The organism is Methanoculleus methanifontis, assembly GCF_030464365.1.
GTDB lineage: Archaea > Halobacteriota > Methanomicrobia > Methanomicrobiales > Methanoculleaceae > Methanoculleus > Methanoculleus methanifontis.
In genome coordinates this window covers 1-56,013 of record NZ_VCYI01000006.1, presented here as the reverse complement: position 1 = coordinate 56,013, position 56,013 = coordinate 1, and the positions used below count along the sequence as shown (strand labels likewise).

Here is a 56,013-nt window from a genome sequence, read left to right as displayed (position 1 = left end):
TTCCGTCTTCGGTGATCACGAAGTCGAACGAGAGTCCTTCCGGCCGGGACCGGTGCTTCCGGAGCATCGCCCGCCGGACGCTATCCTTCTTTTCCAGCCGTATAATGGCTTTCGAGAGGTGTTCGAGCGCCGTCCCCCCGAGCCCCGCCACCCGCTCGCGCTCCACGTCCATGTAGATCTGGTTCGTGATCAGGACGGGGATGTCGTACTTCTTTGCGAGGCCCAGGAGTTTGATCATGTGATGCGAGAGTTTCCGTATCGCCTCCCGCCCGAGATCGAGTTCCGTCCGGTAGAGGGCGGTGGCCGAGTCCATCACCAGCAGCCCCACGGGGGCCTGGCCGTTCTTCTTGAGGAGCGCTTCCGTATCAGCGATCATCGCCCCCTGCTGGGAGAAATCGAGCGGTTCGAAGAGGTAGAGCCGGTCGGCGAGTGTCCCGGCGCTCTCCCCGGCGATCTGCGTAAAGCGCTCCACAGAGAATCCTTCGGTGTCGATGTAGACGACTGAGTTCCCGGCCCGGAGGCAGGCCACCGCCGCCATCAGGCAGAGGGTGCTCTTGCCGCTCGCGGGTTCGCCGTAGATCTGGGTGATCGCCCGCCGCTCAAGCCCGCCGCCGAGCAGGTCGTCGAGGCCCTGGCTTCCCGTGGTGACCCGGTCGGTCTTCATGGTTCGAGCACACCCCGCTCGACAAAGAGACGGCGTGCGGTTGCCTCGACCGTTCCGGCGATCTCCCGGAACGGGAGTCCGGTCTCCCGTGCGCACGCCGCCGCCTGTTCGTACTCCGCCTTGAACGAGACGATCTTCCTCTCGCACCAGCCGCATTTGACGTCGATCGTCGTCTCCTTCCCCCGCACGGTCACCGTGACCGGCTCGATTGTCCGTTCTGCGACGGCCCGGTGCACCATCGGGATGCACCGTACCCCAAGCGTCCCGAGTTCCCGCGCCATCACCCCTAGCAGGTGGTTGGTCGCGTCGGGGGAAGAGATCACCCGGACGAGGTGGCCGCTCCGCCCCTTCTTCATCACGACGGGAATGGCGCTTGCGTCCCGTGCCCCCTCTTCCATCAGGCAGCCGATCGTGTAGGCAAGAGTCTCTCCGGTGACGTCGTCGACGTTCGTCTCGAGGATGTCTATCCTGTTGCCTCCCGGGGCATCTTTAGTAGAGAGGAGCATCGACCGGAGGACGTTCGGCCTTCCCGGCGGGTTCCTGCTGCCCGCCCCGTAGCCGACTGCCCTGATCTCCACCGCCCCGAGGCCTTCGGGCTGGACGGTCGAGAACTCGGCGAGGAGCGCGGCCCCCGTTGGGGTGCAGAGTTCCCGCTCCTCCTCCCCGGGAACCGTCGCAAGATCCGATTCGGCGAGGACCGCCACGGTCGCGGGGGCCGGGATGGGGAAGGTGCCGTGCGCACCGACTGCAAACCCCCGGCCAAGGGCGACCGGGTGGACGGCGACCCCGTCGGGGGCGAGGGAGTGAAGGGCGGTGCAGGCTCCCACCACGTCGGCGATCGCATCGTCCGCACCCACCTCATGGAAGTGCGCCCCCTTTCCGTGGATGCTCTCCTCGGCCCGGTGTATCCGGAGGAAGACCCGCCGCGCCATCTCTTGAGCCGGGGCGGGAGCGTCGCTTTCGGCCACCCGGGCGAGCACCTCGTCGAGGGTGCGGTGCTGCACCGGGGCGTGCGTTCTCACCTGGACTGCCCGGATGCCGGAACGGTCTATCCGTTCTATTGTCGGTTCGCCGACGACGGAGCGCATGGCTGCCCGGACAAGCCCTTCGTCGGCCCCCAGATCGAGAAGAGTTCCGATAATCATGTCGCCTGCGGCTCCGTTGAAGGGATCGAAGAGAAGTACGTTCATGCGCCTCCAGTACTTATAAATCCCCGAAATATAAGAACTAGAGGTAATGCCCGAGATATACTTGAAGGTAGATAGCGCTTATCCGGAGGATCAGGGGGCAGGCAAGGCACGGCTTGACCCTGATACCATGTTGCAGCTCCGGCTCAACCCGGGAGACCTCGTCGCTATCGAAGGGAAGCGTCGCACCGTAGCGAAGGTCTGGCGCGCCATGGTGAACGACTGGCACCAGGGCAAAGTCAGGATCGATAACTTCACCCGGCTCAATACCGGTGCGAGCATTGGCGACCGGGTCAAGATACGAACACTCGATGAGGAGGGCGAGGCGAAACGAGTCGTGCTTGCGCCGCCCGAAGACCTCCCCAAACAGCTCCCTATCAACTACGGCAGTGTCGTCAACAAGCTGATCGACTTCCCGGTTGTGAAGAACGATTCCGTGCCGATCCAGGCCGGTCTCCCGTTCATGCAGCCCCAGCTCGTCGCGTTCAAGGCCGTGGTGGTCGAGCCGGAGAACGCCGTGATCATCACCAAGAACACGAAGATCGAGTTCTCCGAGAAGCCTGCGGCCGGATTCGAAGGCGTGAAAAGGATCAGCTACGAGGACATCGGCGGCCTGAAGGGCGAGCTGCAGCGGGTCCGCGAGACGATCGAGCTCCCCATGCGGCACCCGGAGATCTTTAGAACGCTCGGCATCGAGCCCCCGAAAGGCGTCCTCCTCTACGGCCCGCCGGGGACCGGGAAGACCCTCATCGCGAAGGCGGTCGCGAGCGAGAGCGGCGCCCATTTCATCTCGATCGCGGGGCCGGAAGTGATCTCGAAGTACTACGGCGAGAGCGAGCAGCGGCTCCGGGAGGTCTTTGAGGACGCACGGCAACACGCGCCCGCCATCATCTTCATCGACGAGCTCGACTCGATCGCACCCCGGCGCGAAGAGGTGACCGGGGAGGTCGAGCGGCGGGTGGTCGCCCAGCTCCTGACGATGATGGATGGGCTCGAGGAGCGGGGTCAGGTCGTGGTGATCGGGGCCACGAACCGGCTCGACGCCATTGACCCTGCGCTGCGCCGTCCCGGGCGGTTCGACCGGGAGATCGAGATCGGGGTGCCCTCGGAGGACGACCGGGTTCAGGTGCTCCACATCCACACCCGCGGCATGCCGCTCGCGGAGGACGTGACGATCGCCGATGTCGCCCAGCAGACCCACGGGTTCGTCGGGGCGGATCTCGCCGCCCTTGCCCGTGAGGGAGCGATCAAGGCACTGCGGCGCTACCTCCCCGAGATCGATCTCGAAGCCGAGGAGATCCCGTCCGAGATCCTCGAGAGGATGGAGGTGCAGGGCAGGGACTTCCGCGACGCTCTCCGCGACGTGGGCCCGAGCGCCATGCGTGAGGTTCTCCTCGAAGTCCCCCACACCGTCTGGGCAGATGTCGGGGGGCTTGAGGAGGCGAAGCAGGATATCCGCGAGGCGGTGGAGTTCCCGCTCACCCAGCGGGAGCGGTTTGAGAACCTCGGTATCGAGCCGCCGAAGGGTGTTCTCCTCTACGGCCCGCCGGGGACGGGTAAGACCCTCATCGCAAAGGCCGTCGCGAGTGAGAGTGGGGCGAACTTCGTTCCGGTCAAGGGCCCCCAGCTCCTCTCGAAGTGGGTGGGCGAGAGCGAGCGGGCTGTCCGCGAGATCTTCAAGAAGGCCCGACAGGTGGCGCCGTCCATCATCTTCTTCGACGAACTCGACGCCCTCGCCCCGGCCCGGGGCGGCGGCACCGAGTCGCACGTGGTCGAGAGCGTCTTAAACCAGATCCTCACCGAGATCGACGGCCTCGAGGAACTCCGGGGCGTGGTGGTGATGGGCGCGACCAACCGTCCCGACATGGTCGACCCGGCGCTGCTCCGGCCCGGCCGGTTCGACCGGCTCGTCTACATCGGTGAGCCCGGGCGGAAAGATCGGCAGAAGGTCCTCGCGATCCACACCCGCTACATACCGCTTGAGGGCTCGACGATGGAAGACCTGGTGGCGATGACGGAGGGGCTTACGGAGAACGATCTCGAGGACCTGGTTCTCGCCGTGGGAGCGAACCGTCGGGTGACCGTCGAAGAGGTGAAGGAGCACCGCGCCGCGATTGCGCCGACCGAAGACGAGGGGCTCGAGAGCCACATCCGGCGGAAGAAACTCGTTGACCTCTTCGCGCAGCAGAAGGTGACCCTGGACGATCCGGCGAGAGACCGGATCATCGAGAAGATCGCGACCGATGCCGACGGGTTTGTCGGCTCGGACCTCGAGGCGCTCGCCCGGGAGGCGGCCATGCTCGCCATGCGGGAGGGTGCCGTCGTCGTGAACGCATTGCACTTTGAGAATGCACGGGAGAAGGTGCACGCGACGATGAACGAGCGGCTGCGGCAGTACTACGGGAAGGTGCAGCAGCACTTCAAGGGCGGGCTGCCCAAAGATATCCAGCCCCCGGAATACCAGTAAGCGGCTCTCCCCGGAAATTCTTTTTTTCAGCGAACCTGTTCATCGCGCCTGCGGCGGATATGCAATCAGCCCTTCCTTGACGCCCCGGACGAACCCCGCCTTCTCGTAGAGCCGGAAGACGTTTTGTTCGCGACGGCCGGACAGAAGCATCACCTTGTAGCAGTTCTGCCGCCAGGCATGGCCCAGCGCATGGTCAAGGAGGGCCGTGCCGAACCCCCGGTTCCGGAACTCCCGCCGGGTTACGACGTTCTCGATGAGCCCGTAGGGCCGTGCGCCCCGGGTGAGGTTTGCGAGGATGTGCAGGACACAAGACGAGACCGGCACGCCCCCGTCTTCGAGGAGGAAGAGGTGGGTTCGCGGGTCGGCAAGGATCTCCTGCCAGGCTCGCTCCAGCGCACGGTCGTCGGCCTTCTCGTCGACATCGTGCAGGTGGGTATAGAGGGAGAGGACGGCGGCCAGATCGCTCTCAACAGCCTCCCGGACGAGCGGCGTGTCGCTCTGCATATATCTCAATCTGTCTTTCCGGTAATCTGCTTTTGTTTTTGTCCGGGCTTTGTTGTGCCTCTCTCCGGAGAAGTCTCGATTGTGTCCCGGACACGGATTCCGAGAGGATATCGCCATGGTCCACCGCACCGTGATATTTTCCTGTTTTGATTACTCTGTTTGCCACACTTCGCATCTGCGGGCTCAAGCTCCTGCCCTTGGGCTGGTCGCACTTCGCATCTGCGGGTGGTGTATCTCTATCCGCCGTCACCCCCTGAGAATCAGCGCATCACACCCCCCGGGGCAACCTATTTACCGCCCCATGAACAAGCATATACATCAAAGCGCATACCTGCCGCCCGGAGCCTGCCCATGCCGAACTGCACCACGTTTCTCGACGCCAACGCCTGTAACCCCGAAAAGACCGCTCTCATCGTCCCCTCCACCGGAGAGTCCTACACCCGCGCCGAACTCCTCGACCGGGTCTGCCGGGTCGGGCGCGGCCTCCTCGACCTCGGGGTCGGGCGCGGGGACCGCGTCTGCATCTACCTCGACAGTTCGACGGAGTACCTTCTCAGTTACTTCGCCCTCTGGCGCATCGGCGCCGTCGCCGTCCCGACGAACCGGGTCTACCGCGAGAGCGAGGTTCTCTACGCCGTCCGCGATGCGGGGGCCGTGGCCGTCATCACCGACGTCGAAGGTGCGGCGCTCGTCGGCCGCATCCGGGACCAGGCGCCGTCGCTCCGGCACGTCGTCGCCGTCGGCGGGGAGGGCGCGGGCACGACGCCGTGGGCGGACCTCCTCCGGGCGCCGGCGGACTGCCGCGCCGTCCACTGCCGGTTCGACGACCTCTGCCAGATCCAGTATACCTCCGGCACCACCGGCAAGCCGAAGGGCGCCATGCTCACGCACGGGAACTGGATCGCCGCGATGGACGCCGAGCGGGACGTTCTCCGGATCACCGACGAGGACGTCTACCTCGGGATCTATCCCATGGGGCACGTCGGCCTCAGCTGGGGGATCGCCACCCTCCGGGCCGGCGGAACCTACGTCGTCATGGAGCGGTTCGATCTCGACCACTACCTCGACCTCGCCCGCGAGTACCGGGCCACGATCGTCGCCGGGATGCCGCCGGTGATCCACTCCCTCATCCAGACCCCGCCGGGAACCGAGGCGGCGCTCGCCACCGCCCGGGCGATGATCAGCGGCGGCGGCCCCCTGACGCCCGGCGTCTGGAAACCCTTCCACGAGCGGTTCGGTATTCCCGTCGTCAACGCCTACGGCCTCTCCGAGACGGTCGTCGTCGGGACCGGGACCGCCATCCGCCCCGAGCACTACGCGACCGCCGACGAGTTCCGGAGCGTCGGCACCCCGGTCGGGTTCTCGGAGGTGAAGATCGTCGATGCCGGTGACCCCACGCGGGAACTGGAACCCGGCGAGGACGGCGAGATTGCCCTCCGGGGCCCGGGAGTGGCGCTCGGCTACTGGCAGATGCCCGAAGAGACCGCCGCCGTCTTCCTCCCCGACGGCTGGTTCCTGACCGGCGACGTCGGCCACCTGGACGCGGACGGGATGCTCTACATCACCGACCGCAAGAAGGACATGATTGTGATGTCGGGCTGGAAGGTCTACCCGACCGAGGTCGAGGACGTCCTCGTCCAGCACCCGGGCGTCCGCGACGCAGCGGTCTTCGGGTGTGCCGACGAGCACCGGGGCGAGGTTCCGGTTGCCGTGGTGGTTCCTGCAGGTAACGGCATCTCGCCCGACGAGATCGTCGCCTTCGCCCGCGAGCGCCTTGCGGGGTATAAAGTCCCCCGCCGGGTCATCCTCGCCGGCGAGATCCCCCGGGTGAACGGGTGGAAACTTCTGCGCAAGCGGCTCCGGGAGGAGTACTGTGGTGCCTGCAACGACTGAAAAATCGCATCCGATAGAGTAGTTATTAAGGAAAGAGCGGCAAATCTCCTGTTTGAGGACACTTATCCGAGGTACAGACGTGGCAGACACCACCAAACGTTCTACAGGAATCGCGGGTCTGGATCTGGCGCTTGACGGGGGATTCTCACCGGGCACCCGCATCGTCATCTCCGGATCTCCGCTGAGCGGCCTTGAGCTCCTGGCACAGCAGTTCTGGCAGGAAGGGGAGGGGGCGGGAGCTTACCTGATGCTCGATACCGCGCCGGGAGCGAATATGATCGACGCACGGGGCATGAAGCCCGCAGCGATGACGGCGGCGATGGAAGGCGAGAAGATCATCGTGGACTCTCTCTCCACGCTGATCGCCGCCTGGGGGATCGATACGGCCGCCAGGTTTGTCCTCGAAGACACCCGCCCGATCATCGAGGGGGGTGCAAACATCGTCTACCTCCTCTACACGGGAACTCACAGCGCCTTTGAGGAGGCGCGGATCATGCGGGCGGCCGACATCTTCCTCACCCTCAGGCACGAAATCCACGGTAACGAGTTCGAGCGGGCGCTCGCCGTCGAGAAATTACAAGGCGCCGACGTGCCGCAACGTGTCATTCCTTACAACATCATGGCGGACGGGCTCGAGCTCTCGACGACGAGCCGGGTGGTTTAGGCGGTATACCCGGCTCGGACAAGCCCCGTCGCAACAACCATATTCTTCAGTTTTCCGAGCGCCGCGTCGCGTGTCTGCATCCTGAGACCGCAGTCGGGGTCGACGAGCATGGTGTCGGGGGAGAAAACGTCGATACCGGCCTCGAGCCTTTTTTTGATCGTTTCTATGCTCTCGACGCCCGGATCGGCCGAGTCCACGCACCCATACCCGATCATCCGACCACCCAGGTCTTTTTCCGAGAGAACCTCGAGGTTTCCTGGGTTGTTCGCGAACTCGAAATCGAATGCTGCGACGTTTATTCGGAGGACGTCGTCGATGACGTTCCCGAGGTTGCCGCAGACGTGGAGGGAGGCCGGCACCCGGAGCCTCCCGGCGATCGCGTTCACCGCCTCGCGGCCGACGGCGATGTTCGCCGCCCCCGTCGAGAAGATGGGCTCGTCGACCTGGATGAGCGCAACACCGGCGTCCTGGAGGTAGTTCGCCTCGACCGCGAGCGCTTGCGCGAGGTCAAGGACCAGTTCGTCCTTGTTCCGGTAGAACGGCGTCTCGATCGAGAGGCCGTGCGCGAGCGTGCTCGGGCCGGTCAGGATACCTTTCACCTTCGGGTGCCGGGAGAGAGCGTACTTCGTGTCCGCGAGGGTGATGGGTCGTGTGGCAGGCTGGACCTTCCCGACGACCGACGATCCTCGGATCCCGGGGAGGTGGGAGGTGAAGGCCCGGATCATGTCGCCCCGAACCTGGCCGTCGGAGATGATGTCGATCCCGGCGCCGATCTGGTCGGCGACCGCTACCTCCACCGCGTGTTTCAGCGGGTCCATGCGGGCGAAGAGCCCCGAGCCTTTCACCACCGGGTAGCTCCCGACCACCGTGGTCGGGAGGAGCACGCTTGTCAGGGTCATGGGAACAACATCAATTCGTGGGTTGCCGGTGCAATTAATGTCATGGTGTCAGTCTGTGCCGGTCACGCGGGAAGAGCACCGCTTCGCGGATGTTTGGAAGGTCGAGCATCGTCATCACCAGCCGCTCGATGCCGAGCCCCCATCCGGAATGCGGGGGCATGCCGTAGCGGAACGGTTTTAAGTAGAACTCGAAACTCTCGGGAGAGAGGCCCTTTGCGCCAATCCGCTCAACCAGGAGGTCGTGGTCGTGGATACGCTGGGCGCCGGAAGAGAGTTCCATCCTCGGATGCATCAGGTCGAACGCCTTGCAGAACTCGGGGCGGTCGGGATACGGCATCGCGTAGTAGGGCCTGATATCGGTCGGCCAGTCGACGACGAAGTAGTGCTGCCCGACGGTATCCCCGAGCGCGCGCTCGGCCGCTGGAGAGAGGTCGTCGCCGAAGGCAAGTCTCTCCTCGACGGTGCGGTTCGCGATCTCGATCGCCTCGGCATACGGGATCCGGGGGAACGGTTTTGCCGGAACCGCGAGTTCGACCCCGAGTTCCTCGAGCGCGTCGGCGCAGTTCTTCGCGACGTAGTCGTAAACGTGGACGATCAGGTCTTCGAGGAGTTCCATGACGTCGTTGTGGTCGGCAAACGAGACCTCGACGTCGAGGCTCGTCGCCTCGTTGAGGTGCCGGACGGTGTTGTGCTCCTCGGCGCGGAAGATGGGGCCAAGCTCGAAGACCGCCTCGAACCCGGCAGCCATCATCATCTGTTTATAGAGCTGCGGGCTCTGGTTCATGAACGCCTCTTTCTCGAAGTACGCGATCGGGAAGAGTTCGGTACCGCCCTCGGTCGCCGCCGCGACGATCTTGGGGGTAGCGATGTTGATGCAGCCCCGGGAGGCGAGGAACGCGGTCGCGGCGCAGGTCACGGCGGACCGGATGCAGAATATGGCGCGGACACGCGGTTTTCTCGCGTCCAGGAACCGGGAGTCGAGCCGGGTGTCCATCTCGGCGGGAACCTTCTCGGCGACGTCGAGCGGGAGCGGGCTCTCTGCGGTGCTGATGAGCTCGAGTTCCTCGGGGACGATCTCGCGCCCGCCGGGTGCTTTCTCGATCGCTTTGACCGTGCCCTGGACCCTGACCACGGACTCCCGCGAGACGTTCCGGGCGACGTCGAGAATCTCTGCCGGGACTTTCTTCTTCGGGATGGTCACCTGGATGATGCCGGTCCGGTCACGGATCAGGAAGAACGCGAGTCCTCCGAGGTCACGAACCTCGTGCACCCAGCCGATGATCTCGGCAGATTCTGTTTCCGGGGTTACGGCCCGTATTGGTAGATGCATGTGAAAAACCTGGATACAGTGTGGGGGTCGGAAGGTATTTTGTTTTGCGCTCCAGCCCGGGAAGAAAGGTCGGCGGGGCGGTCACAGGAAAAAGGGAAGTGCCGCCCCGGGAGGTGCGGGTCTTAGATGAAGACTGCTGCGGCGAGGACCGTCGTCCAGCGACCGTCCATGACCCCTTCCGCCGCCTGGCAGGTGTGGGTCGTGTTGATGATCCGGCCGCTCGCCTTGTAGATCTGTTCCCGCTCCTGCCATGCCTTGTCGGGGTCGAACTCAATCCCGAGCGTTGTCGCGAGCATGGTTGCCGCAAGGTCTTCTGCGTATTCGCCCGAGACTTCCTCCGTCTCCCCGAAGGCATGGTGCTCGGAGAGGTAGCCGTAGGCATTGCTCTCCCTGGGCATCGCGTGACCGATTGCGGCAGAAACAAGTCTGCTCGGTTCGTTAGTCTCGTTCCGGGCCATGACGACGTAGACGATGCTGCCGGGCGAGAGTTCTTTCAAACCCTCCTCCTTCGAGATCAACTGGCAGTTCGGGGGGAAGATACTTGATACGTAGACCAGGTTATACTTCTCGATGCCTCCCTGCCTGAGAGCCAGCTCAAACGATGCCAGTTTGTCTTTGTGGATACCCACACCCTTTGTAAAGAAACACTTGGTCGGAACGAACATTAGAGATCTTCTTATCGCTTGAATTTTTTAATATTTTCGGTTATTACAGCCACAAATCGAAAAAGGATTGAGATATCTTCCCTTTTTGGTAGTATGCCGGTAAAATTCCGGCAAATGGGAAATTATCGGGACAAATGCGCGTGGTTCATATGGCCCGGAGTGGCTGCGGCTACGCCGGATCGCGTCTATGGTCCCTTTATGTGCGACCCGAACCGGGACTGCTGTCGTATCCATCGCTACCCCGGAAAACACCGGGGATCTGCCGGGGGGCGGAGCGCATCCGTCAGGTGAGGTCCCCTCGCGCCTTTATCACCTCCAGCGCCCCGGAACGGACGGCCGCGTCCCCGTGGTGCGCCGCCTCCTTCAGGGCATCCACCGCCGGGTTCCCGAGCGACCGGAGCGCCCGGACGGCGTCCTGACGCATGGCGTCGTCCGCGTTTGCGAACGTTCCGATGAGATGCGGGATCGCCGCCGGGCCCACCCGGCCGAGGCCGGCCGCCGCTTCCCGCCGGACGCACCAGTCCTCGTCGCCGAGCCCTTTCATCAGCGGGAGCACCGCTGGTTCCCCGATCTCCCCGAGCGCCCGAACTGCTCTCCACCGGGCTACGATATCCTCGCTCTCAAGCGAGAGAGCGAGCCCCGCTACCCGGGTTTCCTCCTCAGCATCGGCTGATGCATCCGTTTCCTCCCCCTTCTTGCGTCCAAACCGGTTCCACAGTCCCATCGGTATCCTCCGTACAATCGGTCTTCTCCGATGATGGTAGGTGGCAGGAGGTGGAGTATAACTTTTCTGATCCGCTCACCGGGGCATAGGAACCATCCGTTACCGCTCGTTACCGCCGGCACCCGCGAAGGAACGCTTATATGGGATGGGACAGCATCCGGTGCTCCCGGGGGTGTACTGCGGACGGGTTGCGGGGCCCTGGATCCCACGCGCGCCCGCAACAAGAGGCACGGCAATGGGGCTGGAGAGAGAACCTGCGGCGGTCGTGGCCTGCATCGGGCAGACCGGGTGGGGCACGAGGGCGTGAGGTTCGAGAAGGGTTGCGGAGCCGTAAACGGTTCCATCCGGAAGATGAAGTGAGGTGAGACTGATGTACGCGGATAGGACGATAAACTGTGTCGGTACCTGCCAGTCGCCCATGCTCCTGATCGAGGGGGAGATGGAGGTGCTCGAGAAAGGGCAGGTTCTTCAGGTGACGGCCGATAGGCGCGACCTTGTCGAGATGGTCAGGTCCTGGGTCAATGAGAGCGGGCATAAGATCGAGGAAGAGCACGTCGCGAGCGGCGTGACGACCTTCATCGTGCGCAAGGGAGCGACACCGGCGGCAAAAGCACCGTGACCGGCCGGAGAAAAAAAGGTGATGACCGCGTTCGCCGGCGGAAAGGAGGTTGAAGCGTATGGCACGGATACTGTATCTCCAGACCAGCGGCACCGACACACCCGAGCGGTTGTATGCGCCGTTCTTGCTCGCGATGACGGCGCGAAGCATGGATATGGACGCTGATATCTACTTCATGATCAGAGGGGTGACGGTCGTCGTGAAGGGCGCGGCGGAGGAGATCCAGGTTGGAAACTTCCCGCCTCTCTCCGAGATCATGCAGCAGGCGATATCCGCGGGGGTGAAGATCTACATCTGCGAGCAGAGTTCCCGGCTCCTCGGCATGGAAGATCCCGACTTCATCAAGGAGGGGGAGGTCGTGGGAGCAGTCACCTTTAACGACCTCGCGGTCGACGCCGAAGCGGTCGTCACGTTCTAGCGAGGGCGGGTGTCTCGACGGGTTACGGGGAAGGGGCCTGCCTGACCGGCCACGCCCCCCTCCGTTTCTCCCGGCCGACTCCCGATCACCAGGACCGTCGAAGAAACAGTTAAACGCCTGCGGGCTATTATACCGCTGTAGGTGGAACAATGGCGGACCAGATCGGATACAGCCAGAAAGTGATGGAGCACTTCATGAACCCGCACAACGTCGGGGTGATCGAGAACCCGGACGGTTACGGCAAGGTCGGCAACCCCGTCTGCGGGGATATCATGGAGATCTTCATCACGGTCAGGGACGACGTCATCGAGAATATCAAGTTCCGGACGTTCGGGTGCGGGTCGGCGATCGCGACGAGCAGCATGGTGACCGACATGGCCAGGGGTAAGACGCTCGACGAGGCGCTGAAGATCACCCGCGACGATGTCGCGACCGAACTCGAGGGGCTGCCGCCCAAAAAGATGCACTGCTCGAATCTGGCGGCGGACGCGCTCCACGCGGCGATAGAGGACTACCGGGAGAAGCAGAAGAAAGAGTGAGGGGTTTTCTCAGCACCCGTAGATCAGGGTCAGGATGCTCTTTGCAAGATCCAGGCTCTTGCCCCTGTTGACCATGAGGGTGTCCTGGCGCAGCGCCCCTTCGAGTTCGACCGGGTCGCGGGTGTCCTGGATGAAGACGTCCACGAAGTCCTCGTAGAGACCGTAGGTTCCGGCGGACGATGGCTCTTTTCCGAACGCCTGCATCAGGGCCGCCGCCGGGCCGCTGACCGGCGTATCGCCGATGAACGGGCTGACCGCGATGACGTTCTGCCGGCGGAGCGCCTCCCGCACCCCGGCGCACTCGAGGATCGGGGATATGCTCGTGACCGGGTTGCTCGGCCCGATCACCACGGCGTCGCTTTCCTCGATCGCCTCGATCACCTCGCGGGTCGCGGCCGGCGGCTGGCGGGACCGGCGGACGACGCCGTCGATCGTCACATCGCCGCGGTGTTTCACCCAGTATTCCTGGAAGTGTATCTCGCCCCGGGGCGTCCGGACGTAGGTGGTCACGGCGGAGTCGGTCATCGGGAGGACGGTCGCCCGGATGCCTAGCGTCCGGCAGAGCGCCCGGGTAATCTCCGTCAGTTGCATGCCGCTCCTGAGCATCTCTCCCCGTGCTGCGTGAACCGCCCTATCCTGGTCGCCGACGGCGATGTACTCTTCGATGCCGAGCCGTGCGAGGAGGTCGTGGGTGATGTAGGAGTCGCTCTTGATCCCCCACCACCGGTTGGTGTCGAGGATGCCCGCAAAGAGGTACATGACCGTATCAATGTCTGGCGAGAGGTGGTTGCCGGAGAGCCAGGTGTCCTCGGCCGTGTTGACGACGACCGTGATATCCCGCTCGTCCAGCAGCTCCCGCATTCCGCGGAGGAGTTTCGGGGTTCCGGTCCCGCCCGAGAAGAAGGTTATCATAGGATAATTAGCGTATCAAGTGCATCCGTATATGAATTTTCCCAAATCGGGCGGGACGGTTCGGGGCGGATTTTTCGGGTTCCAGAGAATTGCCACGCATGACACTCCTGCTCGCCCGGACGACGATGCGGTTTCGCGTGAATCAGTGATGCGTCGCAAGCCGCATGGCCTCGCGCGAAGACGCGAAGAACGCGAAGGAAGGTTGCCAACAACCACACAGACTTCGCGCCTTCGCGTGAGATACAGAGGAGGGGCGGATAACGGCGAGGTGTATAGAACCCGTTCTCCTACAGGACTGTTTTTCACGAAACAGCGTGGCGGATGACCGCCATGATGTCCCACGCGAGCGATTCGGCCTGCCGCTCGTGTAAAAGACGCGTCTCGAGGCGGAGCGATCCGGGGACGTCGTCGGGGTCGTGGATGTCCTGGACGAAGACGTCGACGATATCCTCATACAGCCGGGAGACCGCGGCAGCGGTGGGGGTTTCTCCGACGGCGTACATGAGGGCGGCGTCCTTTTTGTCCGGCGCGACGCCGCCCGAAAACGGCGAGACCGCGACGACGAACTTCTCACGGAGGAGGTCCCGCATCCCGGCGCAGCCGAGGATGGGGAGGATGCTCGCCGCCGGGTTCGCGGGGCCGATCACGACGGCGTCGCTTTCCTCGATCGCCGCCCGCACCCCGTCCGTGACCGCCGGGGGTTCTGGTCCGACGAGTTCTCGGACCTCCGTCCCGGGATCGGCGGCCATCCGGTACTCGAGGAGCGCCAGGCGTTCGGTGCCGGTGTCGACGAAGAGGGCGGCGTCGCCGTCGGTCATCGGGAGGACGGTCGCCCCGATGTTGAGCGAGCGGCACTGCGCCCGCACCGCCCCGGTCAGGGTCAGGCCCTGGCGGAGGAGCGCCGCCCGGGCGATCTGGACCGCCCGGGCACGGTCGCCGACCGGGAAGGGTTCGCCGCCCGCCACCTTCGGGAGGTAGTTGTGGGTGGTGTAGGTGTCGCCCTTGATCCCCCACCACCGGTTGGTATCGAGGATGCCGGCAAAGAGGAAGACGGCGGTGTCGATGTCGGGCGCACAGTGGCCGCCCGATACCCGGAGGTCCTCGGCGGTATTCGCGACCACGGCGATCTCGCTGTCGTAGAGGATCTGGCGGACGCCCCGGATGAGCGCAGGCGTCCCGGCTCCGCCGGAGAGGAAGGTGATCATGGCTGAATGTCATGTATGTGGGGTGTCCGGGGGGTTAACGGTTTCAGTTGTTGTGGCTGACGGGTCATGTTTGGATCTCTGGAAGTGTGTAATCTCACAGTGGCCGGCCTCGACCAGCGGGATCACTATGAACAAAGGCTGGCTATACTCCAAGGCAGAAATCGAGGACTGCTACCAGTGTCGGATCCGCAGCTTACGGTGATGGCCCCAGCGGAGGTGTGAGAGATTCAATCGGAGTTCCGACAACGGATGCAGGCCCACTCGGAGATCCTGACGAGCCTGGTGAGTGAAAACATCCTGTTGAAGAAGGGATTGGAGGTGGTCAAGAAATTGCAGGTTCGGATGGATAGGATATCGATAATAGTTGCCGGGTCCGAGATACAAGAGGAAAAGTAGTGGCCTGTGAACGATGGCAAATAACTTTCTAATCTTAAGTTACAATTAATGCATTAACTTCATTCCTGAAGATTTGCCTCAGTTGGCCTGTGGAACCATCTGAGGCGGGTTTCTGATACTCTGGTCTCAGCTCGCTTGGCGGTAGATCACGTAGCGGATCCTGAAGATCCAAAGAATCCGTAACTCAAATTCTCTGTACATGACGTATCTCCTTAGTTTCGTTCGTATGGCTATGCTATCCCTCATGCTGTGGCAATCATCGGGACGATCAATATATAAAGAGTAACGAGTATTTAATTCTTCAAGCGCGACGAGATCATTGTCCATTAGAATGACTTTTCAGAATGACCTGATCCTGTCCGATGGGGTAAGATTTAATAACAATACCTCACAACACTACATCGTCCTTTTGAGTGTTTGTGAGCAAGCATTCAGAGGAACATGTACTATCAGAGTGTCAAAAGCGGTTGAAAAACGCTGGACATGACGTTAGATCCTTAGTTTGTGGAGGGGTTCCCGGGCCTAATCTGTGGTATGGCTTGGGAGCGAACTCCATTATTGCCCTGAAATTTCGCTGTGTTGACACTTGTAGACAGATGGAAACTCAGTATGGTTTTTTATAACTCAATCTCCCCTCTCCGCCGCATCCTCCATCGTGATAAACGGTAGGTAACCATCCCTGGAAACCCTGACTCTCTGTTCCCACACTCTGCTCCCAATGATTGCAATAGCCATTGGAATGTAGTGCCTCACCGACACGGTTCCCGGCAATCAGCGTTGCGGTGCTGGTCAGGGGACGACCATTTATGGCAGGGCGTATCGCCACCAATCGGCCCACCTCTCTCATGGGCAGAACGACTGGCCTGGAGGGTGGAGTTTGAGAAGATCGGAGATCTTCGGGAGGGCGAGACCCCCCCCGCCCCGCCGCCTGAGCGCTCCACCCCCGCACCCACACCCCGCTCCTCCCAAAAGAAACTGCCCCGCACGCCGCGCGCCTTCAAATACCTTTATCTTCCATCTCCCAAGAATCTTAACAGAATCGATGAAGATCATCAAAGATCCGGTGCACGGCTACGTCGAGGCGGACGCGCTCGCGCTCCGGCTGCTCGACTCGGAGGTCGTCCAGCGGCTCCGGCACGTCACCCAGCTCGGGTTTGCAAACCTCGTCTACCCCGGGGCAAACCATACCCGGTTCGAGCACTCGCTCGGGACGATGCATCTTGCGGGCCTGATGTCGGGCCAGCTCGGGCTTGATAGGGACGAGACGAAACTCGTCACCACGGCCGCCCTCCTCCACGACATCGGCCACGGCCCCTTCTCCCACGTCACCGAACCGGTGATGGAGGAGTTCACGGGGAGGAGCCACCACCAGATCGATCGTCTGGTCCGCGAGGGAGCGACCGCCGGGATCCTCGAAGAGGCGGGGCTCGACCCCGCCGAGGTCTGCGCCGTCGTTTCAGGGAAGCACCGCCTCGCGAGCATCATCCACGGGAGCCTGGACGTCGACCGGATGGACTACCTGATGCGGGACGCCCACTACACCGGCGTCCCCTACGGGACGGTCGACGCCCACCGGCTTATCCGGAGCACCATTTTCACCGAATCGGGCATCGCCCTGCACGAAGGCGGGATCAACGCCGCCGAGTCGCTCCTCATCGCCCGGACGCTGATGCGCCCGGCGGTCTACTTCCACCACGTGAGCCGGATCGCGACGAGCATGTTCGTCCACGCCCTCCGCGAGGAGGTGCAGAACACCCCGGGCACGGACGCACACGAACTGATGCGGATGGATGACGCCGCCTGCATGGAGCGGCTGAAGCACTCTTCCTGCGAAATTACCCGCGACCTCGCCCGCCGGGTCTACGCCCGGGACCTCTACAAGCGGGCGCTGTATATCGGCGAAGACCGGGTGAACGCCGCAGCCCTCCGCCAGGAACTCGGCCCCGCCCGGGAACGGGAGATCGCCCGCGAGATCGCCGAGACCGCCGGGGTCACGGAGGACGAGGTTCTCGTCGATATCCCCCGGCTCCCCCGGGCGCTCTCGATGGAGGTCCGGGTCAGGAACAGTCACGCGATGGTGGAGATCGAGGAGGTCTCCCCCCTCATCAATACCCTGAACGACACCCGGCGACAGCAGTGGCGCCTCGGCGTCTACACCGTAGAGGAGCACCGGGACACCGTGGAGCAGGCGGCAACAGAGGTGCTCCGGGTGAAGCGGGCGACAAAACAGGATAAACTCGTAGTGACATAACGTATAGGGAATATATGAAGAAGGAATTCGTCGTCGGGGTCACCGGGGCAAGCGGGATCGTCTACGCACGCCGCCTGCTCGAGGTGCTCTGCGATAACTCAACGGTGCACATCGTCATCTCCGATACCGCCCGGCAGATAGCCGGGATCGAAGGCGTGAACCTTGAAGGGTTCGATGCCATATACGCCGAGAACAGCGACCTCGCGGCCGATATCGCGAGCGGCTCGTTTCGCTACGACGGGATGGCGATCGTGCCCTGCAGCATGAAGACGCTTGCCGCCGTCAGCAACGGGTTCGCCGACAACCTGATCACCCGGGCGGCGGACGTCTGCCTCAAGGAGAAGCGCCCGCTCCTCCTTCTGCTGCGGGAGATGCCGCTCTCCCGGATCCACCTTAAAAACATGCTTGCCGCCGACGAGGCCGGCGCGACCGTGATGGTCGCAAGCCCTCCCTTCTACCAGCACCCGCAGACCATCGACGACCTCGTCGATATGGTGGTGGCCCGGGTGCTCGACCACATGGGGGTCGACCACGACCTCGGAACCCGATGGAGCGGATACGATGCGTAAATTTATCGAACTGATGCGGGATCAGGGCCGGGTCGAGGAGATCGAGCGCCCCTGCTCGACCGTCTACGAGGCTCCCCGTATGGCGAGCCGGACAGACAAGATCCTCTTCTTCCACGACCTCGACGGCCGCCGGGGGGTGATGAACCTCCTCTCCGACCGCCGATCGCTTGCAGCGGCGCTCGGCGTCGAGGAGCGCGACCTCGTCGGACACCTCGCGGGCATGACCTACAACGGCCGCGTCGTGGATGCCGGACGGCTTGAGGGCGGCATCCCCGCCGACCTCTCCCGCCTCCCGGTCATGAAGCACTTCCCCGGCGACGCCGGGCGCTACTTCACCTCCGGGATCGTCTTCTCGCGCTACGACGGCGTCGAAAACGCCTCCATCCACCGGATGATGGTCCTCGACGACGGAAGAGTCGTCGCCCGCCTGGTGGAAGGCCGGCACACCCATACCCTCCTCAAAGAGGCGCTCGCCAAAGGGGAGAAACTCCCGGTCGCCATCACCGTCGGCACCCATCCGCTGGTGACGTTCGCCGCCTGCACCCGCGTCCCGCAGGGGACGGAACTCGCCTACGCTGCGGAACTGATGGGCGGGGAACTCGCCGTGCGGGAGTGCGAGAACGGCGTTCGGGTTCCCGACGCCGAGTTCGTCCTCGAAGGCTACATCAGTGCCGAAAAAGCGACGGAAGGGCCGTTCGTCGACATCACCGGAACCTACGACCCCGTGCGCCAGCAGCACGTGATCGAGTTCACGAAGATGTACTGCAAGGAGGACCCCATCTACCACGGCATCCTCCCGGCCGGCGACGAGCACAAACTCCTGATGGGAGCGCCGTACGAGCCGAAGATCTACCGCGCCGTGGGCGAGGTGACGACGGTCAGAGACGTCCTCCTCACGAAGGGTGGCGCCGGCTACCTCCACGGGGTGGTGCAGATCCGGAAGAACACGCAGGGAGACGCGAAGAACGCCATCATGGCGGCGTTTGCCGCCCATACGTCCCTCAAACATGTCGTGGTGGTGGACGAGGATATCGACATCCACGATCCCCACGACGTCGAATACGCGATCGCGACGAGAGTTCGGGGCGACACCGATATCATGGTCGTCACCGGCGCCCGGGGTTCGTCGCTCGATCCGACGCGGCTGGGTGACGGGACGAACGTGAAGGTCGGGGTCGACGCCACGATGGTCATGGGAAGAGAGGACGAATTCAGAAGAGCGGAGTGGGTGTAGATGTATCTTGACAACGATGACGAGAGGGTGCTTGCTGGCGAGTTCGGCGAGACCCGGCAGAAGATGATGGAGATCCTGGTCGCGCTCGGGGATGTTTACGGGGCGGAGAAACTCGTCCCGATCACGAGCGCCCAGGTGAGCGGTGCTTCCTACAAGACCATTGGGAAATGGGGGCTCTCCTGGTTGCAGAGCCTCGACGCCCGGGCGGCGGTCCCGGCGGTCTTAAACCCCATCGGGATGCCGCGGGAGGGCTGGCAGGAGTTCGGGATCGATGAAGAGTTCGCCCGCCGTCAGGCGGAGGTCGTCGAGGCCTACCGGAAACTCGGGATCCGGGTGGAGTGCACCTGCACGCCCTACTATCTGCGGATCACGGAGTACGGGGAGCATCTGGCCTGGTCGGAGTCCTCGGCGGTCGCCTACGCAAACTCGGTTCTCGGCGCCCGAACGAACCGGGAAGGCGGGCCGAGCGCCCTTGCTGCGGCGATCATCGGAAAGACCCCCTATTACGGTCTTCACGTCGTCGAGAACCGGCGCCCGCAGGTCGTCGTGGAGGTCGAGTGCGGCACGGGCCCGCACGCCGGCCACTGGGGTGCCATCGGCCACGTCGCCGGGGGGAAGGTGGGGAACCGGATCCCGATATTCCAGGGTGTCCGGCCGGCCCGCGACCACCTCAAGGCCCTCGGTGCCGCGATGGCGGCGACCGGCGCGGTTGCCCTCTTCCACGTGGATAAGATCACCCCGGAGGCAAGGGTATTCTCGTTCGATACCGACGACCTCGACCGGGTGACGGTGACGGCGGACGAGGTCGAGGCCCTCTTTGCGAAGACCGAGGTCGAGGCGGTCGCGGTCGGGTGCCCGCACTGCTCCGCCGACGAACTCCGGGAACTCGCGGAACTCCTGCGGGGGAAGACAACGACGAAACCCTTCTACATCTTCGCCGCAAAGGGCGTCGCGAAGCACAATCCCGACCTTGTGGGGGTCATCGAGCGGAGCGGCGCCCGGGTGATCCCGGATACCTGCATGGTCGTCTCGCCCCGGATGGATGAGTTCGCTTCGATCATGGTGGACTCGGGCAAAGCCCTCGCCTACGTTCCCGGGATGTGCGGCGCGCTCGCCCGGATTGGGACGAGGAAAGAGTGCGTCGAGGTCGCGACATCGTGAGGATATGTCGTTATCCTCACCAATTCCCTCAACCGAAGCCGAGAATCACTATCAGCGACCGATATCGGACGCGAAGTTCGGTATAGTTACTTGTAACTCCCTTTCGCGGCTTCGCGCTCTTCGCGTGAGGCCGTATCACCGTTTATAACCTGTTAGCTCGCGCGAAGCCGCGAAGGACGCGAAGTTCGGCATACGTGTGCCGGCGCTTTCCTTCGCGCCTCCACCCGAGATCTACCGTTGTCCGAACAGGCCAACTCACGCCCCAACCGACTTCACGTCGAGCACCTCCATCAGGCTCTCGTCGAGCATGTAGCCCCGGAGCCGGTCGCGGTTGCCCCGCAGGCTCTCGATGCTGTTGATCCCGGCCGCGCCCAGGAGTTCGGCGAGTTCGAGCGTCCACGCCCGGATCAGGTTCGCCACCTGTTCCGACGCTTCGTCGGGGTTCAACCGCGCCACGAGATCGGGCCGCTGGGTGGCGATCCCCCAGGGGCAGAGGCCGCGGTAGCAGTTCCCGCAGACCCGGCAGCCCATCGCCGCGAGCGCGGCGGTGCCGATGTAGACCGCGTCCGCCCCGAGGGCGATCGCCTTCGCGACGTCGGCGCTTCCCCGGATACCCCCGCTTGCGATGACGGATATCTCGTTTCTGATCCCCTGGTCGCGGAGTTTTTTGTCCACGCTCGCGACCGCCGCCTCGATCGGGATCCCGACGTGGTCGCGAAAGACCGTCGGCGCCGCGCCGGTGCCGCCGCGGAACCCGTCGATGACCACGGCGTCGGCCGGAGAGCGGGCGATGCCCGCGGCGACGGCGGCGACGTTGTGGACGGCGGCGATCTTCACGAAGACCGGTTTCTTCCACTCCGTCGCCTCCTTGAGGCCGCGGACGAGCTGGGCGAGATCCTCGATGCTGTAGATGTCGTGGTGCGGCGCGGGGCTGATCGCGTCGCTCCCCTCCGGGATCATCCTCGTCCGGGAGATGTCCGCGCAGACCTTCTCCCCCGGGAGGTGGCCGCCGATGCCGGGCTTCGCCCCCTGGCCGATCTTGATCTCGATCGCGGCGCCGCGCTCCAGGTAGTCGATGTTCACGCCGAACCGCCCGGACGCGACCTGGACGATCATCCGGTCCTGGTAGGGGTGGAGGGCGGCGTGCAGCCCGCCTTCCCCGGTGCCCATATAGGTCCCGGTCTCTTTTGCCGCCCGGGCCATGGCCAGCTGGGCGTTGAGGCTGATCGCCCCGTAACTCATGTGCCCGATCATCACCGGCGTCTCGATGCGGAGGTTCGGGGTGAGGCGGGTCCTGAGTTCGACGTCGCCGCCCTCCCGCCGCCGGAGATCGAGTTTCGCCGGCCTCTTCCCGAGGTGGGTCGTCAGTTCGATCGGCTCGCGAAGCGGGTCGAGGCTCGGGTTCGTGACCTGGCAGGCGTCCAGCACCAGGCGGTCGAAGATGACCGGGTAGTCGAGGGCGTTGCCCATCCCCGCGAGGATGATCCTGCCCGTCCGCGCCTGGTTGTAGATCGCCTCCCGTGCCTCCCTTGTCCAGAGGGGGTGGCTCCGGTAGTCGCAGGGGTGCTCCTCGAGACTGATGGCGTCCCGGGGGCAGCAGGCGATGCAGCGGTGGCAGGCGGTGCAGTTCCGGGAGTTGACCTGGATGCGGTCGCCGTCCCGTGAAAAGACGCCGTAAGAGCAGTTCTCGATGCACCGCCCGCACTCCATGCACCGGACGGGGTCGATATTGACCCGGTAGCGGGGAGGGAGGCTCCCGATCATGAGACAACCCTCCCGATCACCGGCTCGCCCGCGGCCGGCATCCGGATCGACTCGACCCGCGGTTCCATCGCCCGGATCGCCGCCTCTTCGCTCGAGATGTAGAGCCGGTCGCCGCACTCGCCGACGACCATCGGCCGGAGTTTCGTCCGGTCGGTGAACCCGACCATCATGTCGCGGTTGGCGGCCACGATGGCGAACGGCCCGTTCATCATCGCGGATGCGTAGGCAAGCCGGAGGGCGGAGTTCCACTCCCGCTCCTGATCGGGCATCCGGTCGATCTCCTCCCAGAAGGGCGGGGCGAGCGCCCGGACAGCGATATCGACGTCGAGGTCGTGCCGCCGCACCAGGAGGTCGACTAAGTAGGCGACGACCTCGGTGTCGGTATACATCGTGCAGGTGTAGCCAAGACTCTCGATGTAGCGCCGGTTCGTCCCGTAGGAGGTGATCTCGCCGTTGTGCACGACGCTCCAGCCGAGGAGGTTGAACGGGTGCGCGCCGCCCCACCACCCGGGGGTGTTCGTCGGGTAGCGGTTGTGCGCGAGCCAGATGTAGCCCTCATAGTCCTCGATCCGGTAGAAGTCCGCGACGTCCTCGGGCCACCCGCTCGCTTTAAAGACCCCGAGGTCCTTGCCGGAGGAGAAGATGAGCGCGCCGCGGCGGGCGGCGTTGACCTGCATCACGAGGGCGCTGACGATCTCGTCCTCCGGTGCCGCAGGGGATGCTTCGGGCTTGAAGAAGTAGCGCCAGGGGGTGTGAACCGCCCGGAGATTCGGCTGCCCATAGGTGGGGATCGCCTCGTCGTGCTCGACCGTCCCCCACTGCGCGAGCGTCGAGTCGAGGAGCGGCTTGTTCTCGCGAGGGTTGTCGAAGAAGACGTGGAGGGCGTAGCAGTCCCGGTAGTCGGGGTAAATGCCGTAGGCTGCGTACCCCGCCCCCTCGCCGCTGCCGCGCTCGTTCATTATGGAGAGGGCCTGTCGGATGCCGGAACCGTCCATCGTCCGGCGAGATCTGTCCATTACGCCAATTATGCCGCACATAACCATCACGGTCGACCCGCCCCCCTCCACCTCCTGGTGGTCGGGGAACGCTCTGATAGATGTAGATCCGTAAATTATATATAACATTGGAAGGAAGTTTCCTTCCACATGAATCCCGGCAACATCTCATCGATGCTCGAGCGCATCGAACAGGACAACGTCCGGTTCCTCCGGCTGCAGTTCACCGATCTCCTGGGCATGCCCAAAAACGTCTCCATTCCGGCGAAGCAGGTCGGGAAGGCACTTACCGACGGCATCGGGTTCGACGGGTCGTCGATCGAGGGATTCGTCCGGATCGAGGAGTCCGATATGGTGCTCAAACCCGACCTCTCGACCTACTCTCTCCTGCCCTGGCGGCCCCGGGAGAAGAGCGTCGCCCGGTTCATCTGCGACGTCTGCAAACCGGACGGCAAACCGTTCGATGGTGACCCGCGCTCCGTGCTCCGGCGGGCGATGGAGGACGCGGCGAAGGACGGCTACGTCTTCAACACCGGCCCGGAACTGGAGTTCTTCCTCTTCAAGATGCTCGACGGGCGGCCGACAACACAGTTCCAGGACGCCGGGGGCTACTTCGACCTCGCGCCGACCGATCTCGCGGAGGACCTCCGGCGTGAGGCGATTCTCGCGCTCACCGAGATGGGGTTCGAGATCGAGGCGTCGCATCACGAGGTCGCCGAGAGCCAGCACGAGATCGACTTCAAGTACAGCGACGCGCTCCACACGGCCGACAACGTCATCACCTTCAAGTTCGCGGTCAAAACGATGGCGCTGATGCGCGGCCTGCACGCGTCTTTCATGGCGAAGCCGATCCACGGCATCAACGGGAGCGGGATGCACGTGAACTGTTCGCTCGCAAAGGACGGGGTGAACGCCTTCTACGATCCGGACGCCCCGTTGCAGCTCTCCAGGACTTGCATGCACTTCATCGGTGGGCTGCTCCGCCACGCGCCGGCGATCACCCGGGTCGCGAACCCGACGATCAACTCCTACAAGCGGCTCGTCCCGGGCTACGAGGCGCCCTGCTACATCAGCTGGAGCGCGAGCAACCGGTCGGCGCTGGTGCGGGTCCCGGCGCCCCGCGGCAACAGCACCCGGGTCGAGTTCCGCAGCCCCGACCCGACCTGCAACCCCTACCTCGCCTTCACGGCGATGCTCGCGGCCGGGATGGACGGCGTCCGGAGCGAGATCGAGCCCCCGGACGATGTTCACAAGAATATCTTCCACATGACGTCCACCGAGCGGGGCCAGAACGGGATCGAGACGCTTCCCGGAGACCTCCACGAGGCTCACTCCACCCTGCTTGCCGACGACCTCATCTGCAAGGCGCTCGGCCCCCACGTCGTCGAGGCGCTCACGAACGTTGCCGAAGCCGAGTGGGACGCCTACCGGACGACGGTCCACCCCTGGGAGATCGACCGGTACCTGGCGACCTACTGAACTCTTTTTTCCTTACGTGGCGGGAGCACCCGGCACCTCCGTTCGCCGAAAACCCGTATAACGCCGTATCCTCATCCCGCCGCTATCGCTCACGCAAACCCGGCCGTTGCAGGAACGTTCATATCCCCAAAAAGCATAGATGCGCGTATCGGCCGAACGGGGAAGCCACATGACACGAAGAATTGATATCGACACTATGCGAAGGCACCGGGATATCGACGGCCTGGTTGCAGCACTATTCGAGCCCGAAGAGAACGTGCGGCTGACCGCCGCCGAAGCCCTCGGCTCCGTCGGCGACGAACGGGCGCTCGAGCCGCTCGGGCGGCTGAAGTTCTCCGACCCGAACGCGGGCGTCAGGCGGGCCGCGTCGTCTGCCCACGCCCGGGTGGTGGGGAGGCTCGCGGACAGGAAGGCGGCGGAGGGGATGTCCCGCGAATCGTAAGCCCGCACCCGGTAAGGCATATATATTCCTGGGACGTCTACGCGAAACGATCAGGAGACTGCCATGGCGACAATCGATGAGGTCGATACCATGCGGGATGCCCGGGACGTCGACGGGTTGATCCGGGCGCTCGCCGACCCGGACGAGTTCGTCCGGTCGCAGGCCGCCCTCTCGCTCGGCACACTCGCCGACCCGAAGGCGCAGGAACCGCTCACGAAGGTGAGGGACGAGGACCCGAGCGCCTCGGTCAGGGAGGCGGCCGCGACCGCATATAAGTGGGTAGTCGGCCGGCTCCGGGAGATCGAGGCGGCCCGGTAGCACCGGCCTACAGGACGGCGAAGTTGAGGCAGAGGAGCGCCGTCCCGGTCCCGACCGTGACGAAGAGCACGAGCATGCCGACCTTCAGGAACTCCAGAAACGAGATGGAGAGGTTGCTCCTTGCCGCGATCCCGAGCACGACGACGTTTGCCGACGCCCCGATAGCCGTGCCGTTCCCGCCGAGACACGCGCCGAGCGAGAGCGCCCACCAGAGCGGGTAGGTGTCCATCGAGATGCCCATATCCTGGATCAGGGTGGCGGTGAGCGGGATGTTGTCCACGATGGCCGAGGCGATCGCCGCGAACCAGGCGATGATCATCATGGCCTCGCCCTCCGAGTGAACGTTGTTCACGACGAACCCGGCGACGGCCGCGATTGTCCCCGTCTCGACGAGGGCGCCGACGACGACGAAGAGCCCGCCGAAGAAGAGCGCCGGCCACTCGATCTTCTCGAAGATCTCCTCCGGCGGCTGTCTGCTCCAGAAGAGGAGGATCGATGCGCCGATCAGGGCGACGAGGGCGGGTTCCAGCCTGAGGAGGTCGTGGACGAAGAACATCCCGATGACGAGCACGATGACGGCGACCGATTTTTTGAAGAGCGACATGTCGCGGATCGCCTCCCGCTCGTTTAGGTTCGCAAACGTCTTCTCGATCCCCGCCTGCTCGTCGGGCGAGACGTGGAGGTCTTTTCTGTAGATGAGGACGGGCATCCCCATGACGACGGCGAGGTTGACGACCATGATCGGGCCGGGGTTGATGATGAACTCGTTGAACGTCAGGCCGGCGGCCGACCCGATCATGATGTTCGGGGGGTCGCCGATGAGCGTCGCCGCTCCGCCGATGTTGGGGGAGAATATCTCGGCGATGAGGAAGGGCAGCGGGGTTATCCGCATCACGCTTGCGATGTAGAGGAGCATCGGGGTGAGGAGGAGGACGGTGGTGACGTTGTCGAGGAACGCGCTCGTCACGCCCGTCACGAGCGAGAAGAGGAGCAGCATCCGCATCGGGTTCCCGTTCGCGAGTTTCGCCGTCTTGATGGCGATGAACTCGAAGAGGGCGCTGCCGCGTGCGGTGTTGACGATGATCATCATCTCTATCAGGAGGAAGATGGTGCCGAGGTCGATGTACTCCGGGATCTTCTCCCACGGGACGATGCGGAGGTAGACGATGACGGAAGCGCCGAACATCGCCGCCACCGCGGTGGATCCGTTCGTCGATGATGAGCGCGTAGGTGAAGAGGAAGACCGCGACCGCGATCACTTCCGGGCCGATCACGCGTTCCCACCCCGGCGAGGGTTGGGGCCGCGGGCGGCGGGGTATGCCGTGAGAGATTGACGATATGCCGTGGTACTCTCCGAAAAGAACGAAATTCAGGATTCAGGTGTGCTGCTCCTCCCATAACCATGCCGGTTAGCACTGCTGTGGGGATACTGCCGGTGCAGCCTCCGGCACCCGAGAAACGGGACGGCGGCGATCTCCCGCGCCGGGTTCAGCTCGACGCGGGAGATCCGCTCCGGACCCGCAGCCGGAGTATCTTGTACACCTCCCCGGCGAGCAGCACCGGCAGGCCGAGCAGGGCGAGCAGGCCCCAGTCGGCGAAGGTCAGGGGTGCAGTCCCGAGGAAGGCGTTGAAGATCGGGACGTAGACCACCAGCGCCTGGAGCGCGAGGCTCCCGAGGATGGCGAGGATCAGGGCGGGATTCGAGAAGAACCCGATCCGGTGGAGCGGGAACCGGAACGACCGGAAGTTCAGCACGTTGTAGAGCTCGAAGATGATGAGCCCGGTAAACGCCATCGTCCGCGCCCGGTCGAGGTCGACCGCGTAGAGGCCCATGAAGACGTAGATGGTCAGGAGCCCGAGCCAGACCCCCAGGATGAGGATGACGAGGTAGGCGCTCCGCGTGAGAATGGACTCCTGCGGGTCGCGCGGCCGTCTTTGCATGACGTCCTGCTCAGCGGGTTCGAGGCCGAGGGCGAGCGCGGTGAGGCCGTCGGTGACCAGGTTGATCCAGAGGATCTGGACGGGGATGAGGATCAGCGGCAGGCCGAGGAGGAGCGCGCCGACGATCGCGACGATCTCGCCCACGTTCGAGGAGAGGAGGTAGCGGGTGAACCGGCTGATGTTGTCGTACTCCCGCCTCCCTTCCTCGACGCCGGCGACGATGCTCGCGAAGTTGTCGTCCACGAGCACCATGTCGCTCGACTCCTTGGCCGCGTCCGTCCCCTTGATGCCCATGGCGATCCCGATACTCGCTTTCTTGAGCGCCGGGGCGTCGTTGACGCCGTCGCCGGTCATGGCGATGACCTGCCGGTCGCGGGAGAGGACATCGATCACCCGGAGTTTGTGCTCTGCGGTGACCCGGGAGAGGACTTTCGTTGTTTTGAGACGCTCCTCGAGCTCGTCGTCGCCGAGCGCTTCGAGTTCGGCTCCGGTCAGCGCCCCCTCGCTTGAGAGCCCAAGATCGCGGGCGATGGCGGAAGCGGTCAGCGGGTTGTCCCCCGTGATCATGATGACGTCGATCCCGGCACTCCGGCAGAGCCGGATTGCCTCCGCCGCTTCGGGCCGCGGGGGGTCGACGATCCCGGCAAACCCGAGGAAGACCAGGTCGGTCTCCACGGTATCGGCCGTCCACTCGATGCCGGCGGGGAGCGTGCGGCAGGCCGCCCCGAGCACCCGGAGCCCCTGCGACGCGTACTCATCGAGTTCGGCAAGAAGCGCGTCCCGGAGTTCGTCCGTGAGCGGGACGACCGAACCCCCCCGGAGAACCCGGGACGAGCGTGCGAGGAGGACCTCCGGCGCCCCCTTCATGTGGGCGACGTCTCCTTCCCCCTCCGGGTAGATGATCGTCATCCGTTTCCGGGTGGAGTTGAACGAGAACTCTTTCTCCGGCTCGGGGGCGTCGTCGCGGGAGAGTCCGGCCTTCTCCGCCGCGACCACGAGCGCCCCCTCGGTCGGCGTGCCGAAGACCCGCCATCCCCCTTCTTCGAGAGCGAGGGTTGCGTGGTTGCAGAGGAGGACGGTGCGGAGGAACTGCCGGAGCCCCGGGTCGGCGAGCGGGTCGACGGGCTTTTCCCCGGCGAGGAACTCACCTATCGGGAGATACCCCGCCCCGGTGACTGCGACCTCCGTATCGGCCGTCCGCACCCGGACGACCGCCATCTCGTTCCGGGTGAGCGTCCCGGTCTTGTCGGTGCAGATCACCGAGACCGCGCCGAGCGTCTCCGATGCCGGGAGGTGGCGGATCAGGCAGTTCCTCCGCATCATGGTCTTGATCCCGATGGCGAGCGTCAGCGTCACGACCGCCGGGAGACCCTCCGGAATCACCGCCACCGCGAGCGAGACGCCGACGAGGAACATCTCGAGGAGTCCCCGCTGCTGCAGGAGACCAACGACGACCACGAGAGCGGCGATCCCGAGGGCGATCAGCCCGAGATCGCGGCCGAGCCGATCCATCTGCCGCGCGAGGGGCGTCGTCTCGTCCGCGACCCGCTGGGAGAGGCCGGCGATCTGCCCGAATTCCGTCTCCATCCCGGTGGCGACCACAAACCCCCGGCCATGCCCGTTGACCACCGTCGTGCCGGCAAACGCCATGTTGCTCCGCTCGGCAAGGGGCGTCCCGGCAGGGAGCCTGCCCGGCGCCTTGTCCACGGGGGACGACTCGCCTGTCAGCGGCGCCTCGTCCACCTCAAGCGACGTCGCCTCGACGATGTAGATGTCGGCGGGCACCCGCTCCCCCATCTCGAGGAGGACGAGGTCACCCGGCACCATCCCCGACGCATCGATCTCCCGCCGCTCCCCGTCACGGACGACCACGGCATGCTGGACGAGCATCTTCCTGAGCGCCTCGATCGCTTCGCCGGCCTGCCACTCCTGCGAGTATCCGAGGATGGCGTTCAGAACAACGATGATGAGGATGGCGGCGGCGTCCAGGGGTTCGCCGGCGAGGAATGAGGCCGCAGCGGCGATGATCAGGATGACGATGAGGACGCTCTTGAACTGCTGCAGAAAGACCTGGAGACGGCTCTCCCGCGCCTCCTCGCGGAGGACGTTCTTCCCGTAGCGCTGCAGCCGCGCCTCTGCTTCGCCCGTGGAGAGACCCGACAGGTCGGCGCCGACCTCCCGCTCCACCTCCTCCGCGGAGAGGGTGTGCCAGTCAGGCAGAGGAGTCCCCCCCGGAGATTGCGCCTCCACCGGGTTCTCCAGTCGGCGCGGGCATATGTTCCCGGTTCTGCGCCTGGCTATAAAAAGGTATAGAGGTTGCTCATTCTGCTGTGAAACCGCCGCAGCAGCGGCAGGTTCGTCCTGGATCTCCCGGACCTCCGGCAGGATTATATCTTCGGGCGAACCGATCCGGTGCCGGGCCGGGCGACCGGTCCGGGGAGGAACGAGAATGAGCAGAATAGCAGTCCTGATCACGGATATGTTCGAGGATGTCGAGTATACGAAGCCTGCCGGGGCGTTCCGGGAGGCCGGTCACGATCTCGTCCACGTTGGCCTCTCCGCGGGGGAGACCGTGCACGGGAAGGCGGATAAAACACCGGTCACGATCGACCGGGCCGCGTCGGATGTCTCGCCGGACGACTTCGACGCGCTCTTCATACCGGGCGGCTACTCGCCCGACAAACTCCGGGCTCACGATGCGCCCGTCGAGTTCGTGCGCCGCTTCGTCGAGAGCGGCAAACCGGTTCTCTCCATATGCCACGCGCCCCAGCTCATGATCACCGCGCAGGTGCTCCGCGGCCGGAAGGTTGCCGGCTGGAAGTCCGTCGCACAGGATATCAGGAACGCCGGTGCGGAGTACGTCGACCAGGAGGTGGTCGTCGACGGCAACATCGTCTCGAGCAGGCAGCCGGACGACATTCCCGCGTTCATCGAGGCATCGCTCGCGAAACTCAAGGAGGCGTCCGGCCAGGAGGCCCGGGCTGCGGCTGCAGGGCAGCGGTGAGGCGGGAACCGCACCGCATAAACTCTTTATGGGTGCGGCCCGCACCTCCTCTTCAGGATGAGTCCTGCAGGTCTGTCGGGAGAGGCATGGAGCAGGCCCGCAGTCCTCGTCCTTGTCACGGCCCTCGCCGTTCTCCTGGACCTTGCCTTCGGCACGGTCGCGTACACCCACCTCTTCTACCTGGTGCTCATCCTCGCCGCGTTCTGGTACCGGAGACGTGCGATCGTCGTCGGGATTCTGCTCGCCATGATCCACGTTACCGTCTATTCCCTCCTCTACGGCACCCCGGACGCCGGCACCCTGGTGAGTGCGGGGGCCTTCGTCGTCGCCGCATACCTCCTCGGCTACCTCTTCGAAGCCGCGGGCAGGCGTGCCGGCGCTCTCCACTTTCGCATCGATGAGGCCGGCGGGGCCGCGTGCGACCGGAACACGAGACGGCTGATCGGCCGGCTCTCGAGCCGCGACCCCGATACCCGTTACCGGGCGGCGGGGTGTCTCGGCGACGCGGGCGTTCCTGCCGCGGTCGAACCACTCGCCGCTCTCCTCGCGGACCCTGAGGTCGGCGTCCGGTGGAAGGCGACGGAGGCACTCGGAAGACTGGGGTCCCCGGCCGTCGGGCCGCTCACGGAGAGCCTCAAGAGCGAGAACGTCGACGTCCGCTGGATGGCCGCGGTCGCTCTCGGCGATATCGGCGATCCCGCGGCGATTCCGGCGCTGATGGACGCGCTCGAAGACCCGGACACCTACGTCCGGAGCAGGGCGGCCCTGGCGATTGGGGCTATCGGCGAGCCGGCCCGGGAGGAGGCCATCGCCGCCCTCTCTGACGGGAACGAACGCGTCAGGTGGGGGGCGGCGATCGCGCTCGGGAGCATCGGGGGGGAGAGCAGCATTGCGGCCCTCGTCGAAGCGCTCCGGGATCAGGACGAGGAGGTGCGGCAGCGGGCCTCCGTTGCGCTCGCCGATATCGGCGAGCCCGCCGTCCAGCCACTCATCGAGGCACTCGGGACGGAGAGCGAACTCCTCCGGCGGGGGGCGATCGCCGCCCTCGGCCTTGTCGGGAAGCCCGCCGTCCCTGCGCTCGCGATGGCGCTCCGGCACGGCGACGACCGGCGCGTCCGCATGGGAGCCGCACGGGCCCTCGGGGAGATCGGCGATCCCAGATCGGCCGACAACCTGATCCGGGCGCTTGAAGATGAGCGGGAAGAGGTGCGCGAGGCTGCCCGGGAGGCGCTCGGCAGCATCAGGAAGACATAACAACAGCAAGTGTGCACCTGAACGCTATGACTGACAGAACCCGGATCGAGGAACTGATCGCCGATCTCCGGGACGGCCCTCTCGCGGCACGCCGGGCGGCGACCGCCGAGCTCGGTGAGAACGGAAAAGAGGCCGTAGAACCGCTCATAGACGTGATGGAGGCCGGGGACAACGATGTCCGGTGGTATGCCGCCCGTGCGCTGATGCGGATCGGAGAACCGGCGGTCGATCCCCTTCTCGCGGCGATACGCGGCGAGGACGACCGCGACTTCAGGCGATACGCCACAGCGGCTCTCGCGGAGATCGGCGCCGCCGCTGTCGAGCCCCTCATCAGCGTCATCGAGAACGCCGATCCCGACCTCCAGCCGTTCGCCGCGATGGCACTCTGCCGGATCGGGGATCCGGCGGTCGAACCGCTCCTCCGCCTGATGCAGAGTCCCGACCCGAAGACGCAGGAACGCGCCGCCCTCCTTCTCTGGAAGATGGGGGAGACGGGCGCCGAGCCGCTCACCGAGGCGCTGAAGGCGAAAAGCCAATCGGCGAACAATAAATGATCGAGACGCCTTCAGATCGTTAGGGCCTGGCGGCATCTCGTATGCCGGAGCCCCTCCTCCGGTTCTTTCAGGAAGGCGACCTCCGCGAACCCGGGAATGTTCTGGTAGCCGGTGCCTTTGGTACGGCAATCCCTGCCGCTCTTCTCGTGGAGCCGCCCGGCACCAACCTCATCCTCTGGGCCGACCTTCGCGCTGCGTTCGCGACCGGGCGGGTGGGCCAGATGCTCTCGCCGGAAGGGATCCGCACGAATACTATTCTTTTTTCCGGAATCCTCTGACGCTCAGCCCTTTGTTGTGGCCTGCCTGAACCGGGGCCGGCAGACCTGAACGAGTGCTCTAAATGCGTGAAGGGCCTATACTTCATGCATGGAGGTCTCGCCTGCTATCGCCCGGTACTTTGGCGAACTCGAAGGAGAGCTCGATGCCGCGATACGGCTCGCCGCCGCCGCACGCGCCCGGGGGCTCGATCCAAGAACGGAGATCGAGATCCCGGTGGCAAGCGACCTCGCCGACCGCGTGGAGGCGCTCCTCGGTTACAAGGGCATCGCGGCCCGGATACGGGAACTCGAGGCGGAGATGTCCCGTGAAGAGGCGGCGCTCCGGATCGGCGACGATTTTGCGGCACGGAAGTTCGGCGAGACCACGCCGGAGGAGATCCTCGATCACGCCATCCGTGCGGCGATGGCGCTCCTGACGGAGGGCGTGGTGGCCGCCCCGACGGAGGGGATCGGGAAGGTGAGTCTCGGGAAGAACGACGACGGGACGGATTACTTAAAGATCTACTACGCGGGCCCCATCAGGAGCGCCGGCGGGACGGCGCAGGCGCTCTCGGTGTTGGTGGGTGACTACGTGCGCCAGGCGCTCGGGATCAACCGCTACACCCCCCGCCCCGAGGAGGTCGAGCGCTACATCGAGGAGATCCGGCAATACAACAACATCATGAGCCTGCAGTATCTCCCGGGCGAGGAAGAGCTCCGGATGATCATCGAGAACTGCCCGGTCTGCATCGACGGCGAGCCGACCGAGCAGCAGGAGGTGAGCGGCTACCGGAACCTGGAGCGAGTGGAGACGAACACCGTTCGGGGCGGGATGGCGCTCGTCGTCGCGGAAGGGCTGGCGCTGAAGGCCCCGAAGGTCCAGAAGAACGTCCGGAAGATGAAGATACAGGGCTGGGACTGGCTCGAAGACCTGATCGGCGGTGGTGCATCGGCGAAGAGCGACGACGATGATGCAAGCGCCGCGATCAAGCCGAAAGACAAGTACATCCGCGACCTGATCGGTGGTCGGCCGGTCTTTTCCTACCCGATGCGCAAGGGCGGGTTCCGGCTGCGTCTCGGCCGGGCGCGGAATACCGGGTTTGCGGCAGCGGGTTTTAACCCGGCAACGCTGCACATCCTCGGCGACTTCCTCGCGGTCGGGACGCAGATGAAGGTCGAGCGGCCGGGGAAGGCGGCGGGGGTCGTGCCGGTCGACTCGATCCAGGGGCCGACGGTCAAACTCCGGAGCGGGGAGGTGCGCCGGGTGGACGACGCGGCGGAGGCCCGGCGGCTCGCGGGGCAGGTGGACGAGATCCTGGACGTCGGCGAGATGCTGGTCAGTTTCGGGGAGTTTATGGAGAACAACCATCCCCTGATGCCCCCGGCCTACTGCGAGGAGTGGTGGATGCTCGAGGGCGGCCCCCGCCACCCTGAAAACGAGCTCGAGGCGATCGAGTTCGCGTTCGACGGGGTTCCGCTCCATCCCGACTACACCTACATGTGGGACGACGTCGCCCCGGCCGATATCGCCCACCTCGCGGAAGCGGTCAGCACCGGCGGGACGATCGAGGACGGGATGCTGATGGTCCCGAACACCCCCGAGACGAAGGCGATCCTCGAGGAACTCCTGGTGCCCCACCACCTCACGGGGGACCGGCTGGCGATCCGCGAGCACCTGGTGTTCCTCGCCTGCCTCGGACTGACGCTGCAGCTTACGAAGCGGCCGGCGTGGCAGGACGCGCCGATGGAGAACTCGCTCGACCTCGTGGCGCACCTCTCGGGCTTTACGGTGCGCTCGCGGGCGGGCACCCGGATCGGCGGCCGGATGGGACGGCCGGGGAAGTCAAAGCCGCGGGAGATGCGCCCGCCGCCTCACTCGCTCTTCCCGATCGGGGACGAGGGCGGCGCCCGCCGGTCGTTCCAGGCGGCCTGCTCCTCGAAGCCCCGGTCGAACACCGACGGTGGAATCATCGAGGCGGAGGTCGGGGAGCGGCAGTGCCCTGCATGCGGCGCCTTCACTTACAAGAACCTCTGCGAGTGCGGGGCGCACACGAACCCGGTCTTCCGGTGCCCGAAGTGCGGCAAAGACGTCGGGCAGGAGGTCTGCCCCCGGTGCAACGCGGAGACGGTCTGTCTCCAGAAGGTCACGATCAACGTGAAAGCGGAGTACCTGGCGGCGATGGAAAACCTCGGGGTGCGCGAGTCCTCGGTCGCTCTCTTAAAGGGCGTGAAAGGCCTGATATCGCGCGAGCGGCCGGTGGAGCCGATCGAGAAGGGGATCCTCCGGGCGTTGCAGAACCTTTATGTCTTCAAGGACGGCACCGTCCGCTATGATATGATCGACCTTCCCCTGACCCATTTCCGCCCGGACGAGGTCGGTGTTCCGATCGAACGGCTCCGGGAACTCGGCTACACCCACGACACCTCAGGCCGGGAGCTCGTCTCGGACGACCAGGTACTGGAACTCCGCCACCAGGACATCCTGGTCTCGGAGGGCTGCGGCGAGTGGCTGGTCCGGGTGGCGAAGTTCGTCGACGATCTCCTGGTGCGGATCTACGGGCTCGAACCCTTCTATAATGCGGAGAAACCCCTCGACCTCGTCGGCCACCTCCTGATGGGGCTTGCCCCGCACACGAGCGCGGGGGTTCTCTGCCGGTTGATCGGGTTCTCGAAGGCCCCGGTCGGTTACGGCCATCCGTTCTTCCATGCGGCGAAACGGCGGAACTGTTTCTCCGGCGATACGGAGATCACCGTCTCCGACGGGCGGCGATGGACGACCGTCCCTATCCGACAGTTCGTGACGGAGAACTTTGATCTCTCAAAACCGGGGATTGACCACGTCGGGACGTTCTACTCGGATCCCCGGCAGCCGTTCTACGTCCGGAGCATCGACCCCCAGGGAAAGACGAGCCTGAAGAAAGTGACGTCCGTCTCCGTCCACCGCGCCCCGGCGCACCTCGTTCGGTTCGCGACACGACGGGGGAGGATCCTTACGGTGACACCCGATCACGCGATGCTGGTCTGGGACACGGATTACCTCCGGAAGGTCAAGGCGCTCGAGGTTGCGATCGGCAACCGCGTCCCGGTGGAGGAGGGTGGGCTTGTCGTGGCGGACGAGGTTGTCTCCCGCGAGACGGTGCAGGCGCTCGACGACCGGGTCTACTGCCTGACGGTCGCCGACAACCACACCCTGGTCGCGAACGGGATCTTCTGCGGGCAGTGCGACGGCGACGAGGACTGCGTGATGCTCCTCCTCGACGGGCTGATCAACTTCTCCCGCGCCTACCTCCCCGATACCCGGGGCGGGACGATGGACGCCCCGCTTGTCCTGACCACCCGGCTCGATCCGGCGGAGGTCGACAAGGAGAGCCACAACGTCGACGTCTGCGACCACTACCCGATCGAGGTCTACAATGGCTGTCTCACCTACACTCATCCAAAAGACCTCGACGAGTACGTCGACCGGGTGGAGCGGCGGCTCGGGACCGCGGCGCAATGCGAGGGGTTCTCCTTCACCCACTCGACATCGAACATCTCGGCGGGGCCGCTCGAGTCCACCTACACGAAGCTCGGGTCGATGCTCGACAAACTCGATGCGGAGCTCGATCTCGCAAAGAAGATCCGGGCGGTGGACGAGGACGATGTTGCCGAGCGGGTCTTGAACACCCACTTCATCCGCGACCTCCAGGGGAACCTGAACGCGTTCTCGAGGCAGAAAGTCCGGTGCATGAAGTGCAACGCGAAGTACCGCCGGATGCCGCTCGCGGGGAAGTGCACCCGCTGCGGGGGGCACATCATCCCGACGGTCCACGAGGGCTCGGTGAAGAAGTACCTGGAGATGTCGCGCAACATCTGCGCAACCTACGCGATATCGGACTACACGAAGCAGCGGGTGGAGGTGCTCTTCATGCAGATCGAGTCGACCTTCGGCGAGCCCCCGGAGAAGCAACTGGGGCTCGCGGATTTCATGTGAGGGCGGGTTGCACCACTTCACTGATTTTGACATCCGGTATTGAGCAATGCAGCCTCGTGTGACGACTTAAAACGGAGTTAGCACCACCTGGACACTGGGCTTCGCACCTTGCGGTGCTCGAGCTCTGTTCCTGACGGAACATCGCACTTCTCACCTGACGGTGCTCACGCTCCTGCCATTCTGGTAGTCGCACTTCGCGGCTTCGCGTCCTTCGCGTGAGGCTCTATCACCCCCACCGATGCTGAATACTCACGCGAAGCCGCGAAGAACGCGAAGGAAAGTCGATGGTTTGATCTCTGGGTGGACTGCCCAAACATTTTAGCGAAGTACTGAGACAGGGGTGTCCGTCCCGGCGGGGCCGGCCGCCATCAAACTCATTACTTCGTAGGTTCAAGAGGTACAGGCGCGAGTGTTACCGAGCGGCCAAAGGTGATCGACTCAAGATCGATTCTCGAAGGAGTTCGCAGGTTCGAATCCTGCCACTCGCATTCTGGTTTGTCAAAATATCTCGGAGTGCCAGGCTTTTTTCCACATACTCTGTATCACTCTATCTCGTGCCGATTCGTTTTGGAGTGTCCCCCCTCACCCTGGTTGCCCACCCGGAACTACCCGTCCTCGGTCTGCAGTGCGGGGCAGAAGTTGCAGATCGAGAACGGGACTTCCTTTTCGCGGTCACGGATGAGACAATAAAAAGACCCATTGTGCTCTTCGACCCGAAACCCTCCCGGGAACGGCATTCCCACCGGGTGACCCGGGCGGTCGAGCACGAAGATCGTAAATGCCGAGACCAGGTAATAAAAGGCCCGATGTCGGGGTGTATTCCGAAACGGGATCCGTTCCGGAGATTCATCCCGCCGGAAGCATCCATCGGGAATCATATTGCAGAACTCAACGAACGTTGCACGATCAGTGATCGGTTCGGTCATGGACCGGAACCGGCCCGACCGGTGCATGGCGAGAAGCTGGTGGTGAGCGCCGAATAACTGCTCGGTGATGAAGGGGTGCACCTGTTTCCGGTAGGGATCGGGCAGCCGGATAATCTCCGCGTGCAGCCGCCCCCCGATGATCTGAAGATCCATGAGCGAGTAACGACTGACTTCTTCGGCGAGGAGCAATCCGAGATCTCCCTTTGTTACCGCGGCCGCCATCCGCTGGACCATTTGATGGATTGCACCTGCTTCGTCCTCTGCCGTGATTGGATCGAACTCCTTCCAGTATGAGTATACTGATAATCTTCCATTAATCTGGCGGGCGTTGACAGACAAGTCCTCCCACCCCCAATCACCAGGGTCTTTGAGGTCACCTCGGCGATGTACGAAGATACATCCCGGATACTCACTGCACCGGTGAACCTCGGTAGCGAAGTCTTCCCGTGGTGGATCAACCTCAGGCCCACAGGATCTTCGACCCCCGGTGGAGTTCAAACCGCTTATCCCGGACCTGAAGTTTATCACCAACAAGAAGATGTGGTCGGGGCATATCCGTGGTCAGGCGATGCAGGAGATCCCGGAGGAGGACTACCAGTTGATCATGAGCCAGGGTGGTTGAAGCGCTGCATGATCGGGGACCGGCGGGAGGACTATGCAATCGCCGGGGTTGACCCTGCGCAGAGAATGACAGCAAGTGACAGCACGTTGACAGCAGTTGCTGTCATTCTGCTGAAAACTGCTGTCATTGCTGTCATCATCGGGGTCGTGAACGAGATCATCGACCACATGGTGCTGCCTCTCAAACTGGCCGGTATTCCTTGCAGTCTTCGTTTGTGCCTCACGAGCCCTGGACCGCCATCTCGATTGCATAGGTCCAGGGCTCGCCCTTTGCCGCCGGGGGCAGGGTCGGCCGCTGGCAGCGTTGGCAGCATCTGCTGCCAACGTCAGGATCGCTGTCCGGGCGGACAGGGCCCCGAACCTTCCCGGGATCTGCTCAGTGGTCAGATTCCTGAACTACTAATTTAGTAGAAATTAGTAGTTCGTTAGTAGTTCGCGGCAGCGAAGCCCGGCACTTGCTAACACCACGATACGTGGATTCGTCCCGGTCGATTCACCTAGGCCCCAAATAATCCAAACATTGGGGGTAATATGGATAATTCCCCTAACAGACCCTCATGAGACGGAGAGCCAAAGGATCCGGACTACTGATTCCGATAATAATATTTCACCGAACGACGATTGTGAAACCATGGCAAAGCCGCTGGAAACCGGACTGGAACTGACCGGGGAGGATGCGCTCTGTTTTCACCGGTATATGGAATGCCACGAAGCGCTGCCGCAACGCGGGCGTGAGATGATGCGGGTAGCGGTTCGGCTGACCGAGAAGGAGTAACTCCGATTACCATAGGTATCTGAACGATATCACGGGGTCATTCTCTCAAACCCCTGAATATGAAGATGTACTCCTTGCCCGATTTCTGCTTCGCCAGATATCCCAACTTTTCGAGATGGAAGAGATCGTTTCTCGCTGTTCCATACGCCACACGGTATGTCTCGACGATCTCTTTGATTGTAATCGGCTTACCCGGGTGTTTAATAAGGAACTTGATGATCTCCGCCTGGCGAAGACTCAGTCCTTCGCTCTTCTGGAGAATGTTTAGCGCCTGTCTGCTCTCTCTCTGCTTTTTCTCGATATACTTCTGGATATTGTCGACCGCGGTTTTTACTGCGGTGAGATTGTAGCGGATGAAATACGTGAGATCGTTCTCATCACTCTCGGTATACTGGTATGCGAGTTTATATTGCCCTTTCGTGTCTTTTATCGCTCTGGATACCGCCATGTATTCGAACAGCCAGTAGTCCTTCCGGAGCATGTACCAGTACAAGATACTCCGTGCAGTCCGACCGTTTCCGTCATTGAACGGATGTACGTATCCTATCAGGAAGTGCAGGATGATGCCTTTGATCACAGGATGGATGAACTGCCCTTCGTCGTTATTTGCAAAGGCACAGAGTTCCTCGATGAGTCCTTCGATAGACGCGAAATCGGGAGGCGTGTGCAGGACATTGCCCCGCATATCAAAGACCCTGATCTCGTTGTTATCCCTGAATCTCCCTTCGTCGTTCGGATCTTCGAGCGTATCCCGGGTGATGGTCTTGTGGATCTCTAAGATCAACTCCGGGGTCAGATCTTCGTCTTTTACCTGAGTGATCCTCTTCATCGTGATGTAGTTATTCAGGATCATCCTCTCGTCTTTCGTGGCGGGCTTCCTCCTTTCACGGAGCATCTTTTTTGCAATCGTCCTCGTGACTGCGGCTCCCTCGATCTGGCTCGATGCAATCGCCTCCTCCATCAGGGAGTTGATGATAAACTGGTCCCGATCGTGGGGCAGCGAATCGAGGCCGGATGAGATGCTTCCCGCTGCCGATTTGTCAAGGCAATGAAGTTTTTCGAGAAACGCATCCAGGAGATTATATTTCAACTGGAGATCATCGAACATCACATATTTCATATCCTTCTTTCTGAAGGTCTTCATCAGTATCCAGACATAGAGGGGATCTACCGGAAGATCGCGCCGTTTCAACTCATCCCAGTGCAGATATTTTTGGTTGTATTTGAAAACTGCGTCGATTACATCTCCAGTATCCGCATACTCCCAGGCCTTTTTAACATCTGCCGGAGAGTATTCTGGGGTGTGAGGGAGATTCATGCTTAAATTTCATCTATGGCTTCGATCCTTCTTATCATTATCTATCAGTTTGTTACATTTTGATAGATATTGTAAGTGAGGCAGTATGTCGTGCATCATCGCCAGCGATAAGGCAGGTTCAGTTTGAACGAAAGAAGATCGTGCGATCCGGGATCATAATCTATCAGTTTGATACATTCTGATAGATCCTGTAAACGAGATGATAGCATGGTTGTCCCGGAACACCGTTGCCAGGAGGGGGACACCCGCTCGCACTTCTCTGTATCAGCCCTTAAGTGAAAAAACGATTTGAAATTCCGGGCGGCTCACTTTATCTTTTTCTCGAGCTTCTTGAGTTTCTTCTTGGCGGCCTGGCTGCCTGCAGCCGCCTGCTGCGCGAGTTCTTCTGCCTTGGCCTTCTTTGCTCTGTTTAGTTTCTCCATTTGTTTCTTGCTCGTCGGCATACAGTAAACCTCGCTACGTCTTTGAATGGTTCTATTTGCCGTTTTTCATCATATACATATGCTTGTCGTGGTACCAGCCGGGAAAACTCCAGGGAAATGAAAGATCCGCCTGTTCAACAGATATGGGGCCCGCCGCTCCCGGCACCGGACTGTGGCCCTGCACCCGGTCTGCCGGTAAAATGAACTTCAGAGGGCGATGCTATAGGGTCGTTACGTACAATTCGTGCAAGCCCCTCCTGCACAAATGCCCGACTCACGCTTTATCAGTGATGATACGGTTGTGAGAGCAGGAAAAAATTGATGCAGCAGGCTGCTGCACAAACACCGCCCCCGGTTACACCCGCCTGAAACTGAAACCCCACCAGGATATCTTTATCTGTATCGTTGACATATATCCAACAACCGATGAGAGAATATCAACATATGTTGAATGTAACTCAACAACGAGGTAATCCCACCTGGCGACACCCGCACAACAAGACCCCGGAGCCCACCCCGGCCGGGAACCTCCACCCCTGGGACTTCCTGGACGGTTACAACTCGCTCTTCCGGAAGTCGTCGTTGATCCTCCTCGTCGTCCTCGGAAGGGCATACACGAATAAGTTCCACGTCCGGGAACTCTCGCGGATGGTGGAGCGCGACGTCTCGCTCGTCAGTAAAAACCTCAAAGACCTGGAGGCGATGGGTCTGGTCACCCGCGAAGACGTGGGAAACCTTGCCTTTTACCAGGCGAGGATGGAGAGCGTCCTCCTCCGGCAGACGAAGATCTGGTTCACGCTCCTGGAACTGCAGCCCCTCGTCCGCGACCTGCAGGAGGTGACGACGAGTGCCGTCCTCTATGGCAGTTGTGCACGAGGGGAAGACACGTCTGCGAGCGATATCGACCTCTATATCGAGACCGCCGAAAAAGAACCCGTCCGGGAGGTGCTGGAACGGCACCGGGCTGCCCTCTCGCGGGAACTCTCCCCGGTTGTCCATACCGCGGACGAAACCTATCGATTAAAGACCGAAGATGCCCCATTCTTCGATAGTATCCGGCAGGGGATTGTTCTTAGCGGGTGAGGGATGTCATACAGGTTTCAGGACTGCGTGAGCCGCCGGGGTGTAGTTAAACGGCCCGCGAGCAGGGGAACGGTCGAGAAGGAGCTAGCCGAAGCGAAACGAGATCTCGATTCGGCGAAGAACTCCCTCTGTGACTCGGACTTCAAGTGGACGATCATCAAGGCATACTACTCCATGTTCCACGCCTGCAAATCGCTGCTCTTTAGTGCCGGGTACGCCGAGAAGAACCACGAGTGCCTTATCGCCGCCATCGAAGAGCTGTTCGCCGACAGAGGGCTGCTACCTTCTACAGTTGTCTCCGACCTCCGGAGAGCGAAGACCGCACGGGAGGCCGCCGACTATGGCCTGACGTACGGCGAATCCTCTGCAAACGGAACTGTGCGCGATGCAGAGCAGATTTTCGAGATCATCTCCGGCTATCTTGCAGAAGAGGGGTTCGGGACGCCCTCCCCGTGATCGCCGCGAGAGGTGCCCGGCGGAGGTGGGAAGAGTGCATCGGAATCCGGTTTGATAGGATTAGACCGGTAAGAAACCGCGTATGGAAAGATTATTCCATCAACGTCCGCAATCCTGAATATGGATCCCGGAGGCCATCCCGTAACAACAATATGCTGTCCGGACTGCAATGTTCCGCTCCAGGTTACGGCCGAGCACCTGAAAGAGAACAGACCGATCGTCTGCGGCGGCTGCGGCAGGATCGTGGCCCTTCGCGGCGCCGACGGATCGGTTGAAGACCGCCTAAAAGAGTTCAGGGCGGCGGTTGAAGACCTCGACCGCAACATGAAGCGCTGACCGGTTCGGTCGTAGCGATAAAAATAGCCGGAGGAGGGCTCCTCCCCCATATCTCATTATCCCCGGGCCCCACCGCCGGTTGGGGTATTGACTTCAAATCCCAGAGCGCGTGCAAGGGAACTACTTAGATCGTTGAAGAAGGTGAAGACCGGTTCGAGCAGCTCCTGGGGTTTCGCTCTTTGCTCAACGCTGAGTATCCCTCCCTCATAGATCGTCCTTGTCCCGGAGTCCCAGATCTCAACGGTCACCACACCCTCTCTGATAAACAGGGTATCGCCGACAAGCAGGCTATCTCCTCTATATACAGGAAAGATCCGGGCATTTCTAAGGATCTCCGCTCTGCCCTGAATAGATGTCACCGTTCCTGCTTCAGTTTGTCCGTAATCCACGTAAATTATCCCGCTGCCCGACGGGGTTTCCGTCACCTCGGGAGTCGCCGCCTGTCCGGAACCGCCGCCTGCCCGTTCGATCAGGACCGCGGTTCCCCCGGTGCCTCCGCCGAGCATCGTCGTATCGCTCCTGTCGACCAGCTGTATATCCGCAAACGAGCCGCGCTGCAGGGTGATGATATCCTTATGGCGCAGCGTGTCGCCCACACCGGCAGGCTGAACGCTCGTGCCGCGTGTAATGGTGATGGAATACGCACCGACATCCGAAGCCGGGGTGATCGAGACGATCCGACCGAGAACGGTCTCATCCGTGTAGACCTGCAGTGTGGTATGCGAGCCGGCCTGCGCCGCTGCCGGCGGAACGCAGAGCCCGAGGATGAGAAGGAGAAGGCAACACTTCGATAGGGATTGCATAATAGTGAATGAAATATCTCGTATAAAAAAAAATATAGTAAACAGAGACGCCGGATGTGAATAATATTGGCATATTATGGGGCTCAAGGAAAAAGAATATCGACAACCGGCGGCATCCCGGTAAAGAATATGGAATCCGCAATGATCATACGGGATCACGAAACCACATGACGCCGTCCCGCAGTGCCCCCCTCTTCGAGCAACGGCTGCACCGTATACTCGCCGCAGCCGGAGGGACTCCCCCGACCGCCCTTCCGGAGAGCCGGCTCTCTCAACCACTCATTCGGCGGTTCGCGGCGGCGATCTCCGTCGCCGCAGCGCCGGACAACCACTTAAAAAAAGAAGATTATCCGATCCGCTGGTTGGTCTTCGGATCCATGTAGAGCGGGTCGCGCAGTTCGGAGGCGGCCCCCGGCTCCGCGGTTGGGAACGGGAACGCCTCGTAGAGCGACGTGAAGATGTACTCCAGGAGTTTGTCGGCTGCTTTGATCGGGTCTATGACGACGTACCTGTCTATCTCCCGCTCCGAACCGGGGACATCCACCGTCACCTTCACATAGAGGGTCTCGGCAGCCGCCGTTCCTAGTTCCTCCGTCACGTAGGATGCACCGGCGCCGAAGAGCCCTTCCACGTAATTCTGGAGGATGGGGCCTACCGCTACGTCTTCCGTGAGGGTGTTCACGCCCGGAACCGCGAGTTTGCCCTCGGGCATCATGTCCTCGAGCATCTTGACCGCCGAAGAGTCCAGGAGCCTGGAGATGCCCGATTTCGGGTCGTTGACCTTGCCCTTGAGGAAATCGCCGAACTTGTTCGAGAAGAACTCGAGCGAGATGTCGGAGAACGACGAGATGATCGCGTTGTATAGGCTGCGTTTGCCGTTCTCATCGAGATCGAAGGAGTAGTGGCGCACCAGGTTGAAGACGCAGAGCCCCGCGATCACCTGGGCGAGTTTCTTCGGGTTCGTCTTCCCGATATCCTCGAAGCACGACTTGGTGTAGTTCTCGATCATCTCGGAGATGTGCACACCGACCTTGATATCGTCCCAGTTCACCCCGTTGCCCATGAAGAGGTCGGCCGAGATCTCGCCGATCAGCTCGACCGTAAGCTCCTTCGTCGGGGTGAGGATCGCCTCTCCCGCAGGCCCCGTGTAGACGGTCATGAGGTAGGAGAACGCCTGGTCGCCGAACCACTTCACGACGGAGAGGAAGGAGATCCAGTCGTCCATGGTCTCGGCGGTCTCCATGAAGTCCGCCGATTCCTGGGTGTAGTAGACGATCGAGTCGTAGACGATCTTCTTGCTCATCAGGCGGAGCTCGGCGGCAGTGAAGTTCTGCACGTTCTCCCGCAGGAACCGGGCGGTGTCCGGATTGATGCCGAACTTCTGGATCCTCTTCTTTAAGTTCGCAAGTTCGGTCTCGCGGTCCTTGCGCACCCCGAGTTTGTCGCCGATGAGGCGGATGGGGAGATCGAGTTCGTAGGTCTCGCCACCGTAATCGCAGGTGATCGGGAGCGTCAGGAAGTAGGGGTTCCTCTCGTCCTCACCGATCTGCTGGGCGGGGGTGAACTTGTAGGCCTTGTTGGTGTTGTCCGGCTTCTTCTCGATGGTGTACTTGAACCTCGAAGCAAGGACCTCCGTTCTCTGGTCGGTTCCCTTGAGCTCGCCGAACTCGGGCGCGTAATCCGTCCCGTCCAGGAGTTTCACCACTTCCTTCCCGTTCTCGTCCACCCTGACGGCGAGGTTCACGATGAACCCGGTCGGTTGGACGTCGTCCTCTTCCGTGTCGAGATCGTCGTAGGCCGCGAACCGGGCGTGCCCTTCGTCGTCGTAGACAACGTCGGTGACGCTGATGCCCTCGGGGTAGAAGATCACCGTGAACGCCTCCTCGACGACCCTGTCATCCTCGGTGGTGGCGATGACCCTCGCGCCGTATCTCGTCACTTTTGCCCCTTTCACGGGAAGCGTGCTCGTGTTGACGATCTTTGCGATGTAATGCGTATCGTCGATCTTCTCTAAGGAGCTCGTGAACGGCGCTTCGTCGAGTTGCGTGATCGTGACCTCTTTGGGCGGCTCGATGAAGTCGACGAGTTCGACCTCGACGTCGTAGGTCATCCCGTCGCCGTAGAGGACGTTCAGCCGCAGGTCCATGGCCTCCCCCTGCTCGGGGAACGTGACTCTCGGCTCACCGATGATCCGGAAGTGGATGTTGTTCGTGAACGACCCGCCCTTTCCGGTGTAGGCCACCTTGACGATCCCCTCTTCCGCGAGTTCGTTCTCGTCCGCAGATACGAACGCTCCCATGTAACTGCCGGTGAACGTCGGATCTTCGACCCGGAGGCCGCCGCCGGAGGTTATCGAGAGCGTCGCGGTGAGGTCGTCCCGCTCGATCGTCTCGCCTTCCGCGGTGATCTCGATCATCTGGGCGTAGATGGTCTCGGGGCTCTTCCCGCAGACGATGTAATCCTCAAAGTCTTTGCGGATCCTCATCCGGTAGGTACTGGTGCGCTCCGTCTCGCTGCCGCCTTTGCCGCCGCCGGCCGCCGCTGCAGCACCCGCAACCGCGGCTCCCGCGGCACCGATCCCGGTTATAACCGCGAGCGGTATGCCGTAATCGCTCTCACCGGCGCCCCCGCCCGGGGTGTTTATTGAGAAGGCGCCGCCGCCGTAGCCGCCGAAGACCTCGTCATAGTTCCCGACGATGAGCGTTGCCTTTGCGTTCGCCGCATCGGCGATCACCGAGTCCACGACCTTGTTCGCATCCTCGTACGCCTTCCTCATCTCGGAGAGTGCTATAGCTACCTGGTTCTCCGAGGGATACGGATCATACGTCAATGACCGGCCGTTGTCATGTTCGAGGCCGACATGACCGCGCAACCTGATGTGGGCGAGCCCCGAGCCCGCCGGGTAGAAGTCCTCACGGATCACGTAGTAGGTGAACGTGTTCTCCAGGTGGTTGTCCGCGACGTTGCCCGCCCGGTTGAGATCGTCCGTCAACTCGCGCACGCCGACGACGCGGTGTCCGTTTATGGTCGTATCCACGTACTCGATCTCAGCACTGGAACTCTTGACCGATTCTTCGAGAACAGTCTGTAAGTAGCCGGCATACTCGCCCACCGTCCTGTACTTCGTGGTAAGACCGAACTCGGTGAAGATGTAGCGGCCGGCGGTGACTTCTCCCGTAATCTGCCTGATCTCGCCGCCCCCTACGTCGCCCTGGTAGGTGTAACTGTAGACATCTGTCGGAATCTCGGTCAGGACAAGCCGTTCCGCCTCGGGGTCTACCTTCCCGAGGTTGCCGATGATCAGCAGCGTGTTCTCGGTCGCAAGAAGTTCGTCCGTTCCTTTCCTGTAGACGCCGATCGGCATCTCGACGACGAACCCCTCGTCTTCCATGCTGTGGATGTACTTGCTCGCCAGTTTGTAGTCGTAACTGTTGGTATCGGTGAGCGAATAACTCGCAGCCGCGGTTCCACAGAGGAGTGAGGCTGCAAGGAGCACGAGCAGCAGTTTCGTCATCGGCCTCATGCCGGGACGCCTCCTGCCTGCTTCTGAACGGTGACCATGAGGACGGCGCCGGCCGCCAGGAGGAGGAACCCGGCGATGTAACAGGTGTACCCCCCGAAGATGGAGAGGACGACGCCGAGAGCAAACCCTCCGGCCCATCCCGCCATCACGTGCGTGACCAGCCCGGAGTCGGCCCTGCCCTCTTTCGCAAAGGCTGCGGCAACGACCTGCCGCACGCATCCCGCCCGGTTCGCCAGCGCGCGGGCCGCGATGAGGAACGCCACAACCCCCACCATGCAGTTCATGATCGTCGACGTTCCCGCAAGGAAGTTGTAGACGAAGAGGGCCGCGCCGCCGCCGCCGAGAAGAGGAGAGATCGACGCGGCATCCCATTTTTGTCCGGAGAACTTTGCAGCAAAAGAGCGTACGTTTGAGACAATACTATCACCGGAGATCCCTCCGACGATGAGCAGCGTCACGAAGTAGGCGATCAGGCCCTTCCCGATGAGGCCGCCAATGAGCCCCGGCACGCCGCCGGAGAGCCCGCCCCGCGCGAATGTCAGGAAGGAGAGCGACTCCACGGGAGCCGAATTGAGTCCTATGGCCGGAAGTATGGTCAGTGCCAGCCAGACCAGAGCCATGGTTCCTGCGGTTATCAGGAGTTTCTTATTCTGCAAACCGCTCTTGAATCCGTCGATTCTCTTGTGCACGCATCCTTTCACGACCTCGCCCGCAGAATGTTTGACCGGTATCCAGGCTGCATCGTCCGCAGCACCGGACACGGAGAGTTCACCGGAGAGCACGCACTCGCCCGCTTCCGTTGCTGCACGGGCCTCGCCGTCCCGGGCATAGGTTCCATCGTCCGTACGCGAAGATGCCGCAGATTCCTCGCGCATCTCCCTGATACCTGCTGAAACATTGGCCGATGCAGAGTCAATCACCACGGTTGCCTTATCGGCAGCAACGGATGCGACCTCCTTGCACCTGCCAAAAATTTCGTTCACTTTGTCGTCGTTTGCCATTGTTGCTCAACACCCCTGGAAACTTGGCTGTTTTGACAATATCTGGTATATTTCCTCCAGAATCCATGATGTCGTGAAATCAATGATTTTTTCCAATGGAAAATATTATATCATTGGTTTGGATGTATTTAACACATACTAATCATGCCGCCCGGGGGAGCCGGCAGGTCGCGGGGGCGATGGCGACAGGAGATCCTGCCCGATGACCCGGGCACGCCTCCCCGTTCTGCCGCAGAACACGTTTTAGAAGATAGACGAGAAAAAGAGTATTCTAACACCCGTCACCAGATGACGGGCCTCTCCTCGACCTCCCGGTAGAGGGCGTCGCCGGGCCGGATCTCCGGGAAAGCCTCGTAGAACTCCGGGAAAGCCTCGTAGAACTCCGGGATGTTGAAGAGGACGCCGTTCACCCGGAACTTCTCCGGGGAATGGGGTTCGGTCAGCACCCGGGCCGTGCGCTCTTCACCGGCAAGAAGAGGCGGTCGGGGCATATCCGGGCCCAGGCGATGCAGGCGAGCACGGAGGAGGACTGGTGGCGGGGCAAAAGGGGGGGCGGCCGTACCCCCATCCCCGCTCAACCCTACCTCCCACCCGCCACGCTCGCCGCCCGCTCTGTCAGCCACGCGTAAAACTTCCGGTGCCAGAACGGGGCGTCAAGAGGCCGGGAGAGCGATTGCCAGGCTGCCCAGACCACCTTATCAGATATGCTCTGCCACTCGCCCGCCCGCTTGACCATGTCGTCCGCCGGCTGCCCGATCGCGTGCAGGATCTCGTGCCAGATGCGGAGGACGAGCGCTTCGTCGTCCCTGTCCGCGCGTGTGACCCGGACGCTCGCCCGCATATGCATCCCGCCTCCGAGCGCCCGGGCGGGGATGTCGTCGTCGAAGACGTAGACAGCTCCTTCCGGAACCGGGAACGGGAAGCCTTTCCACATCGGATCCTTCTGGTCGAAGTAGCGGACCTCCGGGGTGCCTGTCCGGACGGTGAACTGAAAGAAGGGCGGGATAAGGCCCAGATGCGGTTCAAGCCTCCGCCGCAGGTCTTCGGTCTTGAAGAAGAGGTCGAAGTGAGGCATCAGGTGCGCATAGATGCGCGTGCAGATAAATCATGGGGTCTCTCCGGGGAGGAACCCCGGCGCAGCTGCCGGGTAGCGTCCCGGGATACTCGCCGGCCGGTTATCCCTGGTCGCCGCCGGGGAGCGACCCCTGCGTGAGTTCCTCCTGCCGCTCGTCGATCCAGGCCTGGGTCCAGACCCGGAGATCGCTGATGCTCGCGGTTCCCTGCTGATCGCGCTTCATCCGCAGGTGATTCTCAAGTTCGTCGGCCATGGCAAATATCAACGCCTCAGACGCTTCTTCCGGCAACGGCCCCTCAGCACGCAGGCGAGCAGCGCCCAGGTTGAGAAAGTGCTGCAACTCGCCTGTTGTCTGAAGGATCGTGGTGAGATCCAGTTTGACAGTAGGCCCCATGAAGAGGGAATTGACGCACCCGGTAATAACTTCATCCATTTCAATCAGGCCCTGAATATGGCTTTTCCTGGTGTACAAGGGTTTTTGCGGTGCTCATTCGGGCAGGCTCCCTCCCTACCCGGAGACCGGGCTGCCCCCCGGCCGCGGCGGGCAAATCATTTTAAGGACTCCCGGCACTCAGTGCACGCCCCCCGGTGTGGGGCGTGTCCCCCCGGATACGGGGGCGATGGAGATGAAGAAGATGCAGGAGAGATCGGAGGTAGTTCTCGAGCGCAGGGCACGGACGGCCGGCGAAGAATGGTTTATGTCGGCCGACGATATCCTGGACAAGAACGTGATCAACCCGCAGGGAGACGACCTCGGGGAGATCTCGGATATGCGAATCGGGTTCCCCGAGGGCAAGGTAAAGTACCTGGTACTCAGGTACGGCGGCGTGCTCGGCATGGCGGCAAAAAGGTTCGCCGTCCCGCCGGAATCCGTGATTTACCGACCCGGGGACGACAACTTCGTCGTGAACATCGACAAGCAGCGGCTGGACGATCTGCCGGGCTTTGAGGAGGACAACTGGCCACGGGAAGCTGATTACAGCCTCATCCAATCGGCCGGAACCATGACTCCCCCGACCCGCGAGGAAGCGGAGGCCATGAAGCGGGAAGAGCCCCCACCATCCGAGGTCGTGACGACAGAGCGTGTCGAGACGCGGCCCCGGCGGAGGTAACCCCGGACAGTGTGTCCGGGGAACGGCTGCTTTTTTTCGGCTGTCGGGTGGAACCGACAGCACGATTACCTGGAACGGTGATGCCGTGCCCGCGATGCCTGCCCCTGCAGACGCCTCAGGGGCGCGGGCCGGCAGCCGTGAGAGAACCCCGGTTCTCTGGCAGGTCGTCCTCATCGCTGTAGTCGCGATCGTCTTTACAGTCGCGTATCTCAGTCTCTACGGATTGCTTGACAACGCCGTCTGGTCGGAGGACGGCTTCATACACGGCGCCCCCTGGGCGGTTCCGGCCGGGGTGCTGCTCTTCTCGCTGCTCGTCGGCCTCTGCCGCAGGTACCTGCACGCACCCGATGTGATCCACGGTGGGTTCAGCGAATCGCTCAAAGGCGGGGGTGAGAGACCCAATTACCGGACGTTTCCCGGCGCCCTCCTCTCGTCGCTCTTCTCGCTCCTCTCCGGGGCAAGCATCGGGCCGGAAGGAACCATCACCGTTCTTATCGGCTACGTCTCCTCGTACTTCCGCGACCGGCTCAGGATCGGGTCGCCCGGGGCCGCGCTCGGGTTCGACGTCGCCGCCCTGGCATCGGCGTTCAACGGCATCATCGGCAACGTGCTCTTTACGGGAGTGTTCGCCACCGAGTTCCAGATCGGCGGGAACAAAAACGCTTTCCGGTTCCTCACCTGGAACCTGCTCGCCGGCACCGTCGGCTACCTCTTCTACCTGCTCCTCGGGCTCCCCTCCTTTGCCCGGAGTATCCCGTTCGAGCCGATCGGCGGGCTGCATCCCGGCTACATCCTCTGCGCGATCATCCTCGGCATCCTCGGCTCGCTCCTCGCAGTTTTTGCGGGAGTCGCCATGCAGGCCGCCGGGAAGGTCATGGATCGGGCGTTCGGGGATATGGTCGTCACCCGTGTCCTCGCCGCCGGGGTGGTCATTGCGTGCGTCGGCTACTTCGTCCCGGAGGTGCTCTTCTCCGGGGAGGCCCAGATCCACGGGATCATCGCCGACCCGGCCCGGCTCGGGGTCGGGATGCTGTTCGGCTTAGCAATCTTAAAGATCCTCCTGCTCGCGCTCTCGTTCAAGAGCGGGTACATCGGCGGCCCGCTCTTTCCCATCATCTTCTCGTCGACGCTGATCGGGCTTGCCCTGAGCCTTGTCTTCCCGGGCATCCCGGTCGGCGTCTTCGTTCTCTGCATCGAGGTCGCAGCCCTCACCCTCGCCCTCGGGGCGCCCCTGACATCCATCCTTCTGGTCACGGTCGTGGGCACAGCCGACCAGTACACGGTCGTGCTCCTCGTGATCTCCGCTGTGACCGCCATGCTCATCTCTGCCGCCGTGAAGGGGCGGTCGGCGTAACGGCCGGTTCCGCCCTGCACCAGGTATTTATACCCGGAGCCCGTTGACGCCGATTGCCCGATCCGGCGCGCCGGGCGGGAGACAAAATGGGTGGTTTGGCATGCAGTTTATGAGTATCTTCACCTGGGAGCCCGGGAGAACCGGCGAGGTCATGGAGATGCGGGCCGTGGAGAAGACCCCTGACGGGATGATCGTGATCAACGAGTGGATCGATCTCGGCAGCAACATGGTCTTCAGGCTGGTCGAGGTGGAGGATCCCGCAGCACTTCTAAAAGCCGGCTCTCCCTGGGCCGATCTCGGCTACACCGAGATGCACCCGGTCATGGAGGCGCAGGAGGCGCTGAGGCACCTGGGCGGGTAGGGGAGTCTCAAACCCCTTCCCGCAGGCGTCCCGGCCTGACCGGAACCATGTATGGCGCCGCGAGATCCCGTTTTACGACTGCCCTGATGCCGTAGACATTCCTGAGCATCTCTTCACTGAGCACCTCTTCCGGAGCACCGTAGCCGTAGACCAACCCGCCCTTCAGCACGAGCAGGCGGTGGCAGTAGGTTGCCGCCAGGTTCAGGTCGTGGAGCGCGATGACGACCGCGAGCCCCTTCTCCTCGGCAAGCCCGTGGAGGACTTCCATGACCCCCATCTGGTGGCAGACGTCCAGGTTGCTCGTCGGTTCGTCGAGGAGGATTGTTCCGGTCTCCTGCACGAGCGCCCGGGCGATCATCACCCGCTGGCGCTCTCCGCCGGAGAGTTCGGCGACTTTACGGAGCGCGAGGTCACGGAGGTCAAGGAGGTCGAGCGCCGCAATCACCTTCTCCTCGTCGGTCGCGCTCACCTTCCAGTTCAGGTAGGGCCGCCTCCCCATCAGGACGGTCTCAAAGACCGTCGCCGCGGTCCGGTTCCCGGTCGACTGCGGCACGTAGGCCATCGCCTGCGCGACCTCGCGCCGGTGCATTGTGCAGATCTCCCGCCCGCCAAGCATCACCCTGCCCCTGTCCGGGGTGAGCATCCCGTCGACGCACCGGATAAGCGTTGTCTTCCCGCACCCGTTCGGCCCCACGAGCCCGAGTACCTCGCCTGCGTCGGCCGAGAAGGTGATCCCGGAGAGCACCTGGCGGTCGTGGTAGGCAAACGAGAGGTCGTTTACCGATATCAGCGCCATCAGGCATTCCTCCGGTGCATGAAGAGATAGATGAAGAACGGCACCCCGAGGAACGCCGTCACGATCCCGACGGGAAGAACCTGCGGCGCAAGGACGCTCCGCGCGACGCTGTCCGCACCGAGGAGGAGGAGTGAACCCACGAGGCCGGATGCGGGGAGGAGCGTGCGAAAATCTCCGCCGATGGCCATCCTGGTGATGTGCGGGGCGACGAGCCCGATGAAGCCGATCGTCCCGGTGAAACAGATGATCACCGCGGTGATCAGGGAGGCGATTATCATGAAGACGATCATCGAGCGCTCCACGGGCACCCCGAGACCGGCCGCCACCTCGTCTCCTTCCGCGAGGGCGTTCAAATCCCAGGCGCGGTAGAGGAGGTAGGGTATGGTGCAGGCGAGGACGAGGCTGACGATGGCGAGTTTGGGCCAGGTGGATTTGTCGACCGAGCCGAACGTCCAGAAGACCACCGCACGGAGTTGTTCGGCGCTGCCGACGTACTGCAGCAGCGACGTCACCGCGGAGAAGAGATACATGATGGCGATGCCGGCGAGAACCATCGTCTCGGAACCGATCCCCCGGTAGCGGGCCATCCCGTAGATGGCGAGCGCGGCAAGCAGGGCGAAGAGGAAGGCGTTGCCGATGACGAGGTAATCTCCGCCGACGACCCCGGCGCCGAGGACGATTGCGATCGAGGCGCCGGTGGTGGCCGCTGAGGCGACTCCGAGGGTGAAGGGGCTCGCGAGCGGGTTTCGGAGGATCCCCTGCATGACACAGCCCGCCACTGCGAGCCCGAATCCGGCACAGACCGCGAAGAGCACCCGGTGGAGTCGGTAATCCCAGACGATGATCTCGGCCATCTCCGGGGCGGTGAATGTGCCGGGGAAGAGCCCGGCAAGGATCGCGAGGTAGGATTCGGCCACGGTGTAGTCGGCCGACCCGAGCGTGACCGCGACACCGATCAGGATGACGAGGGCGGCGAGGAGTCCACCGACGAAGGCAGTACGGGTTCGCTTCAGCCGGGCATATCCTTCCTGGATGACGACGCTCTGGTCCATGGCGCACCGGTCACGGGTAGACGAACGTCCCTTCAGACGCAAGATCGAAATCGATCCCCTGGAACTCAGTGAGGTAGCGCTGGTGGACGGTGTGCGGGTCGAGGTCGGCGAACCGGTCGGGGTAGAACCACTTCGCGAGGTAGGCTGTCCCGATGAAATGCTGGGCGCCGCCGAGGATGTCGGAGTGGATGACGTGGACGCGACCGTCCTTCACCGCGGTGATCCTCGACCACCCGGGCCGCTCGACGAGCGCCGACCGGATCGCATCGAGTGCTTCGGGGTCATGCCCCGCGTATCCGCCGACGGTCAGGCCCTGCCCGGCCAGTTTGACGACGACCTGCGGGTCCGCGACGATGATCGCCTCGGGGTCGACGACGGGATACTCCGCGGTTCCGATGGCGAAGGGGTTCTTCCCGCCGGCGAGTTCAGTCTTCTCGTTGTAGCCCGCGCTGGCGGCAACGGTCGTGTAGTCGAACCAGTACTCGAAGTAGATCCGGGTCCTCTCATCATCCGGGATTTCGGTCGTGCCGTCCTGGATCTGGGCCATCGTCGAGCCGTAGAAGGAGGCGAACTCCTCTCCCCGCTCGGTTTCGTCGACGATCGAGGCGATGGTGTGGATCTCGTCCACATAGGTCGCGGGCTTGAAACAGTCGAACCGGAAGACCCGGATCCCGGGGCTGCTCGCTTCGAGTCTCCTCTGGATATCGTCGCAGGCTGCGGTGCTGATCGTCGCGTAGAGGAAGACCGCGTCCGGCCGGACGGAGAGAACCTTCTCCATATCGGGGGACCATATCGACCCGACGTTCGCCTTCTCCCGGCACTCGGGGAAGAACGTGTTCTTCTCGTGACTGTACTTGTCGACGGCGACGACCCTGTCCATATCGAACCCGAGCGACCGGAGGGTCTCGAGGGACTCGCCGCTGAAGGTCACGATCCGCCGCAGGGGGCGGTAGAGGGTCACCGTCTGCCCCGACGAATCGGTGACTTCACGCGGTTTCCCGTCCCAGCGGGCGTAGACCCAGGCGGCGTCCTGGATATCAGTTCGGTCGAGTTCTCCCGCTCCGCCCATGTAGGTGACGGCGAGGTAAGCGAGGGCCGCCGAGGCGTATTCACCGGAGGTAAGCACCTCGTCGCCGTCGGCGTCCCCGGGGATCCCGTCTGCCGCCGAGGCCGGGACGGCGAGGAGCAGGAGGAGAGCGAGGAAGGGCCAGGGCTTCATCGCCGACCACCCCATCCGGCGATGAAGAGGGCGGCAACCGCCGCAAGGGCCGCAACTGGCGATGCGGCCTCCTGTGCGGCAGGTTTCTCCCCGGCGCTCTCGGCCGCCGTCTCGATGCCGTCCACCGCGACGTGCGAGGGGGCTACCTGCCCGTCCGACTCACCGAGGAAGTCCTCCCAGGTTCCGGTGATATCCCCGCTCCCGGAGGCGGGGGCCGTGACGGAGTAGGTTATCGCGGTATCGTTCATCACGGCAAACCCGATGCTCTGGCCCCGGACGGTGACCCGGTCGTCCGGGTGCTCGGTTCCCGTGAAGGCGTAGCCGGCCGGCAGCGTCTCGACCACCCCACCGAGGTCGATGCCGTCGATCGAGAGCGAGATATCAAAGACCTCCCCCGCCCCCGGTTCGGCGGTCGAGAGCGTCCGGGTGACCGGAGCGCCGCAGACCACGGCCGGGATGAATAGAGACAGGAGAAGGAGGCAGAAAAGACGGTTTGCCGGGAGACCTATCATGGGTTCTCGTTTGTCGATCAGGTAATATGAATGTTTCTTATTGTGCTAACAAGTCTGAAGATCGGGTATCCGGGAGTATATTGAGGTGCTGCCCCGGGTGGAATGGTGCATCGCAGGACGCACTGGTGAGGGGCGGGTGGGTGCTGGAGTTCGGGAAAGCATGGTCTGTTGAAATGCTTTCCCCAACCTCCGGATAATACCCGGTTACCAATAGGGATCGGTAGTGTGTCGAAAACGTATGGATAATTTGAGGTTATTCGACCTCTGGTGGAGGATTTCAACAAAACCGAAATTTAGGCCTTGTTGAAACCCCCTTGCTCAAGATGGCTGCAGTCAGGGTTCACTCAGAGGCACGGTTTTCCACCGGGTTGCGCACGTGCGGTGCTCGTGCTCCGGATGTTCACACCTTCGGTGCTCACGCTCCCGCCCTGGCGGCCGGTCGCGTAACGAACCATCGCAATCGCCACGCACTGCCCGCCCCCCTGGGGGCGGGAGGAGCGCGAAGCGCGGGTGGTGGGGGTTACAGAGATCCATTACAACGTGGAGACTGGGGAGGGGGAGACCCCCTTCGCACCTAACGGTGCTCAAGCTCTGCTCCTTCGGAGCATCGCACTCCTCGTCAGCCCCACCCCTGCGTGGCGATAAACGACCGGCGGCACGGCGGGAGTTCGAGCACCGAAGGTGCGCAGGCCACCACGGTCCACTGCATGAGGACATGCCCGAGAAAAAAGGTCAGCACAGGGACTGGCCTGGTGTGGCACCACCCTCATCAGGGAAAAGATGAAGATCGGAACAGGTTTTCAACAGGGCCGACAAGCATGGTCCTGAGCATGGGAGGGTCCGGGGCATGCTACATAGTGAGGTCATCCCAATACTCTCGCAATCATGACGCTGCATGCCAGGTGAATCAGTCCCATGAATGAGGTCTCATAGCGTTCATATCTGGGAGTAATCTTCTTAAATGCTTCAATCCAGCTGAAGAACCG

General features: G+C 62.9%; 51 protein-coding genes, 1 tRNA gene and 1 pseudogene (1 of these 53 only partly in view). 27 read left to right on the top strand and 26 right to left on the bottom strand.

Annotation, left to right across the window (positions count from 1 at the left end; translation table 11 throughout):
* Nucleotides 1–664 carry the 5' portion of a DNA repair and recombination protein RadB gene (gene radB / locus FGW20_RS05835; protein ID WP_301677151.1) on the bottom strand. 14 nt of this gene lie to the left of the window's left edge, so the window shows 664 of its 678 coding nt (coding positions 1–664); its start codon is at nucleotides 662–664; its stop codon lies off the left edge, out of view.
* A complete protein-coding gene (larC, locus tag FGW20_RS05830; RefSeq protein WP_301677150.1) occupies nucleotides 661–1,854 on the bottom strand; it encodes a nickel pincer cofactor biosynthesis protein LarC in 1,194 nt (397 codons plus the stop codon). Before larC ends, radB begins: the two co-directional genes overlap by 4 nt.
* 46 nt (nucleotides 1,855–1,900) lie before the next feature.
* On the opposite strand from larC, the gene FGW20_RS05825 reads away from it, so the two are divergent.
* A complete protein-coding gene (locus tag FGW20_RS05825) occupies nucleotides 1,901–4,318 on the top strand; it encodes a CDC48 family AAA ATPase (protein ID WP_301677149.1) in 2,418 nt (805 codons plus the stop codon).
* 39 nt (nucleotides 4,319–4,357) lie between these two features.
* Here FGW20_RS05825 and FGW20_RS05820 read toward each other — a convergent pair whose 3' ends face one another.
* Nucleotides 4,358–4,822 (bottom strand): GNAT family N-acetyltransferase, encoded by a 465-nt coding sequence (locus FGW20_RS05820; RefSeq protein ID WP_048114681.1) that lies wholly within the window; start codon nucleotides 4,820–4,822, stop codon nucleotides 4,358–4,360.
* A gap of 351 nt (nucleotides 4,823–5,173) precedes the next feature.
* Between FGW20_RS05820 and FGW20_RS05815 the strand changes: the two genes are divergently transcribed.
* Both FGW20_RS05815 and FGW20_RS05810 read left to right on the top strand, forming a co-directional pair.
* Complete coding sequence (locus FGW20_RS05815) at nucleotides 5,174–6,715, top strand: class I adenylate-forming enzyme family protein (protein WP_301677148.1); 1,542 nt, start codon at nucleotides 5,174–5,176, stop codon at nucleotides 6,713–6,715.
* A gap of 79 nt (nucleotides 6,716–6,794) precedes the next feature.
* Nucleotides 6,795–7,379, top strand: coding sequence for an RAD55 family ATPase (locus FGW20_RS05810; RefSeq protein WP_301677147.1), 585 nt, complete (start codon nucleotides 6,795–6,797; stop codon nucleotides 7,377–7,379).
* Here the strand turns inward: FGW20_RS05810 and FGW20_RS05805 are convergent.
* The 4 genes from FGW20_RS05805 to FGW20_RS05790 all read right to left on the bottom strand — a co-directional run bounded on the left by FGW20_RS05805 (nucleotide 7,376) and on the right by FGW20_RS05790 (nucleotide 10,997).
* Entirely contained in the window at nucleotides 7,376–8,278 is a 903-nt protein-coding gene (locus tag FGW20_RS05805) for a methionine synthase (RefSeq protein ID WP_301677146.1), read from the bottom strand. The two genes, FGW20_RS05810 and FGW20_RS05805, sit on opposite strands and share 4 nt — an antisense overlap.
* 40 nt (nucleotides 8,279–8,318) lie before the next feature.
* On the bottom strand, nucleotides 8,319–9,608 hold the full coding sequence (aspS, locus tag FGW20_RS05800) for an aspartate--tRNA(Asn) ligase (RefSeq protein WP_301677145.1): 1,290 nt from the start codon (nucleotides 9,606–9,608) through the stop codon (nucleotides 8,319–8,321).
* A 122-nt stretch (nucleotides 9,609–9,730) separates the two neighbouring features.
* Nucleotides 9,731–10,273 (bottom strand): pyruvoyl-dependent arginine decarboxylase, encoded by a 543-nt coding sequence (locus tag FGW20_RS05795; RefSeq protein WP_301677144.1) that lies wholly within the window; start codon nucleotides 10,271–10,273, stop codon nucleotides 9,731–9,733.
* 283 nt (nucleotides 10,274–10,556) lie between these two features.
* On the bottom strand, nucleotides 10,557–10,997 hold the full coding sequence (locus FGW20_RS05790; RefSeq protein ID WP_301677143.1) for a HEAT repeat domain-containing protein: 441 nt from the start codon (nucleotides 10,995–10,997) through the stop codon (nucleotides 10,557–10,559).
* A gap of 370 nt (nucleotides 10,998–11,367) precedes the next feature.
* On the opposite strand from FGW20_RS05790, the gene FGW20_RS05785 reads away from it, so the two are divergent.
* The 3 genes from FGW20_RS05785 to nifU all read left to right on the top strand — a co-directional run bounded on the left by FGW20_RS05785 (nucleotide 11,368) and on the right by nifU (nucleotide 12,573).
* Nucleotides 11,368–11,616 (top strand): sulfurtransferase TusA family protein, encoded by a 249-nt coding sequence (locus FGW20_RS05785; RefSeq protein WP_301677142.1) that lies wholly within the window; start codon nucleotides 11,368–11,370, stop codon nucleotides 11,614–11,616.
* A 58-nt stretch (nucleotides 11,617–11,674) separates the two neighbouring features.
* A complete protein-coding gene (locus FGW20_RS05780; RefSeq protein WP_301677141.1) occupies nucleotides 11,675–12,034 on the top strand; it encodes a DsrE family protein in 360 nt (119 codons plus the stop codon).
* Between the two features lie 149 nt (nucleotides 12,035–12,183).
* On the top strand, nucleotides 12,184–12,573 hold the full coding sequence (gene nifU / locus FGW20_RS05775; protein ID WP_301677140.1) for a Fe-S cluster assembly scaffold protein NifU: 390 nt from the start codon (nucleotides 12,184–12,186) through the stop codon (nucleotides 12,571–12,573).
* A 9-nt stretch (nucleotides 12,574–12,582) separates the two neighbouring features.
* On the opposite strand, the gene cofD is transcribed toward nifU, so the two are convergent.
* Both cofD and FGW20_RS05765 read right to left on the bottom strand, forming a co-directional pair.
* A complete protein-coding gene (cofD, locus tag FGW20_RS05770) occupies nucleotides 12,583–13,485 on the bottom strand; it encodes a 2-phospho-L-lactate transferase (RefSeq protein ID WP_301677139.1) in 903 nt (300 codons plus the stop codon).
* A 302-nt stretch (nucleotides 13,486–13,787) separates the two neighbouring features.
* Nucleotides 13,788–14,690: a 2-phospho-L-lactate transferase CofD family protein gene (locus FGW20_RS05765; RefSeq protein ID WP_301677138.1), complete on the bottom strand. Its 903-nt coding sequence runs from the start codon at nucleotides 14,688–14,690 to the stop codon at nucleotides 13,788–13,790.
* Between the two features lie 1,438 nt (nucleotides 14,691–16,128).
* On the opposite strand from FGW20_RS05765, the gene FGW20_RS05760 reads away from it, so the two are divergent.
* The 4 genes from FGW20_RS05760 to FGW20_RS05745 are packed head-to-tail and all read left to right on the top strand — an operon-like array spanning nucleotide 16,129 to nucleotide 20,301.
* Nucleotides 16,129–17,337 carry an HD domain-containing protein gene (locus FGW20_RS05760; RefSeq protein ID WP_301677137.1) on the top strand — a complete coding sequence of 403 codons (1,209 nt, stop codon included), beginning with the start codon at nucleotides 16,129–16,131 and terminating at the stop codon, nucleotides 17,335–17,337.
* A complete protein-coding gene (locus tag FGW20_RS05755) occupies nucleotides 17,334–17,906 on the top strand; it encodes a UbiX family flavin prenyltransferase (protein WP_496197195.1) in 573 nt (190 codons plus the stop codon). The genes FGW20_RS05760 and FGW20_RS05755 overlap by 4 nt, the downstream gene beginning before the upstream one ends.
* Nucleotides 17,899–19,140, top strand: a complete 1,242-nt coding sequence (locus FGW20_RS05750) for a UbiD family decarboxylase (protein ID WP_301677135.1) — start codon at nucleotides 17,899–17,901, stop codon at nucleotides 19,138–19,140. The genes FGW20_RS05755 and FGW20_RS05750 overlap by 8 nt, the downstream gene beginning before the upstream one ends.
* On the top strand, nucleotides 19,141–20,301 hold the full coding sequence (locus FGW20_RS05745; protein WP_301677134.1) for an aconitase X: 1,161 nt from the start codon (nucleotides 19,141–19,143) through the stop codon (nucleotides 20,299–20,301).
* 255 nt (nucleotides 20,302–20,556) lie between these two features.
* Here FGW20_RS05745 and FGW20_RS05740 read toward each other — a convergent pair whose 3' ends face one another.
* Nucleotides 20,557–22,065: a glutamate synthase-related protein gene (locus FGW20_RS05740; RefSeq protein WP_301677133.1), complete on the bottom strand. Its 1,509-nt coding sequence runs from the start codon at nucleotides 22,063–22,065 to the stop codon at nucleotides 20,557–20,559.
* Nucleotides 22,062–23,102: a class II glutamine amidotransferase gene (locus tag FGW20_RS05735; protein ID WP_301677244.1), complete on the bottom strand. Its 1,041-nt coding sequence runs from the start codon at nucleotides 23,100–23,102 to the stop codon at nucleotides 22,062–22,064. Before FGW20_RS05735 ends, FGW20_RS05740 begins: the two co-directional genes overlap by 4 nt.
* A gap of 108 nt (nucleotides 23,103–23,210) precedes the next feature.
* Between FGW20_RS05735 and FGW20_RS05730 the strand changes: the two genes are divergently transcribed.
* The 3 genes from FGW20_RS05730 (at nucleotide 23,211) to FGW20_RS05720 (ending at nucleotide 25,299) form a co-directional block, all read left to right on the top strand.
* Nucleotides 23,211–24,539, top strand: a complete 1,329-nt coding sequence (locus FGW20_RS05730) for a glutamine synthetase family protein (RefSeq protein ID WP_301677132.1) — start codon at nucleotides 23,211–23,213, stop codon at nucleotides 24,537–24,539.
* Nucleotides 24,540–24,708: 169 nt separating this feature from the next.
* The gene (locus FGW20_RS05725) at nucleotides 24,709–24,981 is read left to right on the top strand and encodes a HEAT repeat domain-containing protein (RefSeq protein WP_301677131.1); all 273 of its coding nucleotides are present in this window, start codon (nucleotides 24,709–24,711) and stop codon (nucleotides 24,979–24,981) included.
* A 63-nt stretch (nucleotides 24,982–25,044) separates the two neighbouring features.
* The gene (locus FGW20_RS05720) at nucleotides 25,045–25,299 is read left to right on the top strand and encodes a HEAT repeat domain-containing protein (protein ID WP_496197194.1); all 255 of its coding nucleotides are present in this window, start codon (nucleotides 25,045–25,047) and stop codon (nucleotides 25,297–25,299) included.
* Nucleotides 25,300–25,306: 7 nt separating this feature from the next.
* Here the strand turns inward: FGW20_RS05720 and FGW20_RS05715 are convergent.
* Nucleotides 25,307–26,573: pseudogene (locus FGW20_RS05715) on the bottom strand (ArsB/NhaD family transporter).
* Nucleotides 26,574–26,787: 214 nt separating this feature from the next.
* Nucleotides 26,788–29,490: a cation-translocating P-type ATPase gene (locus tag FGW20_RS05710; RefSeq protein ID WP_437178573.1), complete on the bottom strand. Its 2,703-nt coding sequence runs from the start codon at nucleotides 29,488–29,490 to the stop codon at nucleotides 26,788–26,790.
* Nucleotides 29,491–29,689: 199 nt separating this feature from the next.
* Here FGW20_RS05710 and FGW20_RS05705 point away from each other — a divergent pair, with 199 nt between their 5' ends.
* From FGW20_RS05705 to FGW20_RS05680, 6 genes are all read left to right on the top strand, one after another.
* Nucleotides 29,690–30,244, top strand: coding sequence for a type 1 glutamine amidotransferase domain-containing protein (locus FGW20_RS05705; RefSeq protein WP_301677130.1), 555 nt, complete (start codon nucleotides 29,690–29,692; stop codon nucleotides 30,242–30,244).
* A gap of 57 nt (nucleotides 30,245–30,301) precedes the next feature.
* On the top strand, nucleotides 30,302–31,498 hold the full coding sequence (locus tag FGW20_RS05700; RefSeq protein WP_301677129.1) for a HEAT repeat domain-containing protein: 1,197 nt from the start codon (nucleotides 30,302–30,304) through the stop codon (nucleotides 31,496–31,498).
* Nucleotides 31,499–31,524: 26 nt separating this feature from the next.
* Nucleotides 31,525–32,052, top strand: coding sequence for a HEAT repeat domain-containing protein (locus FGW20_RS05695; RefSeq protein WP_301677128.1), 528 nt, complete (start codon nucleotides 31,525–31,527; stop codon nucleotides 32,050–32,052).
* A 41-nt stretch (nucleotides 32,053–32,093) separates the two neighbouring features.
* Nucleotides 32,094–32,330 carry a hypothetical protein gene (locus FGW20_RS05690; RefSeq protein WP_301677127.1) on the top strand — a complete coding sequence of 79 codons (237 nt, stop codon included), beginning with the start codon at nucleotides 32,094–32,096 and terminating at the stop codon, nucleotides 32,328–32,330.
* Nucleotides 32,331–32,418: 88 nt separating this feature from the next.
* Nucleotides 32,419–36,282 carry a DNA-directed DNA polymerase II large subunit gene (locus FGW20_RS05685; RefSeq protein WP_301677126.1) on the top strand — a complete coding sequence of 1,288 codons (3,864 nt, stop codon included), beginning with the start codon at nucleotides 32,419–32,421 and terminating at the stop codon, nucleotides 36,280–36,282.
* Between the two features lie 405 nt (nucleotides 36,283–36,687).
* Nucleotides 36,688–36,770: transfer RNA gene (locus tag FGW20_RS05680), tRNA-Leu, on the top strand.
* Nucleotides 36,771–36,887: 117 nt separating this feature from the next.
* On the opposite strand, the gene FGW20_RS05675 is transcribed toward FGW20_RS05680, so the two are convergent.
* On the bottom strand, nucleotides 36,888–37,547 hold the full coding sequence (locus tag FGW20_RS05675) for a DUF2115 domain-containing protein (RefSeq protein WP_367617924.1): 660 nt from the start codon (nucleotides 37,545–37,547) through the stop codon (nucleotides 36,888–36,890).
* Nucleotides 37,548–37,695: 148 nt separating this feature from the next.
* Here FGW20_RS05675 and FGW20_RS05670 point away from each other — a divergent pair, with 148 nt between their 5' ends.
* Nucleotides 37,696–37,830, top strand: a complete 135-nt coding sequence (locus FGW20_RS05670) for an EVE domain-containing protein (protein ID WP_301677125.1) — start codon at nucleotides 37,696–37,698, stop codon at nucleotides 37,828–37,830.
* A gap of 630 nt (nucleotides 37,831–38,460) precedes the next feature.
* A complete protein-coding gene (locus tag FGW20_RS05665; protein ID WP_301677124.1) occupies nucleotides 38,461–38,604 on the top strand; it encodes a hypothetical protein in 144 nt (47 codons plus the stop codon).
* Between the two features lie 37 nt (nucleotides 38,605–38,641).
* Here FGW20_RS05665 and FGW20_RS05660 read toward each other — a convergent pair whose 3' ends face one another.
* Together FGW20_RS05660 and FGW20_RS05655 are read right to left on the bottom strand one after the other, a co-directional pair.
* Entirely contained in the window at nucleotides 38,642–39,922 is a 1,281-nt protein-coding gene (locus FGW20_RS05660; RefSeq protein WP_301677123.1) for a Fic family protein, read from the bottom strand.
* Nucleotides 39,923–40,227: 305 nt separating this feature from the next.
* Nucleotides 40,228–40,365, bottom strand: a complete 138-nt coding sequence (locus FGW20_RS05655) for a hypothetical protein (RefSeq protein WP_276832671.1) — start codon at nucleotides 40,363–40,365, stop codon at nucleotides 40,228–40,230.
* Nucleotides 40,366–40,788: 423 nt separating this feature from the next.
* On the opposite strand from FGW20_RS05655, the gene FGW20_RS05650 reads away from it, so the two are divergent.
* From FGW20_RS05650 to FGW20_RS05640, 3 genes are all read left to right on the top strand, one after another.
* Nucleotides 40,789–41,427 carry an HVO_A0114 family putative DNA-binding protein gene (locus tag FGW20_RS05650; RefSeq protein WP_301677122.1) on the top strand — a complete coding sequence of 213 codons (639 nt, stop codon included), beginning with the start codon at nucleotides 40,789–40,791 and terminating at the stop codon, nucleotides 41,425–41,427.
* A 3-nt stretch (nucleotides 41,428–41,430) separates the two neighbouring features.
* Nucleotides 41,431–41,883, top strand: a complete 453-nt coding sequence (locus tag FGW20_RS05645; protein ID WP_301677121.1) for a HEPN domain-containing protein — start codon at nucleotides 41,431–41,433, stop codon at nucleotides 41,881–41,883.
* A 120-nt stretch (nucleotides 41,884–42,003) separates the two neighbouring features.
* Entirely contained in the window at nucleotides 42,004–42,219 is a 216-nt protein-coding gene (locus tag FGW20_RS05640; RefSeq protein WP_301677120.1) for a hypothetical protein, read from the top strand.
* Nucleotides 42,220–42,275: 56 nt separating this feature from the next.
* Here FGW20_RS05640 and FGW20_RS05635 read toward each other — a convergent pair whose 3' ends face one another.
* The 6 genes from FGW20_RS05635 to FGW20_RS05610 form a co-directional block, all read right to left on the bottom strand.
* Nucleotides 42,276–43,022, bottom strand: coding sequence for a hypothetical protein (locus FGW20_RS05635; protein ID WP_301677119.1), 747 nt, complete (start codon nucleotides 43,020–43,022; stop codon nucleotides 42,276–42,278).
* A 346-nt stretch (nucleotides 43,023–43,368) separates the two neighbouring features.
* A complete protein-coding gene (locus tag FGW20_RS05630; RefSeq protein WP_301677118.1) occupies nucleotides 43,369–46,545 on the bottom strand; it encodes a hypothetical protein in 3,177 nt (1,058 codons plus the stop codon).
* Nucleotides 46,542–47,546 (bottom strand): hypothetical protein, encoded by a 1,005-nt coding sequence (locus tag FGW20_RS05625; RefSeq protein ID WP_301677117.1) that lies wholly within the window; start codon nucleotides 47,544–47,546, stop codon nucleotides 46,542–46,544. Before FGW20_RS05625 ends, FGW20_RS05630 begins: the two co-directional genes overlap by 4 nt.
* A gap of 281 nt (nucleotides 47,547–47,827) precedes the next feature.
* Entirely contained in the window at nucleotides 47,828–48,037 is a 210-nt protein-coding gene (locus tag FGW20_RS05620; protein ID WP_301677116.1) for a M13-type metalloendopeptidase, read from the bottom strand.
* An 89-nt stretch (nucleotides 48,038–48,126) separates the two neighbouring features.
* Nucleotides 48,127–48,621 carry a hypothetical protein gene (locus FGW20_RS05615; RefSeq protein ID WP_301677115.1) on the bottom strand — a complete coding sequence of 165 codons (495 nt, stop codon included), beginning with the start codon at nucleotides 48,619–48,621 and terminating at the stop codon, nucleotides 48,127–48,129.
* 100 nt (nucleotides 48,622–48,721) lie between these two features.
* On the bottom strand, nucleotides 48,722–49,054 hold the full coding sequence (locus tag FGW20_RS05610) for a hypothetical protein (RefSeq protein ID WP_301677114.1): 333 nt from the start codon (nucleotides 49,052–49,054) through the stop codon (nucleotides 48,722–48,724).
* A gap of 187 nt (nucleotides 49,055–49,241) precedes the next feature.
* On the opposite strand from FGW20_RS05610, the gene FGW20_RS05605 reads away from it, so the two are divergent.
* The 3 genes from FGW20_RS05605 (at nucleotide 49,242) to FGW20_RS05595 (ending at nucleotide 51,448) form a co-directional block, all read left to right on the top strand.
* Entirely contained in the window at nucleotides 49,242–49,733 is a 492-nt protein-coding gene (locus FGW20_RS05605; RefSeq protein ID WP_301677113.1) for a PRC-barrel domain-containing protein, read from the top strand.
* A 94-nt stretch (nucleotides 49,734–49,827) separates the two neighbouring features.
* Nucleotides 49,828–51,087, top strand: a complete 1,260-nt coding sequence (locus FGW20_RS05600; RefSeq protein WP_301677112.1) for a chloride channel protein — start codon at nucleotides 49,828–49,830, stop codon at nucleotides 51,085–51,087.
* A gap of 100 nt (nucleotides 51,088–51,187) precedes the next feature.
* On the top strand, nucleotides 51,188–51,448 hold the full coding sequence (locus tag FGW20_RS05595) for a DUF3303 domain-containing protein (RefSeq protein ID WP_301677111.1): 261 nt from the start codon (nucleotides 51,188–51,190) through the stop codon (nucleotides 51,446–51,448).
* 7 nt (nucleotides 51,449–51,455) lie between these two features.
* On the opposite strand, the gene FGW20_RS05590 is transcribed toward FGW20_RS05595, so the two are convergent.
* Genes FGW20_RS05590 through FGW20_RS05575 form a run of 4 tightly spaced genes read right to left on the bottom strand, consistent with a single transcriptional unit; the run spans nucleotide 51,456 to nucleotide 55,027 of the window.
* Nucleotides 51,456–52,244, bottom strand: a complete 789-nt coding sequence (locus FGW20_RS05590; protein ID WP_301677110.1) for an ABC transporter ATP-binding protein — start codon at nucleotides 52,242–52,244, stop codon at nucleotides 51,456–51,458.
* Nucleotides 52,244–53,296: a FecCD family ABC transporter permease gene (locus tag FGW20_RS05585; protein WP_301677109.1), complete on the bottom strand. Its 1,053-nt coding sequence runs from the start codon at nucleotides 53,294–53,296 to the stop codon at nucleotides 52,244–52,246. Before FGW20_RS05585 ends, FGW20_RS05590 begins: the two co-directional genes overlap by 1 nt.
* A 10-nt stretch (nucleotides 53,297–53,306) precedes the next feature.
* Nucleotides 53,307–54,515 carry an ABC transporter substrate-binding protein gene (locus tag FGW20_RS05580; protein ID WP_301677108.1) on the bottom strand — a complete coding sequence of 403 codons (1,209 nt, stop codon included), beginning with the start codon at nucleotides 54,513–54,515 and terminating at the stop codon, nucleotides 53,307–53,309.
* Nucleotides 54,512–55,027, bottom strand: a complete 516-nt coding sequence (locus FGW20_RS05575; protein ID WP_301677107.1) for a hypothetical protein — start codon at nucleotides 55,025–55,027, stop codon at nucleotides 54,512–54,514. The genes FGW20_RS05580 and FGW20_RS05575 overlap by 4 nt, the downstream gene beginning before the upstream one ends.
* Nucleotides 55,028–56,013: the final 986 nt, after the last annotated feature.

Excerpts from the sequence above, each read along its gene's own strand:
- larC (WP_301677150.1), bottom strand. The coding sequence starts at position 1,854 with ATGAACGTACTTCTCTTCGATCCCTTCAACGGAGCCGCAGGCGACATG.
- FGW20_RS05825 (WP_301677149.1), top strand. The coding sequence starts at position 1,901 with ATGCCCGAGATATACTTGAAGGTAGATAGCGCTTATCCGGAGGATCAG.
- FGW20_RS05820 (WP_048114681.1), bottom strand. The coding sequence starts at position 4,822 with ATGCAGAGCGACACGCCGCTCGTCCGGGAGGCTGTTGAGAGCGATCTG.
- FGW20_RS05815 (WP_301677148.1), top strand. The coding sequence starts at position 5,174 with ATGCCGAACTGCACCACGTTTCTCGACGCCAACGCCTGTAACCCCGAA.
- FGW20_RS05805 (WP_301677146.1), bottom strand. The coding sequence starts at position 8,278 with ATGACCCTGACAAGCGTGCTCCTCCCGACCACGGTGGTCGGGAGCTAC.
- aspS (WP_301677145.1), bottom strand. The coding sequence starts at position 9,608 with ATGCATCTACCAATACGGGCCGTAACCCCGGAAACAGAATCTGCCGAG.
- FGW20_RS05795 (WP_301677144.1), bottom strand. The coding sequence starts at position 10,273 with ATGTTCGTTCCGACCAAGTGTTTCTTTACAAAGGGTGTGGGTATCCAC.
- FGW20_RS05790 (WP_301677143.1), bottom strand. The coding sequence starts at position 10,997 with ATGGGACTGTGGAACCGGTTTGGACGCAAGAAGGGGGAGGAAACGGAT.
- FGW20_RS05785 (WP_301677142.1), top strand. The coding sequence starts at position 11,368 with ATGTACGCGGATAGGACGATAAACTGTGTCGGTACCTGCCAGTCGCCC.
- FGW20_RS05780 (WP_301677141.1), top strand. The coding sequence starts at position 11,675 with ATGGCACGGATACTGTATCTCCAGACCAGCGGCACCGACACACCCGAG.
- nifU (WP_301677140.1), top strand. The coding sequence starts at position 12,184 with ATGGCGGACCAGATCGGATACAGCCAGAAAGTGATGGAGCACTTCATG.
- cofD (WP_301677139.1), bottom strand. The coding sequence starts at position 13,485 with ATGATAACCTTCTTCTCGGGCGGGACCGGAACCCCGAAACTCCTCCGC.
- FGW20_RS05765 (WP_301677138.1), bottom strand. The coding sequence starts at position 14,690 with ATGATCACCTTCCTCTCCGGCGGAGCCGGGACGCCTGCGCTCATCCGG.
- FGW20_RS05760 (WP_301677137.1), top strand. The coding sequence starts at position 16,129 with ATGAAGATCATCAAAGATCCGGTGCACGGCTACGTCGAGGCGGACGCG.
- FGW20_RS05750 (WP_301677135.1), top strand. The coding sequence starts at position 17,899 with ATGCGTAAATTTATCGAACTGATGCGGGATCAGGGCCGGGTCGAGGAG.
- FGW20_RS05745 (WP_301677134.1), top strand. The coding sequence starts at position 19,141 with ATGTATCTTGACAACGATGACGAGAGGGTGCTTGCTGGCGAGTTCGGC.
- FGW20_RS05740 (WP_301677133.1), bottom strand. The coding sequence starts at position 22,065 with ATGATCGGGAGCCTCCCTCCCCGCTACCGGGTCAATATCGACCCCGTC.
- FGW20_RS05735 (WP_301677244.1), bottom strand. The coding sequence starts at position 23,102 with ATGTGCGGCATAATTGGCGTAATGGACAGATCTCGCCGGACGATGGAC.
- FGW20_RS05730 (WP_301677132.1), top strand. The coding sequence starts at position 23,211 with ATGAATCCCGGCAACATCTCATCGATGCTCGAGCGCATCGAACAGGAC.
- FGW20_RS05725 (WP_301677131.1), top strand. The coding sequence starts at position 24,709 with ATGACACGAAGAATTGATATCGACACTATGCGAAGGCACCGGGATATC.
- FGW20_RS05720 (WP_496197194.1), top strand. The coding sequence starts at position 25,045 with ATGGCGACAATCGATGAGGTCGATACCATGCGGGATGCCCGGGACGTC.
- FGW20_RS05705 (WP_301677130.1), top strand. The coding sequence starts at position 29,690 with ATGAGCAGAATAGCAGTCCTGATCACGGATATGTTCGAGGATGTCGAG.
- FGW20_RS05700 (WP_301677129.1), top strand. The coding sequence starts at position 30,302 with ATGAGTCCTGCAGGTCTGTCGGGAGAGGCATGGAGCAGGCCCGCAGTC.
- FGW20_RS05695 (WP_301677128.1), top strand. The coding sequence starts at position 31,525 with ATGACTGACAGAACCCGGATCGAGGAACTGATCGCCGATCTCCGGGAC.
- FGW20_RS05690 (WP_301677127.1), top strand. The coding sequence starts at position 32,094 with ATGCCGGAGCCCCTCCTCCGGTTCTTTCAGGAAGGCGACCTCCGCGAA.
- FGW20_RS05685 (WP_301677126.1), top strand. The coding sequence starts at position 32,419 with ATGGAGGTCTCGCCTGCTATCGCCCGGTACTTTGGCGAACTCGAAGGA.
- FGW20_RS05665 (WP_301677124.1), top strand. The coding sequence starts at position 38,461 with ATGGCAAAGCCGCTGGAAACCGGACTGGAACTGACCGGGGAGGATGCG.
- FGW20_RS05660 (WP_301677123.1), bottom strand. The coding sequence starts at position 39,922 with ATGAATCTCCCTCACACCCCAGAATACTCTCCGGCAGATGTTAAAAAG.
- FGW20_RS05655 (WP_276832671.1), bottom strand. The coding sequence starts at position 40,365 with ATGCCGACGAGCAAGAAACAAATGGAGAAACTAAACAGAGCAAAGAAG.
- FGW20_RS05650 (WP_301677122.1), top strand. The coding sequence starts at position 40,789 with ATGTTGAATGTAACTCAACAACGAGGTAATCCCACCTGGCGACACCCG.
- FGW20_RS05645 (WP_301677121.1), top strand. The coding sequence starts at position 41,431 with ATGTCATACAGGTTTCAGGACTGCGTGAGCCGCCGGGGTGTAGTTAAA.
- FGW20_RS05640 (WP_301677120.1), top strand. The coding sequence starts at position 42,004 with ATGGATCCCGGAGGCCATCCCGTAACAACAATATGCTGTCCGGACTGC.
- FGW20_RS05635 (WP_301677119.1), bottom strand. The coding sequence starts at position 43,022 with ATGCAATCCCTATCGAAGTGTTGCCTTCTCCTTCTCATCCTCGGGCTC.
- FGW20_RS05630 (WP_301677118.1), bottom strand. The coding sequence starts at position 46,545 with ATGAGGCCGATGACGAAACTGCTGCTCGTGCTCCTTGCAGCCTCACTC.
- FGW20_RS05625 (WP_301677117.1), bottom strand. The coding sequence starts at position 47,546 with ATGGCAAACGACGACAAAGTGAACGAAATTTTTGGCAGGTGCAAGGAG.
- FGW20_RS05620 (WP_301677116.1), bottom strand. The coding sequence starts at position 48,037 with ATGCCCCGACCGCCTCTTCTTGCCGGTGAAGAGCGCACGGCCCGGGTG.
- FGW20_RS05615 (WP_301677115.1), bottom strand. The coding sequence starts at position 48,621 with ATGCCTCACTTCGACCTCTTCTTCAAGACCGAAGACCTGCGGCGGAGG.
- FGW20_RS05610 (WP_301677114.1), bottom strand. The coding sequence starts at position 49,054 with ATGGATGAAGTTATTACCGGGTGCGTCAATTCCCTCTTCATGGGGCCT.
- FGW20_RS05605 (WP_301677113.1), top strand. The coding sequence starts at position 49,242 with ATGGAGATGAAGAAGATGCAGGAGAGATCGGAGGTAGTTCTCGAGCGC.
- FGW20_RS05600 (WP_301677112.1), top strand. The coding sequence starts at position 49,828 with ATGCCTGCCCCTGCAGACGCCTCAGGGGCGCGGGCCGGCAGCCGTGAG.
- FGW20_RS05595 (WP_301677111.1), top strand. The coding sequence starts at position 51,188 with ATGCAGTTTATGAGTATCTTCACCTGGGAGCCCGGGAGAACCGGCGAG.
- FGW20_RS05590 (WP_301677110.1), bottom strand. The coding sequence starts at position 52,244 with ATGGCGCTGATATCGGTAAACGACCTCTCGTTTGCCTACCACGACCGC.
- FGW20_RS05585 (WP_301677109.1), bottom strand. The coding sequence starts at position 53,296 with ATGGACCAGAGCGTCGTCATCCAGGAAGGATATGCCCGGCTGAAGCGA.
- FGW20_RS05580 (WP_301677108.1), bottom strand. The coding sequence starts at position 54,515 with ATGAAGCCCTGGCCCTTCCTCGCTCTCCTCCTGCTCCTCGCCGTCCCG.
- FGW20_RS05575 (WP_301677107.1), bottom strand. The coding sequence starts at position 55,027 with ATGATAGGTCTCCCGGCAAACCGTCTTTTCTGCCTCCTTCTCCTGTCT.